This is a genomic window from Mycobacterium sp. pR1184, assembly GCF_041287235.1.
Classification (GTDB): Bacteria; Actinomycetota; Actinomycetes; order Mycobacteriales; family Mycobacteriaceae; genus Mycobacterium.
The window spans coordinates 1-57,671 of record NZ_JBGGKR010000004.1 but is presented as its reverse complement, the minus strand read 5'-3'; the positions used below and the strand labels follow the sequence as shown (position 1 = coordinate 57,671).

Annotated in this window: 53 protein-coding genes (1 of these 53 running past the window's edge); 29 read left to right on the top strand and 24 right to left on the bottom strand. The window is 66.9% G+C overall.

Annotated elements, in window-relative coordinates; translation table 11 throughout:
• Both ACAG21_RS08515 and ACAG21_RS08510 read left to right on the top strand, forming a co-directional pair.
• A protein-coding gene (locus ACAG21_RS08515) for a class I SAM-dependent methyltransferase (RefSeq protein ID WP_370495887.1) crosses the window boundary here: on the top strand, positions 1-809 show its 3' portion. Its footprint begins 424 nt before the window's first position; 809 of the gene's 1,233 nt are visible here — the last part of the coding sequence; the start codon falls outside the window, past its left edge; its stop codon occupies positions 807-809.
• Between the two features lie 64 nt (positions 810-873).
• The gene (locus ACAG21_RS08510; RefSeq protein ID WP_370495557.1) at positions 874-1,557 is read left to right on the top strand and encodes an esterase; all 684 of its coding nucleotides are present in this window, start codon (positions 874-876) and stop codon (positions 1,555-1,557) included.
• Between the two features lie 5 nt (positions 1,558-1,562).
• On the opposite strand, the gene ACAG21_RS08505 is transcribed toward ACAG21_RS08510, so the two are convergent.
• A complete protein-coding gene (locus tag ACAG21_RS08505; protein WP_370495556.1) occupies positions 1,563-2,861 on the bottom strand; it encodes a PQQ-binding-like beta-propeller repeat protein in 1,299 nt (432 codons plus the stop codon).
• A 103-nt stretch (positions 2,862-2,964) separates the two neighbouring features.
• On the opposite strand from ACAG21_RS08505, the gene ACAG21_RS08500 reads away from it, so the two are divergent.
• Together ACAG21_RS08500 and ACAG21_RS08495 are read left to right on the top strand one after the other, a co-directional pair.
• A complete protein-coding gene (locus tag ACAG21_RS08500; RefSeq protein WP_096290960.1) occupies positions 2,965-3,702 on the top strand; it encodes an acyltransferase in 738 nt (245 codons plus the stop codon).
• 47 nt (positions 3,703-3,749) lie between these two features.
• On the top strand, positions 3,750-4,058 hold the full coding sequence (locus tag ACAG21_RS08495; RefSeq protein ID WP_370495555.1) for a hypothetical protein: 309 nt from the start codon (positions 3,750-3,752) through the stop codon (positions 4,056-4,058).
• 3 nt (positions 4,059-4,061) lie between these two features.
• Here ACAG21_RS08495 and ACAG21_RS08490 read toward each other — a convergent pair whose 3' ends face one another.
• From ACAG21_RS08490 to ACAG21_RS08475, 4 genes are all read right to left on the bottom strand, one after another.
• A complete protein-coding gene (locus tag ACAG21_RS08490) occupies positions 4,062-4,616 on the bottom strand; it encodes a DUF4333 domain-containing protein (RefSeq protein WP_370495554.1) in 555 nt (184 codons plus the stop codon).
• Between the two features lie 138 nt (positions 4,617-4,754).
• Positions 4,755-6,086: a deoxyribodipyrimidine photo-lyase gene (locus ACAG21_RS08485; protein ID WP_370495553.1), complete on the bottom strand. Its 1,332-nt coding sequence runs from the start codon at positions 6,084-6,086 to the stop codon at positions 4,755-4,757.
• Positions 6,086-6,565: a TspO/MBR family protein gene (locus ACAG21_RS08480; protein WP_370495551.1), complete on the bottom strand. Its 480-nt coding sequence runs from the start codon at positions 6,563-6,565 to the stop codon at positions 6,086-6,088. The genes ACAG21_RS08485 and ACAG21_RS08480 overlap by 1 nt, the downstream gene beginning before the upstream one ends.
• The gene (locus ACAG21_RS08475) at positions 6,562-8,679 is read right to left on the bottom strand and encodes an MMPL family transporter (protein WP_370495550.1); all 2,118 of its coding nucleotides are present in this window, start codon (positions 8,677-8,679) and stop codon (positions 6,562-6,564) included. The genes ACAG21_RS08480 and ACAG21_RS08475 overlap by 4 nt, the downstream gene beginning before the upstream one ends.
• A 67-nt stretch (positions 8,680-8,746) precedes the next feature.
• On the opposite strand from ACAG21_RS08475, the gene ACAG21_RS08470 reads away from it, so the two are divergent.
• Entirely contained in the window at positions 8,747-9,241 is a 495-nt protein-coding gene (locus ACAG21_RS08470) for a MarR family winged helix-turn-helix transcriptional regulator (RefSeq protein ID WP_370495549.1), read from the top strand.
• On the opposite strand, the gene ACAG21_RS08465 is transcribed toward ACAG21_RS08470, so the two are convergent.
• A complete protein-coding gene (locus tag ACAG21_RS08465; protein ID WP_370495547.1) occupies positions 9,227-11,377 on the bottom strand; it encodes an MMPL family transporter in 2,151 nt (716 codons plus the stop codon). The genes ACAG21_RS08470 and ACAG21_RS08465 overlap by 15 nt on opposite strands.
• A gap of 332 nt (positions 11,378-11,709) precedes the next feature.
• On the opposite strand from ACAG21_RS08465, the gene ACAG21_RS08460 reads away from it, so the two are divergent.
• The 3 genes from ACAG21_RS08460 to ACAG21_RS08450 are packed head-to-tail and all read left to right on the top strand — an operon-like array spanning position 11,710 to position 14,700.
• Entirely contained in the window at positions 11,710-12,342 is a 633-nt protein-coding gene (locus tag ACAG21_RS08460; RefSeq protein ID WP_370495546.1) for a heme-binding protein, read from the top strand.
• A gap of 2 nt (positions 12,343-12,344) precedes the next feature.
• Positions 12,345-13,391 (top strand): type 2 isopentenyl-diphosphate Delta-isomerase, encoded by a 1,047-nt coding sequence (gene fni / locus ACAG21_RS08455; protein ID WP_370495545.1) that lies wholly within the window; start codon positions 12,345-12,347, stop codon positions 13,389-13,391.
• 7 nt (positions 13,392-13,398) lie between these two features.
• Complete coding sequence (locus ACAG21_RS08450) at positions 13,399-14,700, top strand: glycosyltransferase (RefSeq protein ID WP_370495544.1); 1,302 nt, start codon at positions 13,399-13,401, stop codon at positions 14,698-14,700.
• Here ACAG21_RS08450 and ACAG21_RS08445 read toward each other — a convergent pair.
• From ACAG21_RS08445 to ACAG21_RS08405, 9 genes are all read right to left on the bottom strand, one after another.
• A complete protein-coding gene (locus ACAG21_RS08445) occupies positions 14,636-15,187 on the bottom strand; it encodes a MarR family winged helix-turn-helix transcriptional regulator (RefSeq protein ID WP_370495543.1) in 552 nt (183 codons plus the stop codon). The genes ACAG21_RS08450 and ACAG21_RS08445 overlap by 65 nt on opposite strands.
• 209 nt (positions 15,188-15,396) lie before the next feature.
• Positions 15,397-16,392 (bottom strand): DUF5914 domain-containing protein, encoded by a 996-nt coding sequence (locus ACAG21_RS08440; RefSeq protein WP_370495542.1) that lies wholly within the window; start codon positions 16,390-16,392, stop codon positions 15,397-15,399.
• The gene (locus ACAG21_RS08435; RefSeq protein ID WP_370495541.1) at positions 16,389-17,918 is read right to left on the bottom strand and encodes an FAD-dependent oxidoreductase; all 1,530 of its coding nucleotides are present in this window, start codon (positions 17,916-17,918) and stop codon (positions 16,389-16,391) included. The genes ACAG21_RS08440 and ACAG21_RS08435 overlap by 4 nt, the downstream gene beginning before the upstream one ends.
• Positions 17,915-18,640, bottom strand: a complete 726-nt coding sequence (locus ACAG21_RS08430; protein WP_370495540.1) for a class I SAM-dependent methyltransferase — start codon at positions 18,638-18,640, stop codon at positions 17,915-17,917. Before ACAG21_RS08430 ends, ACAG21_RS08435 begins: the two co-directional genes overlap by 4 nt.
• Positions 18,627-18,938 (bottom strand): lycopene cyclase domain-containing protein, encoded by a 312-nt coding sequence (locus ACAG21_RS08425; protein ID WP_370495539.1) that lies wholly within the window; start codon positions 18,936-18,938, stop codon positions 18,627-18,629. The genes ACAG21_RS08430 and ACAG21_RS08425 overlap by 14 nt, the downstream gene beginning before the upstream one ends.
• On the bottom strand, positions 18,935-19,258 hold the full coding sequence (locus ACAG21_RS08420) for a lycopene cyclase domain-containing protein (RefSeq protein WP_370495538.1): 324 nt from the start codon (positions 19,256-19,258) through the stop codon (positions 18,935-18,937). The genes ACAG21_RS08425 and ACAG21_RS08420 overlap by 4 nt, the downstream gene beginning before the upstream one ends.
• Entirely contained in the window at positions 19,255-20,208 is a 954-nt protein-coding gene (locus ACAG21_RS08415) for a phytoene/squalene synthase family protein (protein ID WP_370495537.1), read from the bottom strand. Before ACAG21_RS08415 ends, ACAG21_RS08420 begins: the two co-directional genes overlap by 4 nt.
• A complete protein-coding gene (gene crtI / locus ACAG21_RS08410) occupies positions 20,205-21,728 on the bottom strand; it encodes a phytoene desaturase family protein (RefSeq protein ID WP_370495535.1) in 1,524 nt (507 codons plus the stop codon). The genes ACAG21_RS08415 and crtI overlap by 4 nt, the downstream gene beginning before the upstream one ends.
• Positions 21,725-22,816 carry a polyprenyl synthetase family protein gene (locus tag ACAG21_RS08405; RefSeq protein WP_370495886.1) on the bottom strand — a complete coding sequence of 364 codons (1,092 nt, stop codon included), beginning with the start codon at positions 22,814-22,816 and terminating at the stop codon, positions 21,725-21,727. Before ACAG21_RS08405 ends, crtI begins: the two co-directional genes overlap by 4 nt.
• Positions 22,817-23,193: 377 nt before the next feature.
• On the opposite strand from ACAG21_RS08405, the gene ACAG21_RS08400 reads away from it, so the two are divergent.
• The gene (locus ACAG21_RS08400; RefSeq protein ID WP_370495534.1) at positions 23,194-23,895 is read left to right on the top strand and encodes a phosphodiesterase; all 702 of its coding nucleotides are present in this window, start codon (positions 23,194-23,196) and stop codon (positions 23,893-23,895) included.
• Here the strand turns inward: ACAG21_RS08400 and ACAG21_RS08395 are convergent.
• Positions 23,892-25,256 (bottom strand): TIGR01777 family oxidoreductase, encoded by a 1,365-nt coding sequence (locus ACAG21_RS08395; protein ID WP_370495532.1) that lies wholly within the window; start codon positions 25,254-25,256, stop codon positions 23,892-23,894. The two genes, ACAG21_RS08400 and ACAG21_RS08395, sit on opposite strands and share 4 nt — an antisense overlap.
• A 64-nt stretch (positions 25,257-25,320) precedes the next feature.
• On the opposite strand from ACAG21_RS08395, the gene ACAG21_RS08390 reads away from it, so the two are divergent.
• Complete coding sequence (locus ACAG21_RS08390; RefSeq protein ID WP_370495531.1) at positions 25,321-26,295, top strand: SDR family NAD(P)-dependent oxidoreductase; 975 nt, start codon at positions 25,321-25,323, stop codon at positions 26,293-26,295.
• A gap of 3 nt (positions 26,296-26,298) precedes the next feature.
• Here ACAG21_RS08390 and ACAG21_RS08385 read toward each other — a convergent pair whose 3' ends face one another.
• The 3 genes from ACAG21_RS08385 to ACAG21_RS08375 form a co-directional block, all read right to left on the bottom strand.
• Positions 26,299-27,543 (bottom strand): glycosyltransferase family 4 protein, encoded by a 1,245-nt coding sequence (locus ACAG21_RS08385; RefSeq protein WP_370495530.1) that lies wholly within the window; start codon positions 27,541-27,543, stop codon positions 26,299-26,301.
• Positions 27,544-27,649: 106 nt separating this feature from the next.
• A complete protein-coding gene (locus tag ACAG21_RS08380) occupies positions 27,650-29,194 on the bottom strand; it encodes a 1,4-alpha-glucan branching protein domain-containing protein (RefSeq protein WP_370495885.1) in 1,545 nt (514 codons plus the stop codon).
• A gap of 26 nt (positions 29,195-29,220) precedes the next feature.
• Positions 29,221-30,042: a class I SAM-dependent methyltransferase gene (locus ACAG21_RS08375; RefSeq protein ID WP_370495529.1), complete on the bottom strand. Its 822-nt coding sequence runs from the start codon at positions 30,040-30,042 to the stop codon at positions 29,221-29,223.
• Positions 30,043-30,270: 228 nt separating this feature from the next.
• Between ACAG21_RS08375 and ACAG21_RS08370 the strand changes: the two genes are divergently transcribed.
• On the top strand, positions 30,271-31,062 hold the full coding sequence (locus ACAG21_RS08370) for an electron transfer flavoprotein subunit beta/FixA family protein (protein ID WP_096285892.1): 792 nt from the start codon (positions 30,271-30,273) through the stop codon (positions 31,060-31,062).
• A 41-nt stretch (positions 31,063-31,103) separates the two neighbouring features.
• Positions 31,104-32,060: an electron transfer flavoprotein subunit alpha/FixB family protein gene (locus ACAG21_RS08365; RefSeq protein WP_370495528.1), complete on the top strand. Its 957-nt coding sequence runs from the start codon at positions 31,104-31,106 to the stop codon at positions 32,058-32,060.
• Positions 32,061-32,137: 77 nt separating this feature from the next.
• Here the strand turns inward: ACAG21_RS08365 and ACAG21_RS08360 are convergent, their stop codons facing one another.
• From ACAG21_RS08360 to ACAG21_RS08350, 3 genes are all read right to left on the bottom strand, one after another.
• The gene (locus tag ACAG21_RS08360) at positions 32,138-32,383 is read right to left on the bottom strand and encodes an acyl carrier protein (protein ID WP_370495527.1); all 246 of its coding nucleotides are present in this window, start codon (positions 32,381-32,383) and stop codon (positions 32,138-32,140) included.
• A complete protein-coding gene (locus ACAG21_RS08355; protein WP_370495526.1) occupies positions 32,380-34,041 on the bottom strand; it encodes a fatty acyl-AMP ligase in 1,662 nt (553 codons plus the stop codon). The genes ACAG21_RS08360 and ACAG21_RS08355 overlap by 4 nt, the downstream gene beginning before the upstream one ends.
• Positions 34,042-34,113: 72 nt before the next feature.
• The gene (locus ACAG21_RS08350; RefSeq protein WP_370495525.1) at positions 34,114-35,373 is read right to left on the bottom strand and encodes an aminotransferase class I/II-fold pyridoxal phosphate-dependent enzyme; all 1,260 of its coding nucleotides are present in this window, start codon (positions 35,371-35,373) and stop codon (positions 34,114-34,116) included.
• 277 nt (positions 35,374-35,650) lie between these two features.
• Between ACAG21_RS08350 and ACAG21_RS08345 the strand changes: the two genes are divergently transcribed.
• The 5 genes from ACAG21_RS08345 to ACAG21_RS08325 all read left to right on the top strand — a co-directional run bounded on the left by ACAG21_RS08345 (position 35,651) and on the right by ACAG21_RS08325 (position 40,018).
• Positions 35,651-36,511: a GNAT family N-acetyltransferase gene (locus ACAG21_RS08345; protein WP_370495524.1), complete on the top strand. Its 861-nt coding sequence runs from the start codon at positions 35,651-35,653 to the stop codon at positions 36,509-36,511.
• Positions 36,508-37,350: a lysophospholipid acyltransferase family protein gene (locus tag ACAG21_RS08340; RefSeq protein ID WP_370495523.1), complete on the top strand. Its 843-nt coding sequence runs from the start codon at positions 36,508-36,510 to the stop codon at positions 37,348-37,350. The genes ACAG21_RS08345 and ACAG21_RS08340 overlap by 4 nt, the downstream gene beginning before the upstream one ends.
• Positions 37,351-37,384: 34 nt before the next feature.
• Positions 37,385-38,563, top strand: coding sequence for a cysteine desulfurase family protein (locus ACAG21_RS08335; protein WP_370495522.1), 1,179 nt, complete (start codon positions 37,385-37,387; stop codon positions 38,561-38,563).
• Complete coding sequence (gene mnmA, locus ACAG21_RS08330) at positions 38,560-39,636, top strand: tRNA 2-thiouridine(34) synthase MnmA (RefSeq protein ID WP_370495520.1); 1,077 nt, start codon at positions 38,560-38,562, stop codon at positions 39,634-39,636. Before ACAG21_RS08335 ends, mnmA begins: the two co-directional genes overlap by 4 nt.
• A gap of 94 nt (positions 39,637-39,730) precedes the next feature.
• Positions 39,731-40,018 (top strand): DUF4190 domain-containing protein, encoded by a 288-nt coding sequence (locus ACAG21_RS08325; protein WP_370495519.1) that lies wholly within the window; start codon positions 39,731-39,733, stop codon positions 40,016-40,018.
• Positions 40,019-40,050: 32 nt separating this feature from the next.
• Here the strand turns inward: ACAG21_RS08325 and ACAG21_RS08320 are convergent, their stop codons facing one another.
• Complete coding sequence (locus ACAG21_RS08320) at positions 40,051-40,659, bottom strand: sensor domain-containing protein (RefSeq protein WP_370495884.1); 609 nt, start codon at positions 40,657-40,659, stop codon at positions 40,051-40,053.
• 136 nt (positions 40,660-40,795) lie between these two features.
• Between ACAG21_RS08320 and ACAG21_RS08315 the strand changes: the two genes are divergently transcribed.
• The 5 genes from ACAG21_RS08315 (at position 40,796) to ACAG21_RS08295 (ending at position 48,303) form a co-directional block, all read left to right on the top strand.
• A complete protein-coding gene (locus tag ACAG21_RS08315) occupies positions 40,796-41,821 on the top strand; it encodes a methionine synthase (protein WP_370495518.1) in 1,026 nt (341 codons plus the stop codon).
• A gap of 231 nt (positions 41,822-42,052) precedes the next feature.
• Positions 42,053-44,137, top strand: coding sequence for an NAD-dependent DNA ligase LigA (gene ligA / locus ACAG21_RS08310; RefSeq protein ID WP_370495517.1), 2,085 nt, complete (start codon positions 42,053-42,055; stop codon positions 44,135-44,137).
• Positions 44,138-44,173: 36 nt separating this feature from the next.
• Positions 44,174-44,782, top strand: coding sequence for a TetR/AcrR family transcriptional regulator (locus ACAG21_RS08305; RefSeq protein ID WP_370495516.1), 609 nt, complete (start codon positions 44,174-44,176; stop codon positions 44,780-44,782).
• Between the two features lie 177 nt (positions 44,783-44,959).
• The gene (locus ACAG21_RS08300) at positions 44,960-45,391 is read left to right on the top strand and encodes an MmpS family transport accessory protein (RefSeq protein WP_370495515.1); all 432 of its coding nucleotides are present in this window, start codon (positions 44,960-44,962) and stop codon (positions 45,389-45,391) included.
• Entirely contained in the window at positions 45,388-48,303 is a 2,916-nt protein-coding gene (locus ACAG21_RS08295; RefSeq protein WP_370495514.1) for an RND family transporter, read from the top strand. The genes ACAG21_RS08300 and ACAG21_RS08295 overlap by 4 nt, the downstream gene beginning before the upstream one ends.
• A 1-nt stretch (position 48,304) precedes the next feature.
• Here the strand turns inward: ACAG21_RS08295 and ACAG21_RS08290 are convergent, their stop codons facing one another.
• Positions 48,305-48,961: an amino acid-binding protein gene (locus tag ACAG21_RS08290; protein ID WP_370495513.1), complete on the bottom strand. Its 657-nt coding sequence runs from the start codon at positions 48,959-48,961 to the stop codon at positions 48,305-48,307.
• 95 nt (positions 48,962-49,056) lie between these two features.
• Here ACAG21_RS08290 and gatC point away from each other — a divergent pair, with 95 nt between their 5' ends.
• The 7 genes from gatC to gatB all read left to right on the top strand — a co-directional run bounded on the left by gatC (position 49,057) and on the right by gatB (position 57,591).
• Positions 49,057-49,356 carry an Asp-tRNA(Asn)/Glu-tRNA(Gln) amidotransferase subunit GatC gene (gene gatC, locus ACAG21_RS08285; protein ID WP_342930449.1) on the top strand — a complete coding sequence of 100 codons (300 nt, stop codon included), beginning with the start codon at positions 49,057-49,059 and terminating at the stop codon, positions 49,354-49,356.
• Positions 49,353-50,840 (top strand): Asp-tRNA(Asn)/Glu-tRNA(Gln) amidotransferase subunit GatA, encoded by a 1,488-nt coding sequence (gene gatA, locus ACAG21_RS08280; protein ID WP_370495512.1) that lies wholly within the window; start codon positions 49,353-49,355, stop codon positions 50,838-50,840. Before gatC ends, gatA begins: the two co-directional genes overlap by 4 nt.
• A 54-nt stretch (positions 50,841-50,894) precedes the next feature.
• A complete protein-coding gene (locus tag ACAG21_RS08275; RefSeq protein WP_096285930.1) occupies positions 50,895-51,926 on the top strand; it encodes an ATP-dependent 6-phosphofructokinase in 1,032 nt (343 codons plus the stop codon).
• A gap of 70 nt (positions 51,927-51,996) precedes the next feature.
• Positions 51,997-53,022, top strand: coding sequence for a helix-turn-helix domain-containing protein (locus ACAG21_RS08270; protein WP_370495510.1), 1,026 nt, complete (start codon positions 51,997-51,999; stop codon positions 53,020-53,022).
• Between the two features lie 55 nt (positions 53,023-53,077).
• A complete protein-coding gene (locus ACAG21_RS08265) occupies positions 53,078-54,703 on the top strand; it encodes a GMC family oxidoreductase (protein WP_370495509.1) in 1,626 nt (541 codons plus the stop codon).
• A 136-nt stretch (positions 54,704-54,839) separates the two neighbouring features.
• Positions 54,840-56,015, top strand: a complete 1,176-nt coding sequence (locus ACAG21_RS08260) for a MinD/ParA family protein (protein WP_370495508.1) — start codon at positions 54,840-54,842, stop codon at positions 56,013-56,015.
• A gap of 61 nt (positions 56,016-56,076) precedes the next feature.
• The gene (gatB, locus tag ACAG21_RS08255) at positions 56,077-57,591 is read left to right on the top strand and encodes an Asp-tRNA(Asn)/Glu-tRNA(Gln) amidotransferase subunit GatB (RefSeq protein WP_370495507.1); all 1,515 of its coding nucleotides are present in this window, start codon (positions 56,077-56,079) and stop codon (positions 57,589-57,591) included.
• Positions 57,592-57,671: the final 80 nt, after the last annotated feature.

Below are 57,671 nucleotides of genomic sequence, written 5' to 3'. Positions count from 1 at the left end.
CGGTGGGCAGTGATATCGACCCGGTGCGGCTGGCGATGGCGGCCCACAATCTGGGGCCCGGCACGATTCTTTGCCGCGCCGACGCGCTGCACCCAGTGACCCGCGACGCGGTCGTCGTCGTCGACCCGGCACGACGCAGCGGCGGGCAACGCCGGTTCAACCCTGCCGATTACCAACCGGGACTGGGCGAGTTGATCGGCTGCTACCGGGGCCGCGATCTCGTCGTAAAATGCGCTCCTGGAATAGATTTCGAGTCACTCCGACGGCTCGGCTTCGACGGCGAGATCGAGGTGACGTCGTATCGCGGCTCGGTGCGGGAAGCGTGCCTGTGGTCGGGTGCGCTTGTCGAGCCCGGTGTCCGCCGGCGGGCCAGCGTCCTGGATCGCGGCGAACAACTCACCGACGCCGAACCCTACGACTGCGCAGTACGCGCAGCCGGGCGATGGATCGTCGACCCGGATGGCGCCGTGGTGCGGGCCGGGCTGGTACGCCACTACGGCGCGCGGCACGGCCTGTGGCAACTCGACCCCGACATCGCCTACCTGTCCGGCGACAGCCTGCCGCCGGGCGTGCGCGGCTTCGAGGTGCTCGAGCAGCTGGACTTCGACGAGCGCCGGCTGCGGCAGGTGCTCGCGGCGCGCGACTGCGGTGTGCTGGAGATCCTGGTGCGTGGTGTACAGGTCGACCCGGACGCGTTGCGGCGACGCCTGCGGCCGCGCGGCAGCCAATCTCTGTCGGTGGTCATCACCCGCCTGGGATCCGGGTCCGCCGCCCGGGCGACGGCGTATGTCTGCCGCCCGTCGCGATAGCGCCCGGTACGCTGTCGGCGGTCACTTTCCGGGGGGACCTTTCATCGACGGGGACAATCGAGTTATGCGCTATCTGATCGCGGCCGCGGTGCTGGTCGGCACTGTTCTGCTGGGCTGGCCCGCTGCCGCCGACCCGCCGTCGTGTGCCAGCCTGGGTGGCACCGTCGGGGACGGACAGCTGTGTCACATCCGCGCGACCGGGCCGAACTACACGCTGAACATGACGTTTCCGGCCGACTACCCCGACCCGCAGCCGCTGATCGACTACATCACGCAGAACCGGGATGGGTTCCTCTCCGTCGCGCAGACGTCCGGGCCGCGCGATCAGCCGTACCAGCTGGAGGCGACCGCCGAGCAGCACTTCGCTGGTCAGCCACCGCACAACACCCGCAGTGTGGTGCTCAAGTTCTTCCAGGACGTGGGCGGATCACACACGTCCACTTGGTACAAGACGTTCAACTACAACCTCGGGACCAAGCAGCCGATCACCTTCGACAACCTGTTCGCCCCCAACACGTCGGCGCTCGAGGCGATCTTCCCGCTGCTCCAGCGCGACCTGGAACGGCAGAACGCGCTGGGTGCAGCCATCTTGCCGTCCTCGGGCCGCGACCCGTCGCACTATCAGAACTTCGCGATTACCGACGACCAGCTGATTTTCTACTTCGCGCCGGGGGAGATGCTGCCCGCATTCGCCGGCCCGTGCCAGGCCCAGGTACCGCGCAACGCGATCCCGCCGCTGGCTGTCTGACGGGTTCAGGCCGGGGCGAAGCCGTACACCTGACCGTCGCTGGTGGCGGCCACCACCCGCCGATCGTTGCCGATCGCGAGGCCGACGGGATAGCCGGTGGCCGCGGGGAGCGGATAGCTGTTGATCGTGTGGCCGTTGCCCGGGTCGAACACCAGCAGTGACATGCCGGCATCGGGAGCGCTCACCACCGCGTAGCCGACGCCCGGACCTGCCAGGCCCGCCGACGACAACGGCGCGACGTCGTCGCGGCGCCACACCTGGTCGCCGTGATCGCCGGCGTCCTTGAAGGCCGCCAGCTTGGTGTCGGGTCCGCCGCCGGACACGATCAGGCCCTGCGGGGTGATCGCGGGCGGCGTCTGCGCCAGGAAGCCCAGCGGCGCCGACCACTTCGGCTTCCCGTCGGCGGAGTTGAGCGCCCACAACCGTTGGTCGCGGCCGTTGACGTAGACGGTTGATCCGTTGGCGGACAGCACCGGGCTACCGATCACCCCGGCGGCAACGGCGTCGCTGGTCCACTCCCGGGTCAGCAGGGGAGTCTGCCCCCGGTGGTATTTGAGCCCGACCAGCCCCGCCGCCGGGGCGCCCGGCTGCCACACACCGAGCACCGTCATCCCGCTGGCGGCCGAGAACGCAGGCGCCGCCGCGACCGGGCAACCCTGCCGCGCCGGGGCGCACTCGGCGAGTCCGCGCGTCGCGTCCGTCGGGTCGATCCCGTCAACCAGGTCCAGCGCGCTGCCGACCACCATGCCGCGGTGTGCGTCGAAAACCAGCACCTGCCCCAGGTGTGTGGTGACCAGCAGTTGGCCGTCGCCGAGAAACCTTGGGGTGGAAGGCATTCCGATCACCGGCTGGCGCCACCGCGTCCACTGCGTCACCGGGAACGACAGGAAAGCACCCGGCTGGCCGACGTAGAGATTGTCGAAGCCGTCGAACAGGGGGCCGCCGACACCGCCGCCCTGGAACAGCCGCACACACCAGCGTTGGCGGCCGTTGTCGTTGTTCTCCCATTCCATCAGCGAACATCCGGCCGGCGTCTGCGCGTTCAGGGCGAGGTAGTTGCCCGAGCCCAGCGCGGGTCCGGCTCCGAGGCTGCCCTTGACCGACCGCGTCCATTGCAGCGACAGCTTGTCGGCGCCCGCGGTTGTCGTGTAGCTGCTGTTGGCCGCATCGGCGTATTGCGCCGACCAGCCCGGCGCCGCCGCCGCCTCGACCCACGAGTCGGTATTGCCGCAACCGGCGAGTCCCGCCGTGAGCGCGGACGCGAGCGCCGCGGCTGACCAATGCCGGAGTTGTCGGGCAAGCACCTCGATTTTCCAAATCCTTTCGGCACGCGGGTCGCTCGGTACAGGTGAGGGTAACCCGTGGCGGTTCGCGCACCGTGGATCGACCGGGTTAGGCTTTCCGGCTGTGACGAGCATGTGGGGAGCCCCGGTACACCGCCGGTGGCGGGGCCACCGGTTGCGAGACCCACGTCAGGCCAAGTTCTTGACGATGGCCTCGCTGAAGTGGGTGCTGCGCAACCGCGCCTACACGCCGTGGTACCTGGTGCGCTATTGGCGGCTGCTGAAATTCAAGCTGGCCAACCCGCACATCATCACCCGCGGAATGGTGTTCATCGGCAAGGGCGTCGAGATCCATGCGACACCCGAGTTGGCGCAGTTGGAGATCGGCCGCTGGGTGCACATCGGCGACAAGAACACGATCCGCGCGCACGAGGGTTCACTGCGATTCGGCGACAAGGTCGTGCTGGGCCGCGACAACGTGATCAACTGCTACCTCGACATCGAGCTCGGCGACTCGGTGCTGATGGCCGACTGGTGCTACGTCTGCGATTTCGACCACCGGATGGACGACATCAACCTGCCGATCAAGGATCAGGGCATCATCAAGTCCCCGGTGCGGATCGGCCCGGACACCTGGGTCGGGGTCAAGGTGACCGTCTTGCGTGGCACCTCGATCGGGCGGGGCTGTGTGCTCGGCTCGCACGCGGTGGTGCGCGGCGTCGTTCCCGACTATTCGATCGCCGTCGGTGCGCCGGCCAAGGTGGTCAAGAACCGGCAGCTGTCCTGGGAGAGCTCCGCGGCGCAGCGGGCCGAATTGGCCGCCGCTCTCGCCGATATCGAGCGCAAGAAGGCCGCACACTGACCTCACCGGGCCACTACGGTCCCGCCCCGACGCGACCCGGCTGGGACGTGGCACTGTCCGTCGTCCTGATGGTCGTCACCGTCGTGGGCTGGGGGGCGGCCGCCGGCATGGAATTCATGTTCCTGGCCTTCACCGATTACTGTCCGCCGCAACACTGCAGCGCCAACCGGGCCGCCACCGCGGTCCTGCTGTCGGTTTCGCTGGCGGCCGCGGTAATGGTGCTCGGGTGTATCGCGACGGTCATCCGGCTGGTGCGCCGACGGTCGGGCTGGCCCTATGCCGTCGGGACGCTGGCCATCTGCGCGTTCGTCGAATTGCTGGGCGTGGTGGAGTACTTCGCCGCGGTCGGTTACTGACCGCTAGGGCGAGGACGGCGTGTCGTCGACGACGAAGTGATAGTCGACCGTGCCGGCGTCGACGCCGGTGACGGACACGTTCACGCCGTAGTTCTGGCCGCCCGTCACGAGGCGGCAGCGCAGCGTCGCCCCCTGCACGCCCTTGAGGTTGTCGGGACAGGTCACCGATTCGGGTTTGGTCCCGACCTGCTGAGTGATGTTGTCGCTGATCGCCTTCTCGACCTGGGACTTGTCGACGGTCTCCACCATGTCGAACTTGACATTGCTGCCTTCGATGCTGGTCACGGTGACGTTGACGCCGTAGCTGGCGCCCTTGACCATCATCGAGCAGTTCAGCTGCGCACCGACCTTCGCGGGCAGGTCACCGGGGCAGTCGACCGAATCGGGCTTGTTGCCCTGAGCGTCGGTCAGCTTCTGGGTGATCTGGCTCGCGACGTCCTTCTTGTCCACGGCGTGCGACGACGACGAACCGACCGAGCACGAACAGGCGCCGGCGGTGGCCATCAGGCCCGCGGCAGCACCTGAAATCAGCAACGTCCGAACGATCGAGTGGGCCATATCGCCTCCCTGGCGCTTTGACTTGACGACTGTGAATCGGCTGATGATTACATGCCAAATCGGTATGGGAGGGTGATTTCGGCAAAAGATTGCTTCGTGGTGCCGTACTGTGCGCGCGCCGGTTGACGGCAGCGGCGCCTACGAGCCGATGTCCTGGTAGCGGCGTAGCGCCTCGGCGCGCTCGGTGCCGTGGTCGACGATCGGTTCCGGATACCCTTGCCGCCGTTCGCCTTTGGATAAGTGCACGTCTTCGGCCCCGCGGAGCTCGGGGACCCAACGCCGGATGTAATCGCCTGCGGGATCGAACTTTTGGCCCTGGGTGGTCGGGTTGAAGACCCGGAAGTACGGCGCGGCGTCGGTGCCGCAACCCGCGCACCATTGCCAGCCGTGCTGGTTGTTGGCCATGTCGCCGTCGGTGAGCTGGTCCAGGAACCACTCGGCGCCCCACTGCCACGGCAGATGCAGGTCTTTGACCAAGAACGACGCGACGATCATCCGCACCCGGTTGTGCATGAAGCCGGTCTCGCGGAGTTGGCGCATACCGGCGTCGACGATCGGGAACCCGGTCCTGCCGGCCTTCCACGCTTCGAGCCGACGCTTGGCCTGTGCGCCCGTATCGGTCTGGATGCCGTCGAAGTCGCTGTTCCAATTGCGCCAGGCGCTGGCCGGCCAATAGTGCAGCACCCCGGCGTAGAAGTCACGAAAGGCCAACTCCCGCAAGTATGTCTGCGCTCCCGCTGCACCCAGGTTCATCGCCGCCACCATGGTGCGGGGATGGATGGTGCCGAACTTCAGATGGGCCGACATCCGGCTGGTGCCCGGCAGGTCTGGTCGGTTCCGGTCCTCGGCGTAGCGCTGCAGCCCGTCGTCGATGAACTGCTTCCACTGCGAAAGTGCCGCCGCCTCACCGGTTTCGAGATCCAGCTCGACGCCGGGGTCGGGGATCTCGCATTGTTTGACCACGTGTGCCGGGTCGAGCCAGCGGGCCGAATCGGCGCTCGACTGTGCGGGCTTGCGCCACCCTTCTTCTTTCCACTTCCGCAGAAACGGCGTGAACACCTTGTAGGGTTCACCGTCGTCTTTGGTGACCCGGCCGGGCGACACCAGATACGGCGATCCGGTCGCAACCAACGGCACCGAACCCAGTGCCGCGCGCACCTTTTCGTCGCGGCGGTTGCCGTACGGCGCGAAGTCCTCCGAAACGTGTACCGCCGTCGCATCGATCTTCTTGGCGATGCGGGGAATCTGCTCCTCGGCGCGGCCTCTGGTCACCAGTAGCCGGCCATCCAGGTCGTCTTGCAGTCCTCGCAGCGTGTCACCCAGGAACTGCAGGCGGCGCCGACCCGCCGACTTCTCGAGCTGTGGGTCGACCACAAAGCATGCGAGCACCTCCTTGGATTCGGCCGCGGCGAGCAGCGCGGGATGATCGCGCAATCGCAGGTCGCGGCGAAACCACAAGAGGGCGGGCACTATCGGTTCAGCCGCCAGATGTGGGTGGACAGCACAGTGGCGAACGCACACCATAGCGGGTAGGGCGCCAGCGCCGCGCCGGCGCGAGGGTCGGCCGCTGCGGCGCGGCGGGCGAGGTCGGCGCTGCTGACCGTCAGTGCGGCCGCACCGAGCACGGCCGCCCCGAGTTTGTGAAACCGGAAGAACAGCCAACTCCATCCGGCGTTGAGCAGCAGGTTGACGGTGAGGGCGGCAGCATAGCCGCGCGCCTTGTCGTGCTGTCCCGCCGCGCGGAACTTGTCCACTGTCATCGCGGACGTGGTCGCGATGTCCGCGTAGAGCGCGGTCCACACGATCGGGAAGGCGGCACTGGGCGGCTGGTATGCCGGTTTACGTAGCCGCGTGTACCACCCGGGCACTCGTCGGGGGCTGGCGATGCTTCCGGTGCCCGCGGCCACGGCTACGGCAAGTGATGTCACGGCGAGAGTCGATCGCTTCACAGCGTGGTGCTCCGTTCATATTGGATCGAATTGCGCTGTTGCGCAATGACTGTCGTTTCAGTCGGAGTTGCGGGCCACCAGATGCGATCGCCGATGAGGGCGAACAGAGCGGGTATGACCAGCGTGCGCACTACAAAGGTGTCGAGCAGGATCCCCAGGCCGACGATGATCCCGAGCTGGGTCATGACGATCAGCGGCAACACTGCCAGCACGCAGAAGACCGCCGCTAGAACGATTCCCGCGCTGGTGATCACGCCGCCGGTCGCCGACACGGCTCGAATCATGCCATCGCGTGCACCGTGCCGCGCCGATTCTTCGCGGGCGCGGGTGACCAGAAAGATGGTGTAATCCACGCCCAGGGCGGCCAGGAACAGGAACGCGAACAACGGGGTGCTGTTGTCCAGGGCCGGAAATCCGAAGACGTGCAGGCTCGTCCAGCCGCCGAGACCGAGCGCCGCCAGCGCGCCGAGAATCGTCGCGGACAGTAGGTTGGGCGGCGCCAGCGCCGAGCGAAGCAGCACGAACAGGACGACGAGTATCACCGTGAGGATCGCCGGGATCAGCGTCAGCCGGTCGTGCACGGCGGCGTCGCGGACGTCGAGGGCTTGGGCGTCGGGTCCGCCGACCAGCGCAGCCGGGGAGGCGGATTTCGTCGAATTACGCAGTGCGGCAATGGTGGCGAAGGCTCGGTCCGACGAGGGCGCGGCGCTGGTCACCACCGACCATTTCGTCAGGCCGGAGCTCGACTGACCCGCGTCGGTCACCGAGACCACACCGGGAGTCGCGGCGATCGCCGTCCGCACCTGGGAGGCCTGGGCGCTGGGGGCCACCACCAGGGTGGGGTTGGCCATGCCGGCGGGGAAATGCGCGGCCACCACGTCGTAGCCGGACACCGAGTCGGCTTGCACCCGGAATTGTTCGGTCTGCGACAAGCCGATTCGAGTCCCCAGCAGGCCGCTGGCCAATGCCGCCAGCACCGCGATCGCCACGACGGCCACCACGGCGGGACGACGGGCCACCTGTTCGGCGACCCGGTGCCACGCTCCAGATTCTGCGGTGGCGGCGCCGTCGGGCTGGGGAACCAGTGGCCAGAACAGTCGCCGGCCGCACAGCGCGAGCAGCGGTGGTAACACCAGCAATACCGACAGGGCCGCGATGACCAGGCCGCAGGCTGCCAGCGCGCCCAGGCTGCGGGTGCTGGGGGTCGACGCGAAGAGCAGGGTGAGCAGCGCCAGCACCACGGTCGCATTGCTGGCGAGGATCGCCGGTCCCGCTCGGCGCACGGCAAGGCGCAACGCGTCGCGGTGGTCGGGGTGGTTCCGAAGTTCTTGTCGGTAGCGCGAAATCAGCAGCAGCGCATAATTGGTGCCCGCCCCGAACACCAGCACGCTGGTGATTCCGGAGGTCGCGCCGTCGAAGCTGAGCCCCGTCACTGACGACACCGCGGTGCCCGCCGCCGCCGCCACCCGATCCGCGAAGCCGATCACCAGTAGCGGGGCCAGCCACAGCACCGGCGAGCGGTAGGTGGCGATCAACAGCAGCGCCACCACGGACGCGGTCACCGCCAGCAGCGTGATGTTGGCGTCGGTGAATGCGTTGGCGATATCGGCGCCGAACGCCGGCCCTCCGGTGACGTGGGCCCGTAGATCGGCGGGCAGGCCGTCGTTTGCGGCGGTGCGCAGCGCGGCGACTCCCTCGCTGAGCACCAGGCCGGACAGATCGGCGCGGACGGTCACCAGGCCGATGGCCACCTTGCCGTCCGCCGACACGATCGGCGGCTGCATGTCGGGCGCCGCGAACGGTGCGACGACGCGCTGCATCCGGTCACGGGCCGCCTGGGTCGCGGTCACGTCGGCGGCGTCCAGCGGCGCGGCGTCGGCCCGGTTGACCACCAACAGCAGCGGAACCCGATCGCCGCCGGGGAATTGCCGGGCCAGGGCGTCGACCTTCGCCGAATCCGAGTCGCCGGGTACCGACAGCGGCGCCTGCCCGGCCGATGCATTTGCGCCGATCAATACGATGAACCCGATGCCCAGCAGGGCCGCGGCCAATGCCAGCCGCCACGAGCGACGGTTGCTCACCCACGCGGCGAGAGTGTTCGACATCGGCACCATTATTTCAGTCAGTTAATCATTAATCAACTTAACATTCCGCGTCGGAAAGCGCTATGCTGCCATTCTGATGTACCCCAACGAGGGCTCCACCGAACGTGTTCGGCTCGAAGCACTGATCGCGGCCGACGCTCGCAGCCTCAGCGCCGAATCCGATCAGATGGGTCGAGTGTTCGCGGCGGTGCACCGGTTGCATCCCAATGACTTTCGCGCTCTTTTGCACATCCTGGTAGCCGAAACTTCCGGTGCGCCACTGACATCGGGGGAGCTGGGCCAACGGATGGGTTTGTCCGCGGCGGCCATCACCTACCTGGTCGAGCGGATGATCAATTCCGGCCATATCACCCGCGACTCGGACGCGCACGATAGGCGGAAGGTCATCCTGCGGTACTCCGATCCCGGTATGGCGACCGCCCGCTCCTTCTTCAGCCCTTTGGGCATCCACACCCGCGCGGCGCTCGACGACCTACCCGACGCGGATTTGGCTGCGGCGCATCGGGTCTTTACCGCACTTATCGCCGCAATGCGCCACTTCCAGGGTGAGTTGGGCTCAGCCCAGCCCTAGCCGCGCCGCACGGTCACCAAAGGTCCGATCGTGCCATCGTGCCAGCGGCGCGGGTGCCCACCAGTTCAGGCCACCGAGCACATGCATGAATGCCGGCACGAGTAGCACCCGCACCACAGTCGCATCCATCAAGACGGCGATCGTCAGACCCAAACCGAACATCCGCATGAACGACACGCCGGCTGAAATCAGCGCCGCGAACGAGATCGACATCAGCAGCGCCGCGGCGGTGATGATCCGGCCCGTGCGGGCCAGACCCCGGGCGATGCTTTCATCGTTGTCCGACCGTGTCCGTGGTGAATCGAGCCAATACTCGCGGACCCGGGCGAGCAGAAAGACCTCGTAATCCATCGACAATCCGAAGGCGATGCAAAACATCAGCACCGGGACGTTGACCGCCAGTGTGCCGGTCGATGTGGTTCCCGCTGCCCCTAGGTGACCGTCCTGAAAGATCCACACCAGGGCACCGAACGTCGCGGTCAATGACAGCATATTGAGTAATACCGCCTTGACCGGAAGTATCACGCTGCCGGTAAGCAGAAAGATCAGCAACATCGTGACCACGGCGATGAAGGCGAACACGAACGGCAACCGCGAGGTGATGCCGTCGATGCAATCACGATTCGTTTGCGCCAGCCCGGTGATCAGGACGGGTCGGTCTTGCGGCGGTACGACCGCATGCAAGCCGGCCAATTGTGCCTCTGACGCTGGTGTGAAAAGCGGGGCCGTGCTTTCGACAGTCAGGTAGGCGCTGCCCCCTGCCATCCCGGCCGGAGCTAAGGGCGGACCCTTGGAATCACCGGCGACGAAAGTAGCGGTCGGAGAGGACACCGCAGCGACATCGGTGACACGGGACAGTCGCATGGCGTAGTTGTTCACCTCCGCCGCTGTCAGACCGTCGGATTGCGCAAAGACGACCTTCACCCGGGTCTCAGAATTTGTGCCGAATTCGGTACGGACGCGATCGTTGACGACGCGGGCCGACGACGATCTCGGCAGTACTCGGTCGTCGGGATAGCCCCATCTGACACCGAGGAACGGCGCGCCCAGCACAAGCAGGAGTGCGGTCAGGGCGATCCCGACTGGGATTGCTTGACGCATAACGAATTTCGCCGTGCGATACCAGAAACTCTGTTCCACGGTCTGTTGTGCTGACGGGCGAGGGGGCAGCCGACGACCCCATTGCCAGACGTTCAGCGCCTCGAGTCGGTCTCCGATCAGCGCGATTGCCGCCGGCGCCACCACCACCGCCGCCACGGCGGCGAACACCACCACTGCCGTACCGGCGTACGCGAAGGATTTGAGGAAGTACATCGGGAATAGCGCCGTCGCGGCCAGTGCCAAAGCCACGGTGCTCGCCGAGAACATCACGGTCCGGCCGGCCGTGGTCACGGTTTTCACTAACGCCTCGTCGCGGCCCATCCCGTCGGCGCGCTCGTCGCGGTAGCGGCTGATAATCAGCAAGGTGTAGTCGATGGCCAGGGCGAACGCCAGTGCCACCGTCACGTTGAGGGCAAAGACCGACACGTTCGTCAGCAACGCGATCGCGCGCAATACCGCGAGTGAACCCGCGATCGCCAAAGCGCCCACGGCCATCGGTAGAGCCGCCGCCGGTATCCCGCCGAACACCCAGACCAGCGCGATGAAACTCAGCGGTATCGCGATGACTTCCATTCGCAGCAGGTCTTTTGCGGTCTGCTGATTGATTTGTTCAAACACCAATGCCGATCCCCCCGCCCGCACCGTCACCCCTTGCCGGTCACCTTCCAAACGGTCTGCGAGGGTCTGAGCATGTTTGGGAGCGCTGTTCTCATCCCCGTTGAGTGCGACGAGGATCATCGCGGTGTTTCCGTCGGCGGTCAGTAGGCCCGGCGCAGCGTGGGAGTCCCACGGGGATGCCACCTGAGATACGAACGGAGATTTCACAAGTTGCCCGACGATCTCGGTCCCGACCGTCCTCGCCGGGCCGTCCCGGGCACCGTTGGGCGAACTCAACAGCAGAATGAGTTCCAGCTCACCCTGATTGAACTTTCCGGCCAGTATTGCCGCGCCGCGCGCCGATTCGGAAGTTGGGTCCATGAATCCGCCGGCCGACAGGCTGTCGGCAGCGGGCAGGCCGAATACGCTGGTGGCCAACAGGACCAACAGTGCTATTCCAATAACTCGCTTGGGGTGTTTCACACACAACCTGGCCGCTCGCGCCAGCGGGCCGCGGACTGTACCGACCCGCGGCGGGCGCCGGCGGGCGAGGACGCGCCCGATGCCCGGTCGGGTTATCCGCGACGACTTCAGCGATTTCTGACGGGCGGCGGATCCCACGGCGAGTGCGACCTCCAACCGTTCGTTCCCGCGGCTCCGGCGCCGGCGATCGATCCCGAGATTACGTTAAGTAACTGAAACATTCAAGTATTTAACTAACGTCGATCTTCCGTTAGGCTGGCGTCGTATTCCCAACGAGTGAGGTTGCTGTGTTCGGGTCGATTGCAAAGACGGTCGGACAGTTACTCGAGGGGGCGGGTTCGGTGGTCGGTTACCGTCAGGGCACCGAGGAGCCCGACCATAGCGTCGAGAAGCTGACCGACAACGTGGAAATCCGCCGCTACGGTGCGCGGATCGCCGCGGAGACGACGGTGAAAGCCGACGAAGTGAGTGCCCGCAACGTCGGCTTCCGCCGTCTTGCCCGCTACATATTCGGCGCCAACCGCGACAGTCAGAAGATTGCTATGACAGCCCCGGTGCAGCAGCGCACCGGCAAGGGTGCCGACGTCGCGACTCCCACGGCGAAAGTGTCGTCCGACGACGGAGACTGGGTGATTCGGTTCTTCATGCCTGCCGACAAAACCCTGGAGTCACTACCGGTGCCCGACGACGCGGAAGTCAGGCTGGTGCGCCTGCCCCCGGAGACGTTGGCAGTGCGTCGCTTCTCCGGCAGTCGCAGTGCGCGGGCGATAGCCGCACAGACCGCTGAGTTGGTCAACACGTTGCGCGAGCACGGATTCAAAGCCACCGACACGCCCGCGGCGTGGTTCTACGATCCGCCGTGGACAGTTCCGCCGTTGCGGCGCAATGAAATTGCGGTGCCGGTCGAGCGGGCCGGATAACAATGACGGCCGATCGCGTTGAGTTGACCACGCGCAAACGCCGGCACATTGACGTTTGTCTGCACGATGACGTCGGGTATCAGGGCACGACGACGGGTTTGGAACGCTACACGTTGCCCTACAACGCCTTGACCCAGACCAATCTCGACGACATCGACTTGTCCACCGAATTTCTCGGGGTGCGGTTGCGGGCGCCCGTGTTGTTGGGCGCGATGACCGGTGGCGCGCAGTTGTCCGGCACCATCAATCGGCATCTGGGGGCTGCGGCGCAAAAACTCGGCCTCGGGATGATGCTGGGGTCACAGCGGATCATGCTCGAAAGCGTGTTGGGTGAGCGGGCCGCGCCCAGTTTCACCGTGCGTGACGTGGCACCCGACGTGCTGCTGTTCGGCAACATCGGGCTGTCGCAGTTCACCAAGGACGCGATTGGCGACATCGCCCACGCGCTCGACCGGGTGGGGGCGAACGCACTTGCCGTGCACACCAATCCATTGCAGGAGGCACTGCAGGACAACGGCGATACCCACTTCGCCGGTTCACTGGACCGACTCCATGACCTCACCGACAAGCTCGGTTACCCCGTGCTGTTGAAGGAGGTCGGTCACGGGATCGGCGCCACGGCTGTCGCCGAACTGTTACGGCGGACCGGCGAAGCGCCGGTGGCGGCCATTGATGTGGCAGGCGCGGGCGGCACGTCGTGGTCGCGCGTGGAGCAATTCGTCCGCTACGGCGAGCTGCGCTATCCAGATCTGGCGGACTGGGGCATACCCACTGCGCAAGCGGTGCGCGAGGTGCGTGCGGCCCTGCCGGCCATACCGTTGGTTGCCTCCGGTGGAATCCGAACCGGCACCGATGCCGTCAAAGCGCTGTGTCTGGGCGCCGATGTCGTAGCCGTTGCTCGCCCGCTGCTGTGGGCTGCCATCGAATCAGCCTCTGCGGTAACCGAATTCCTGCAGGGATTCCTCGATGAGATGCGAATATGCCTGCACGGATGCGGTGCACGAGATCTGGGTGCACTCCGACAGATTGGCGTGAGCACAGTCCCGTGAGAGCGCGATGGCGGTAGTTCTGGCGTACGGGTCGCCCGCGCTCGGTCACGTGTATCCGCTGGCCGCGCTGCTGCGGGAAATGGCCGCGCGCGGTCACCAGGTGCACCTGCGCACCCAAGCCGCGCAGGTGCAAGCCATGGCGGCCATCGGATTTGGAGCTGAGCCCGTCGATCCGCGTATCGAGGCGATCACCGGTCAGGATCAGTTGGCCACCAATGCCTTTGGGATGTTGAAGTCAACGATCGACGTGCTGTGCCGGCGGGCAGTCGTTGAAGTGGACGACCTGCGGCGTGCCATCGAGTCCGTGGCGCCCGACGTGATCATCGTCGATGCCAACTGCTGGGGTGCTATGTCGGCTGCCGAGGCCAGTGGTGCTGCGTGGCTGGTTTTCTCCCCTTTCACGCCGTACTTGAGTTCGCGGGCGGCCCCGCCGTTCGGCCCCGGTTTCCGGCCCATGAGCGGTCTGGCCGGACGCATCCGCGACGCACAGGTACGTCCTATCGTCCATCATCTCTTCGATCGCCGGATACTGAAGAGCGTCAATGCGATTCGCGCAGCGCTGCATGTGACCTCGGTCGGCTCGGTGGACGAACTGATGAGACGCGCTCCGCTGTTGTTGGCGGTGGGGGGTGAGCCGTTCGAATATCCGCACCCCGATTGGGACGATTCGGTGGACTTCCTTGGTGCGTGCATTTTCGAGCCCACCCCGGTGGTGGTGCCCGACTGGCTATCGTCCATCGACGAGCCGATCGTATTGGTGAGCACGTCCTCGATCCCGCAGGCCGACGCCAAGCTGGGGCACACGGCGTTGCGCGCGCTGGCCGATCAGCCCGTCCACGTGGTCGCCACCTTCCCGGCCGGCGTACCCGCGGAGCTGCCGCGAACGGCCAACGCCACCGTGTGCCGATTTGTGCACCACAGCGTGGTACTCGACCGCGCGATCTGCGCGGTGACCCACGCGGGGATGGGTGCCACGGTGAAGGCGTTGAGCCGGGGGGTGCCGGTCTGCGCGGTGCCTTTCGGCCGCGATCAGGCCGAGGTCGCGCGCCGCGTTGAGGTCGCGCGTTGCGGCACCCGGCTGCCGGCGAGGCGCCTGACACCCACCCGGCTCGCCGAAGCCGTTCGCAAGGCGGCGGCGATGACAGATGGTGCGCGCCGGGTGGCCTCGGGTTTCGCCGCTACCGGGGGCGTGGCACGTGGTGCCGACCTGATCGAGCAACGCTTGTTAGGCGCCGCCCGGCTTACTACGCAGTGCCCTGCCGCCGCCGCGGCCCCGCGGAGTTCTCAGACGAGTTGGGCACCGAGGTGAGGACTTCCTGCTCGAAGGTCGACATCGCCGTGATCATTGCGGTGAAGACACGGTGCGCGGCTACCAAGTCGTCGTCGCTGAGGTCGGCCATCGCTTTGGTGAAATGCGCACCCAGCGGTTTGAAGAAGGAATGCGCCATGGTCATCCCGGTGGTCTCGTAGCGCAACAGCCATTTGCGCCGGTCCTTCGGGTCGGGTTCACGCCGGATATGTCCGGCCTCGATCATCCGGTCGACGAGATAGGTGATCGCCGCGGGGGAGACGTCCATTCGCTGCCGTAACTGCGCCAACGTCAACGGTTCCCCGGCAGTCTCGGCGACCATGATGTGCAGCAGCGCGTGGAAGTCGCTGCTGCTGACTTCGTTCATGCGCGCAAAATGACGGCCCACCCGGTCGGATCGCGCGGTCATGGCCCGCAGGTCGGCCGACAGCGATCTCTCCAGCTCAGCACGGCTGAGTTGGGGGTCATGCGCGCGCCTGTTGGTCACTACCGGATCCTTTACTAGTTACACCAGGGTATCCGCGCGCTTTGCCGAGAACGACTTGAGCAGGCGCGTCAGAGGTGAACCTAGCGGAGCGGTCGAGGCAAAAGCGTCAGGTTCGGGTCGGGTCGTGGCCCTTGTCGGTCAATACCCATCGCCTTCCTGTCGGTCGCGAGTCGAGTTCGGCTACCGGGCAGCCACCACTGAAAACGCGGTCAGCTGCCGGAGCGGATCCGATATCGCCGTTCGGCGTAGTCGATGTCATCGCGCCACAGCCGTTTGGTGGCGAAGCGCACCAGGCGCGTGATGATCGGTGCCGCACGCCCGGCGAATCGGAATCCCGGGCGGTCCGAATGGGCGACGACGGCTTCGAGGACGGCGACCCGCGGACGTCCATCCGGCCCCGGGCCCAGCGGAGTGGCGTGGGTTTCCACGACGCTGCCGGTTCCTTCGCCTTCCACGATGCGCATTACAACGGTGCGGGCCTCCGGGCTGGTGAATTCCGCTATCACCGGAACGCCGACGGGGCCCATCCGGAACGTGACCGCGACGATGAAGCGGTCGTCTTGCTCCGTCGGGGCGGTGAGCACCTCCAGCTCGGTGAACGAGTAAGGGTGGAACCACGCGCCGTGCCAGGGGTCGAGCCGGTTGGCGATGATGTCGGCCGGCTCGCAGCGCCCGACCAGTTGGGCGACGGTGTGCACCGTTTCGCCGGTCGGCCGGGTGGGGATGTTCGGCGCGTCCAGGGGTGCCTCCCCGCCGACGGAGTCGAGGCGTACCCAGGCCAGCACGCCGTCGTCATGACTGGGGTAGGGCCGCCAACGCATGTCGCATGTTCGGCCGTCCAGCGCCAGACCGTGCCAACGACAGAACAACACGCCCTCGCGTACCACGCCGGTGGAAAGGTCGGCGCCCAGATGCGGACAGCCCGCCGGTCCGACGCACAGTCGGTGGTCTTTGTCGCGCCAGGCGACTATCTCGATGCCCGCGACGCACGCGCCGAGCGGGCGATCGCGACGGATGTCTGCGCTCGCGGCAAATGCATACCAGTTACCGGTGGGCCTGGACTGCGACCGAGCCAAGGAGGCCTCGATGAGGGCCGGGTTCGCGTCGCGATAGGTCGGTCGCTGCTCGGACCACGGGCTGCGCGGCATGATCTCAACCGGCCAGTCTTTGGGCAGCCGGCGGCGTAGCTGGTCGCGGATGCTCATCGCGAGCGTCCTTGCCGTTGCGCCAGCGACCGAAGCAACCTCGACCGGCCACGGATCGGAACCGTGCACAGCTCGTGGCCGGCCAGTCCCCACCGCGCGAGCAGCCGGTTAGCGGCCACCCAGCCGGTCGTGGCGGCGCGTTCCATGAGCGCGACGGGCAGATCCACCCGAACGCCATCGCCGGCCAGCATCAATGCGGGTTGCGGTGTGGTGACTGTCGGCCGGCGCCCGTAGGTGCCGGGGGCGAACAGCGGGCAATCGCTTCGGTGCAGCACACGTTCGCGCACCACCCGCGCAGTCGCGGTCTCGGGGTACATTCGGTGCAGCTGCCCGATCGCCGCTTCCCGCGGGGTATCGCAATCGATTGCATACGAATGTAATTCGACCACCGAGCCGCCGGTGCGCCGGGTCCATTCGGCCGCTTCGCGCTCGTAACGCTCGAGCACGCTGATGTTGTCCAACGGGGGATGGCCGGCGGTGCCGAGAAAGGGTGCTCGCTCCGAGTCCACCGGCCGGTCCAGCCACAGGCGATGAACCACGAATGGCGGCGCGGTGCGTAATTCGCGAATCCTGTTGTACCACTCGTCATCTCCGAGCCCCGGAGATGCGGCCACGACTTGCTGCAGACCGCGTGTGTCGAGTGCGAGTACCACGGCATCGGCGTCGAACCGCTCGGCCGAGTTCGTCCCCACTTGCAGGCAGTTGTTCGCGCCGGGGGCAACGCGGCGAACCTGTGTTCCGAGGTGCACCCGGACGCCCCGGTCCGCCAAGTATTCCCGCAGCGGATTCCACAGGCTCACATCGAAGTTCGCGTTCGCGACATCGAAGAGCAGGCCTTCGTTGGAACCCAGGAAGTAGATGTGGAACATGGTCGCCAGTTCCGCGGCCGACAACTGGTCCGGCGCCGCGAAGAAGCTGCGTGAGAACACCTCGAACGCGAGATGACGCGCCGACTCCGGGAAGTTAAGGCTTTTCAGGAATGATTCGGCGTCGATGTGGTCGAGCTGCCGGTAGATGTCGGGCACCGATACCGCCGCCAGAGGTGCAGCGGTGCGAGCATCGATGCGGGCCAGGTCGCCGAGTCGAAAAGTCGGGCTGCGCAACGCGAATGCGAGCGCATTCCACGGCGGTGTCCGCGGCAGCCCTTCGAAGGTGTCCCGTCGGCCCGCGCCGTCGATCAACGGATAGTCGTCGACTCCGACGAGCATCCGCAGTTGCGGATCGACGCGGCGCAGCAGTGACCGCAGGTTGTAGTACTGCCGGAAGAACGCGTGGAACCCGCGGTTCATCGCAAAGTCGTTGTCCGACTCGAGTTCTCCGGGTTCGGTCCAGCCGCCGACCCGGCCACCCAGGTAGCCTTCTCGCTCGACGATGTCGACGGTCACACCGCGTTCGGCCAAGCCGGCGGCGGCAGTCAGGCCGGCAATGCCCCCTCCGACAACTACGGCGCGGGGCCGCGACGACAGTGCCCGTGCGTCGGGCAACCCGGGCGGTGCCGGGTGAAGGTGGCGGCGACGGTCGGTCATTGCGGCGCATCCCCCCGGAAGGTGTGGACGATGTTGCGTTGCCAGCCGGGGACCGTGTCACTGCGCACCGAGGCGAAGCCCGCGTCGCGCATCCGGCGCTGGAACCGCGCCGCCCCGTCGAAGGTCAGCACGCTGCGCCACAGGTGGCGGTACAGCACAGTGTCTCGCGTGTGCAACCCCCCGGCTGGAATGATGATGCCCCAACACACCGCATGCCAAATCCACTGTGCCACAAGCGAATCACGTACCGAGTATTCGTGCACAGCGAGCGCGCCGCCCGGGCGCAGCAGGTCTCGAAACTCCGACAGCGCAGCGTCCGGATCGGCGAGGTTTCGCAGCAGATACGCCGCCAGGATGCCGTCGAACGGTCCGGTGACACCGTGCTCGCGGAGTCTTTCGACGCGAGTATGCACAAACCGCACGGATGACGGCCATCGCTTTTTCCTTGCGGCGTCCAGCATTCCGCTCGACGCGTCCACCGCGATGATCTCGGCTTCGGGTGCCACCTTCAGCAGCGCCGCCGTGGATGCGCCGGTACCGCAACCCGCGTCCAGCAATCGCAGACCCCGGCCGCGATCGGGAAGTTGCATACGGTCTGCGGACAGCTCCAGGCCGAAGTGATAGCCCGGGTTGGCACCGACCAACCGGTCATAGGCGTGCGCCCCGACGTTGAACGCCGTGGGCACCTCATCACGGGGCAGACCCCTGTCATCTATGCGCACGCTGGTACTCCCAGAGCAGTAATACGGCCGTCACCATTGCGAACCCGAACAGGAAATCCTCGATCGGGATGTCAAACGGGAACCGAATCCCGCTGGTATCGCGGTCGTTGTACAACACGATAGGCGCGCTGCGTTTGGTCAGCCAGCCGTCGACCGGTACTTGGAAACCGAGCACGATCACCATCGACAACCAATAGGCGAGTCGCCGGAACAGCCCGGTATGCAGCAGGGCGAGCTCCAGCCCGATCACCACCAGCACCGACACGACGGCCGGCACGGTGTAGCCCAGCCCAGTCATCGGCGCCGGCCCCGCTCCAGGATGGCGGTGACCGCGTTGTAGGTCAGCAAGGCGCACAACGGAATCACGACGAAGAACAGCACTTCTTCCACCGGGATGCCAAAGGGAATGTACAGGCCGCTGAGGTAGCCCGTGTTGTACGTCCACACCCCGGCGGCGATCGCGACCGCGTCCCACGCCAGGAACACGACGGCAACCGGGAGCACCGAGCGCAGCAGGCGCAGTGGTTGGCGGTAGACGCCCGGGCCGAAGAACTCCAGTGGCGCGGTGATCGCCAGGCACAACCCCAGCACGATCAGGTACTGCCAACGGTCGCTCACACCACACCGGGCTTTCGGTGCTCGGAGTCGGCGAACCGAAGCCGCCAGGACCACAGCAGCCCCTTGGCGGCGACTTGGAGTCGGCGCGGCATCCCGACCGTCGCCCGACCGGTGAATACCGAGAAGTCGGTCTGTTCAATGCGGTCCAGTATCTCGGAATACAGCGTCAGCGCGGTCGCCACGCAGGGCCGGGACCTCGGTGCCAGCAGCGAGATCCCGTTGGCGGCGTAACGATAGATCCTGCGGGTGATGTCGTGCTGAGTCGCCAGTGCCGCGCGCACGCGCGGATCGGTTTGGCCGTGGCTGTGGCACCACATCAGCAGGTCGCGATCGACACCGTGGCTGGCGAGTTCGTCGGCGGGCAGATAGACCCGGTTGCGCTGCAGATCCTCGTCGACGTCGCGCAAGAAGTTGGTGAGTTGAAACGCGCGGCCCAGGGCCGCCGCACAGGACGCTGCCTCTAACGGGTCCCCGACAACGCCGAGTATCGGAAGCATTTGCAAGCCAATGACTTCCGCGGAGCCGCGCATGTAGACGTCCAGTGCGTCCCGGTTTGGGTAGTCGGTGACGGTGAGGTCCATCCGCATGGAGGCGAGGAAGTCCTCGAACAGATCCGTGGCGATGCCATAGCGACCGATGGTATGGGTGACCGCGACGAGAACGGGCTCATCCTGATGCTGGTCGGCCGAGAACAACCGGTCGGACAGCCGTTGCAGCCGCTGCGCGCGCGCCTGCGCGTCCAGGGTCGCGTCGAACTCATCGAGGATGTCGTCGGCGTGACGGGCGAAGCCGTACAACGCGTGGACAGCCGGACGCTGATCCGGCGCCAGCAGCCGAGTCGCCAAGAAGTAGGTGCGGCCGTTCTTGGCCGCGATCTGCCGGCAGTGGCGATAGGCGAGCCGAAGCCGCGGGTCGTCGACTCCGGCTGCATCCAATTCGGTGCGGATCATCGCAGCGGCGCCTTCATATCGAGAACTGTTGCGGTCCGTGCCTTCTCGACGGCACCCCCGGTAATCCGGTCGGCAGCCAGCCGTCCGGAGATCAGCGTGGTCGGCACACCCACGCCGGGCACCGTCGACGAGCCGGCCAGCACCGCGTTGGTTATTCCGCGCACGGTGTTGGCGGGCCGGAAAGGGCCGGTTTGGGCGAAGGTGTGGGCGAGCGCGAACGGCGTGCCGGCCGCCATGCCTTGACGTGCCCAATCGGCGGGGGTGACGACACCGAGGATTTCGGCGCTGTCGCGTACCCCGGGTAAAAGGCGTTCCTGCACCGTATCCAGCAGGGTGTCCGCGTATGCGGCACCACGGCGCGCCCAGTCGATGGGGCCGTGCGCCAGGTTCGGCGCCGGCGCCAACACATAGAGCAGATCGTGTCCGTCGGGGGCCAGTCCAGGGTCGCTGACGGTGGGCCGAGTCACCAGCAGGGACGGGTCGCCCATGGTGCGGCCGTCGCGGATGATGTCGGTGAACGTCTGCTCCCAGGAGTCGCCGAAAAGTATGGTGTGATGCGCTTGTTGGGCCGCATCGGCGGTGTGACAGCCCACGTGCATGACCACCGCCGAAGGAGCCGGGCGCAGCGGCAACAGCCGGCGTGGTCGCCGGCCCAAGAGCTGATAGGTATGGGGCAGTTCGGTGGTCAGGACGACCGCGTCGCACGCAATGCGATCACCCTCGGCGGTGCGCACCGCGGTGACCTGCTCGCCGTTGCGGTCCAGCGCGGAAACCGTTGATCCATAACGAAACTGGACTCCAGCCCCGATGGCGGCTGATGCAAGGGCGTCGGGCAGCGCGCGGACGCCGCCGCGGGGAAAGAAGACGCCGGCGACCGTGTCCATGTAGGCGATCACGGCGTATACGGCCAGCGCATGCTGCGGCGCGACTCCGGCATACAGGGACTGAAAGGTGAAAATCCGCCGCAGCCGCGGGTCGCTGATGTGACGCCGGACCATCGTCTCCCAGCGCCGGAATCCGCCCATCGCCGCGAGTTGCACCAGCCTGCGGTTCACCAGGGACAGCGGAGAGTTGAAGTTGGATCCGATGAAGCCGTCGAATTCCGTGCGGTACAGGCGATCCAGCCAGTCGCGCAGCCGCAGGTAACCCGAGGCCTGCTGTGGGCCGGCGAACTCGCGTATCGCCGCGGTCATCGCCGCGGCGTCGGTGTGGACGTCGATACTGCTGCCGTCGGCGAACTTGGCTCGATAGGCCGGATCGATCGGCATCAGGTCGACGAATTGCGAGCGGTCTTTACCCACCGCGGCAAACGGCTCGTCGATGATGTCGGGCATGGTGAGCACCGTGGGCCCGGTGTCGATCCGATAGCCGCCGACGTCGAGCCGGCCGGCACGCCCACCAGGCCAAGGTTCACGCTCGATCACGGTGACCTCGCGGCCTGCGCCGGCCAGATGCAATGCTGCCGCCAAGCCCGCGAATCCGGCTCCGACCACGACGACGCGGTCGGTTCGTGCGCTCATGCGGCCCGCCTGGTGCAGACGCTGGCCATGTCGACCAGTGCGGCCATGATCAGATCGTCAATTGATCCACCCGCCACGGCGTTACACGCGGTGGCGACGCTGTCATCGATCATCGCCTCGATGAATTGCACCGCCCCGGTGGCCAATATCATGTTGCGCCAGTATTCCACCGCGGCTTCGTCAAGCTGTTCGCGATTCATCAGCTCGCCGAACTGCCGTCTGGTGGCCGCATCGGCGAGTTGGTAAGCAGCCACGACGACGCTTGTCGCTTTGCGCTCGCTGAGATCGCCCCCGTTGGGCTTACCCGTCACGGTGGGGGAACCGAAGACCCCCAGGATGTCGTCACGCAACTGGAACGCCTCGCCGATGGCAGCACCGTAGCGGCCAAGGCTCGCCAATACCCGGTCGTCGCAGCCTGCCATCGCCGCACCGATTTCCAACGGTCGTCGTACCGTGTAGTTGCCGGACTTCATCCGGGCCACCTCGAGGACCGTATCCATCGTGGGCAGGTCGCGCAGATCGGTTGCCAGGTCGGCGAATTGGCCCACCGCCAGCTCGGTACGCATCGCGTCGTAGCGCGGCCATGCGCGCTGCAGCGGCTCGGCCGCCAGCCCGCTGTCGCGAAGCATCTGTTCGGCCCAGACCAGGCACAGGTCGCCGAGCAAGATCGCCGCGGATTCGCCGAACCGCAGCGACGAACCGGCAAGACCGCGCCGTCGATGCCAGTCGGCGAATTGGACGTGCGCCGCTGGACGGCCGCGCCGCGACGGTGAACCGTCCATGACGTCGTCTTGGAGTAAGGCGAACGCCTGCAGCAACTCGAGACTGGCTGTCGCCGACAGCGCCGCATTGTCCGGTCCGGCGCCACAAAGCCAGCCCAGATACATGAACGTCGAACGCAGGCATTTTCCGTCTCTGACGAATTCCAGCAGAACTTCGCCGGCGATGTCGACGCCGCAGGGGCCCAAGTCGTCGGCGCAGCGCACGGCGACGAATCGCGTCACCTCGGCGAGGACGGTTTCTCTCAGGCCGGTCCGCCAGGCGCGCAGTTGACCCGGCTGGGGTGGCAGCACAGCGGTCGACGGCACCGCTTCGACCGGGCGCACCTGCGGAAACGAACGCACAGTGCCCACCGAAGCACCCCCAGCACGGTTGGTCGGCCGCTGTTGCGAACGGCTCGGATTCACGCGTTGGTACCCCTTCGACGAAACAACAAACTGGCTACTGCCGGTTCTAGGGCGATGTCTGTCCACCGGTCAGTTGGATATGCATTCTGGTTCACTAGCTTAAACATTAAATTACTTAACGACTGAGCGCATCCCCCACGATACGGGTTTGATCGGCTTTAAGCCGGGTACCTGCAGCGACACCGTAAAGACACGCACGACCGTGCGTTATCAGCACAGGAAAAAGTCCTCAACATCGATCTTGAGGCGTCTACACCAACCCACAAGAGGAGCCTCCGGTGAGTGTTTCCGACGTAGTCGCGCTGCCTTTCCGATTGGGATCCGCGGTCCGCGGTCGCCGGTTTTTTCATCCCGCCGGGGTGCTGGCCAAAGGCCACGCGCAGCGGATAGCACCCGCCCAGTGTGGTCTGCCGCTCCCGTCGGGTGACGTTGTTGTTCGCTGGTCCAAGGCGGTGGGTACACCCGGGTCTTTACCCGATTTCATCGGCTTGGCCATCCGCATCGCCGGCGCGGAACCGCGCGCGGGACTGTGGGACATCTTGCTGGTCTCGGCGGGATCCGGAGTAGTCACGCGTGCGGTGGCGTTGCGGCCGGTGGCCTCCTGGACGGGGCAAACGATGACCACTCTGATGCCGCTGCGCTATCGGGGAAGGCCCTGGTGGTTGCGCGCCCGCACCGATAGCGAGATCGGAGGCACCGGCCTGTCCCTCGCCGATGTTGCCGGCCAGATCGAGTCCGGTGGCATCGATGTCAGCCTTGACCAGGCCGTTGGAAGAGGTGATTTCACACCGTTGGCGCGGCTGCATGTGTCGGATCTCGTCGACGCGGGGCGCGCGGATGTCTCGTTCGATCCCGTCCTCAATAGCGCGGCCGGCGTGACGCTGTATCCGGGCTGGCTCGCCGATCTTCGTGGCCGGTCCTACCAGCGCAGCCGCGAGGGCAGGTTGTCCGGGCTGTTCGCAGCACGCCGCGAGTCCTAACCTTGCCTAGCTTGACGACCGAGCAGATGGCGTAGGGCGCCGTCCAGCTCCGGTTGGCGGAAGCGGTGCCCGGCGCGGTCCAGCTTTTCCGGAGCGACCCGCTGATTGGCCAGGGCGAGTTCCCGGGCTCCCTGCTCGCCGAGCAAGATTCGCGGCCCCAGCGGTGGAACCGGCAGCACAGCGGGCCGCCGTAGCACGTGGGCCAGCGTGCGGGTGTACTCGCTGTTGCGAACCGGCTGTGGCGCAACAGCATTCACCGGACCAGATAGCGAGCTGTCCCACAGTGCCCGGTGATAAATGTCGATCAGGTCGTCAATCCCTATCCAGGACAACCACTGCCGGCCATTGCCGAGCCGGCCACCGAGGCCGGCGCTGAACAGCGGTCGCATCAACTTCATCGTGCCGCCGCGGGGCGATTGCACGATGCCGGTGCGCACTTGCACCACCCGCACCCCGGCCTGTGCGGCCGGCGCAGTCGCGTCCTCCCAGTCCGCGACGACGTCGGCCAGAAATCCGTCGCCGCGCTCGCTTGCCTCGGTGAGGTTCTCGTCGCCGCGGTCGTACCCGTAGTAGCCGATGGCCGAAGCCGAGATCAGCATCGGGGGGTCGGCGGCGGTGCGTGCCACCAGTTCGGCCAGCCGACGGGTTGGGCCAATCCTGCTGTCGTGCACCACTTTCCGGTGTTCTTCGGTGAACCGGCCGGCGATCGACGCGCCGGCCAGATGGATCACCGCGCCGACCCCGGTCAGCAGATCCGGGTCGGGGTCGTCGGGATTCCACTGTCGCTCGTCGTGGCCACGTGCGGGGTGGCGAACCAGTCGGATGACGCGATGTCCTCCGGTGCTCAGGAACGCCGAAAGCGCCGACCCGACCAGTCCTGACGACCCGGTGACCGCGACGGTCAGCGGTTTGAGCCCGTGCTCGGCCGCCAGCCGATGGGCCGCCAAATCGTCGGCCAGCTGGCGGTGCCGATAGATGAACATGGGCCGCAACGCGGCGGCAGGCACCGGGGTCTGGACGCGGTCGATCACCTCGGTCCGGTTGTCGCCGACGTCTTCGAATTCGTGAATGTGACGCCACCGTACGGCGACGCGGGCGGGCAGCGAGGCCAACCCGTCGCTGCCGATGGTGTCGACGAAGCGCCGGGGCGGGTCGTAGCCGTCGGCCTGGTGCTGGGCCACCCAGCGCAGCCCACCCGGTAGGGCGAGTTCGGCCCGCCCGTCTTCGAGTGAGGCCGCCTCGGTGACCAATCGCATCGGCGACCACGGAGGCGACAGTCGCTCGAAGGCGCCCGGGCGTGCGTACCAGGCGAACACGTCCTCGCGCGGCGCATCCACCACGCTTGAATATTCGAGTCCCATCGTTCGATTCTTACCCGATGACGACAAAGGAATGCCTTGCGCCGTCGTGGGTAACTCAGACGGCATGAGTATTAACGGCGCACTGCGGTCCCTGCTGGACACCGCTCTCGACCGGTCGATCGTCGGAGGCTATACCCGCGTCGGCTATCAACTGCGCAGCCGGGGATGGCCCGACGACCCACCGCCGCACGCGCTGAAGGGGAAAACGGCGCTCGTCACCGGGGCCAACCGGGGCATCGGCAAGGCGATTGCGGCGGGCCTGGCGGGGTTGGGAGCGAGCGTGCTGTTGACGGTGCGCGACGAGACGAGCGGTGAGCTGGCCCGCAAAGAGATCGTCGACGCCAACCCCGAGGCCGACGTGCAGGTGGAGGTGTGCGACGTCGCCGACCTCTGCGCGGTGCGTGCCTTCGCGGCTGAGTTGTCCGCCCGGGTATGGGAATTGGATGTGCTGGTCCACAACGCCGGGGTGTTGCCGCCGGAGCGGGCCGAGACCGCCGATCGGCACGAGGTCACCCTGGCCACCCACGTGCTGGGGCCGGTGCTGTTGACCGAGCGCTTGCTGCCAGTGCTGCGCGGCGCCGAGAACCCGCGGGTGATCTTCATGTCCTCGGGCGGGATGTACACGCAGTCGCTGCCCGCCGACGACCCGGAGTACTTCGACGAGCCGTACAGCGGGGTCACCGCGTATGCGCGGACCAAGCGCATGCAGGTGGCGTTGACGCCGATCCTGTCCCGCCACTGGGCCGACGACGGCGTCCGCGTCTACGCGATGCACCCCGGGTGGGCCGATACTCCCGGGGTGGCTACCTCGCTTCCCGGTTTCCGGGTGCTCACCGGTCCACTGCTGCGCACTCCCGAACAGGGAGCCGACACCGCGATCTGGCTGGCCGCTACCGAACCGCCGCCGCCCTGCGGCGGTTTCTGGCACGACCGCCGGCCCCGCCCGGAGCACTACCTACCGTTGACCAGACACGGTGAGCGTGAGCGCGAACGCCTTTGGCGCTATTGCGCCCATTCGATCGGCTTCGACAATGCGTGAGGCTCAGCGGTCGGGCAGCGCGTGTTCGGTGATCGGCAGCCGGGGCAGCTGCTGACGCTCGCCGCGCTTGGCCGCCATGTACACCTGCGTGGTTTGCGCGGCGACCGTGCGCCAATCGAAGTCTGAGGTGAGCCGCTCGCGGGCGGCGCGGGCGCGCTGCTGCGCGGCGTCCGGATCGTCGAGCACCGCGCGCACCGCCGCGGCCAGTGCGGCCACGTCGCGCGGCGGGCACGACACTCCGGTCTGTCCGTTGATCACCGCTTCGCCCAGGCCGCCGATGTTGGAGGTCACCAAGGGAGTGCCGGCCGCGGCGGCCTCCAAGGCGACGAGCCCGAACGGCTCGTAATGGCTGGGGAACACCGCGGCGTCGGCCCGGTGCAGGGCCGCCAACAGTTCGTCGTGGTGCAGGTGCCCGACGAAGCGAGTTGCCTTGAGTACCCGGTGTTTACGGGCCTGCTCGACGAGCCAGTCCTGCTGGGTTCCGTCGCCCGCGATGGTCAGCGTGGTGCCTGGATTGGTGCGCCTGATCCGCGGCAGCGCGGCGATCAGGTCGTGCACACCCTTCTCGTACTCCAGCCGCCCGACGTAGAGGAGTTCGGCGGGCCCGGTGCGGGGGCGCCGCGGTGCGAACGGCCAGCGCGCCGCGGCGATTCCGTTGGGGATCACGGTGGTTTCGGCCAGGCCTGGTCCGAACAGTTCGGTGATCTCATCGCTCATCGACGCCGAACATGTGATCAGCGAATCGGATTCACGCACCAGCCACGATTCGACCGCGTGCACCTGACGGCTGATCGCTCCGGATACCCAGCCCGAATGTCTGCCGGCCTCGGTCGCGTGGATCGTGGAAACCATTGGTACGTCGTAGTATTGGGCGAGCGTGATGGCAGGATGGGCAACCAGCCAATCGTGGGCATGCACGACGTCGGGACGCCACGATCGCTCGGCGCCCGGCTTTTTAAGCGCGAGCCCGGCGCGGATCATCGCGTGCCCCATCGCCAGGGTCCAGGCCATCATGTCTGTGCCGAAACTGAATTCGTGTGGATCCTGGGCGGCGGCGATCACCCGCACGCCCTCGCTGATCTCGTCAGAGGACGGGTGCGTGCTGGGGTCGGTGCCGGTCGGGCGGCGCGACAGCACCACCACGTCGTGGCCGGCGGCGGCCAGCGCGGTCGACAGGTGATGCACGTGACGGCCCAGACCGCCGATCACGACCGGCGGGTACTCCCAGGACACCATCAGCACCTTCATGCCCAGCCCCCTCGTCGCCGAGACTGCGCCGGCGGCGTGTATTTGGCGCCGAAGCACACCGTGGCCGCAGTTTCGCCGCCACCGCTGCAGACTCGACGCCGGGCTTTCATCGCGGCAGCCTTCGGGCATCCAGGGCGCCGAACAGGCCGTCGGCCCGGTTCCACCCGTCGGCCAGCCGCTGCGCGGTGTCGCGGCGGCCCGAGGCCAGCGCCCCGGCGATCTCGCGGGTGGCGTGCGCGTGCAGATGGGCACGATAGCGGGCGTAGTCGGCGGCCGAGTCCTTGCTGACCATGAACGGCCAGTCGCTGGACACCGTTAGCAGCGTCTCCCGCAGGATCTGGTCGGCGACGCGGTCCCGCGGGGTCGGGCCGTCGCAGTTCTGCGACAGCGCCTTGTCGACGGTGCTCAGCGCGGTGTCGACAACCTCGGTGTTGAGCTGGACCAGGTCGGACACCTTCTCGCCGGCCCACACCTGCCAGTCCTTACCCGAGCCCCACGAACTGGGCGGCAGCGCCACCGACTCGCCGACGAATCCACCGTCCAGCGCATCGGACAGCGTGCCGACCCGCACCCCGGCGGCGGGCAGTGCCCGCAGCACCCGGGCCAGCCACGTCGGGCCTTCGTACCACCAGTGGCCGAACAGTTCGGTGTCGAAGGCGGCGATGACGTGAGCCGGGCGCCGGATGCGTTCGGACTCGGTGCGTAGCCGGTTGCGCACGACGTCGACGAAGTCGTCGACATGAACGTCGACCGCGCGGTCGGCGCGCTCGGGGTCATACGGCGCCTTGGCGTCCGAGGACACGTTGCGCCCGGTGACCCGCGCCGGCTTGAGGCCCGTCAGGTGGTCGTAGGTGTGGAAGTCGCGGTAGGCGGCGTGGCCGGGGTAGCCGGATTTCGGCGACCACACCCGGTAGCTGACCTGCAGGTCGCGCCCGAACGCCACGACATTGGTGTCGCCGACGGGTCGTCCCAGCGCGGTGTCGCCGTGCAGCGAGGGACCGTCGACCATGAAGTGGGTGACTCCCGCGCCGGCGTAGTCGTGTTCCATGCCCGGGGCGTAGGCGCACTCCGGCGCCCAGATGCCGCCGGGGCGGTATGCCAGTCGTTGCTGCGCGTCGGCGAGGCCCTCGCGCAACGCGAATTCACGCAGCCGCGGGGCGAGCAGCGGCTGGAAGGGGTGGGCCAGCGGGCCGCCGAGCAACTCCACCGTCCCGGCGTCGATCAGGCTGCGCAGTAGCGGGCTGCCGCCGTGCTGCCACAGCGTGGCGAAATCGTCGAGCGCCCGGTCCGCCTCCGCGCACTCGCGAATCCCGAACTCCCGCAACGCTTCCGGTGTGCAGGATTGGTAGCCGGCCGATTTCGACTTAGGGATCGACCGCACGCTCGCGGCCTCGGCCGCCCGCAGCCTCCAGTTCGCCAGCCAGTGATGCATGCCGTCGAGGCAGTACGGGTCGTCGAGCTGTGCGTTGACCACCGGGGTGACGCCGAGAGTGACCAACCGGTGGCGGTCCTCGTCGGCCAGGGTGCGCAGCACGCGCAGCAGCGGCAGGTAAGCGGCGGCCCACGATTGGTAGAGCCATTCCTCGCCGACCGGCCAGCGGCCGTGGTGGGCCAGCCACGGCAGGTGCGTATGCAGCACCAGGGTGAACATGCCGGGCACCGGTGTCGTGGAATTGCTCACGGCCGCACCGCAATCGCGACCAGATCCATGCTGGTGTCGATGTCCCGGTCGCGCGCGTCGACCAGGTCGAAGTCGTCGGCGGTGACCGCGGCGACGTCGGCGGCCAGCTGGGGTGGCCACGGCGCGTCCGCGACGGCCCGCGCGATCTGCGCGTCGATGATCGAGCCGCCGTGGCGGGCGTCCATCTCGCGCAGCCGCGGGCCGTGGAACAGGCCGCTGACCGCCACCTGAGTGAACCCCGCGTCCACCAGCAGCTCGGTCAGCTCGTCGGCGTTCAACTCCCTGGTGTGAAACGGGTTGATCGGAGTATCGCGGCCGGGGGAGAAGGTGATGCGGTTGGGCGTCGACATCATCAGCAGCCCGGACGGCCGCAGCACCCGCGCGCATTCCCTGACGAATTGAGCCTGGTCCCACAGGTGCTCGATGACCTGGAAATTGACCACGACGTCCACCGATGCGTCCGGCAACGGCAGCTCGGCCAGGTTGGCCTGCAGCACCTCCACCCTGGGGTAGCGGCTGCGCACGTGAGCCACCGCGGCCTCGTCGTAGTCCACCGCGATCACCCGGCGGGCGACGTCGGCGATCAAATCCGCGCCGTAACCTTCGCCACATCCGGCCTCGAGCACGTCACGGCCCACACAGTGGGTAGCCAGCCGTTGATACACCACTTGATGGCGGCGGAACCAATAGTTCTCGATGTCCAGGTCAGGAATCGTGCGCTCGCCGGTCAGCGTCAGCACCGCCGGATTAGCAGGTAAGACCTCCGGCGCCGTGCCGGCGGGCGGGTGCTGGGGGACGTCGGGGACGAATGCGCTCATTGCATAGGGAGGCTAACGCGAAGTGCCCGATTCGCGAACCGCTGCGCGGGTAGGCCCCGGTCGCGAGAGGAGGCGGGCCTGCAAGAACCCGCAGTACGACCCGCTATGGTGTGAGGGCAGGCCGCACAAAGTTACCCAGTAGTAACACCCATGTGCGTTGCGAAACACGTACTGAAAGTCTCGTTGCTGACTGCCGCGGGACTCCTTCGAGGAGGACGAACCACACTCATGACGAACATCGTGGTCCTGATCAAGCAGGTCCCTGACACCTGGTCGGAACGCAAGCTGAGCGACGGCGATTTCACGCTGGATCGAGAGGCCGCCGACGCCGTGCTGGACGAGATCAACGAGCGCGCCGTCGAAGAGGCCCTGCAGATCCGCGAGCGTGAGGGCGGTGAGGGTTCGGTGACGGTGTTGACCGCCGGGCCCGAGCGCGCCACCGAGGCGATCCGCAAGGCGCTGTCCATGGGCGCCGACAAGGCCGTGCACCTCAAGGACGACGGCCTGCACGGATCGGACGTGATCCAGACCGGGTGGGCGCTGGCGCGCGCGCTGGGCACCATCGAGGGCACCGAGCTGGTCATCGCCGGTAACGAGGCCACCGACGGTACGGGCGGCGCGGTGCCGGCGGTCATCGCCGAATACCTGGGCCTGCCGCAGCTGACCCACCTGCGCAAGCTGTCCATCGAGGGCGACAAGGTCACCGGAGAGCGCGAGACCGACGACGGCGTCTTCACGCTGGAGGCCACGCTGCCCGCGGTGGTCAGCGTCACCGAGAAGATCAACGAACCGCGCTTCCCGTCCTTCAAGGGCATCATGGCCGCCAAGAAGAAAGAGGTCACGGTGCTGACCCTGGCCGAGATCGGCGTGGAGAGCGACGAGGTCGGGCTGGCCAACGCCGGGTCCACCGTGCTGTCCTCGACGCCCAAGCCCCCCAAGACCGCGGGTGAGAAGGTCACCGACGAGGGCGAGGGCGGCAACGACATCGCCAAGTACCTGGTCGGCCAGAAGATCATCTAAGACGAGCACCCACCCAAGACACGAGAAGAGCGAGATAACCCATGGCTGAAGTTCTGGTGCTCGTTGAGCACGCCGAAGGTGCGGTAAAGAAAGTCACCGCCGAATTGATCACCGCCGCCCGCGCGCTGGGCGAGCCGTCCGCCGTCGTCGTCGGTGCGCCGGGCACCGCCGCGCCGCTGGCCGACGGGCTCAAGGAGGCCGGCGCCGCCAAGATCTACGTCGCCGAGTCCGACGACGTGGACAAGTACCTGATCACCCCGGTCGTCGACGTGCTGGCCTCGTTGGTCGAATCCGCTTCTCCGGCAGCGGTTTTGCTCGCCGCCAACGCCGACGGCAAGGAGATCGCCGGCCGGCTCGCGGCCCGGCTCGGGTCTGGCCTGCTGGTCGACGTCGTCGAGGTCAAGGAAGGCAACAAGGCCACCTACTCCATCTTCGGTGGCGCGTTCACCGTCGAGGCGCAGGCCAACGGCGACACCCCGATCATCACCGTCCGTGCCGGTGCGGTCGACGCCGAGCCCCAGGCCGGCGCCGGCGAAGAGGTCAAGGTCGAGGTCCCGGCGCCCGCCGAGAACGCCACCAAGGTCACCTCGCGTGAGCCCGCCGTCGCCGGTGACCGCCCGGAGCTGACCGAGGCCACCATCGTGGTCTCCGGTGGCCGCGGCGTCGGCAGCGCGGAGAACTTCGAGGTCGTCGAGAAGCTGGCCGACTCGCTGGGCGCGGCCGTCGGCGCGTCGCGTGCTGCCGTCGACTCCGGCTACTACCCGGGCCAGTTCCAGGTGGGCCAGACGGGTAAGACGGTGTCGCCGCAGCTGTACATCGCGCTGGGCATCTCGGGTGCCATCCAGCACCGCGCGGGCATGCAGACCTCCAAGACGATCGTCGCGGTCAACAAGGACGAAGAGGCCCCGATCTTCGAGATCGCCGACTACGGCGTGGTGGGCGACCTGTTCAAGGTTGCGCCGCAGCTGACCGACGCGATCAAGACCCGCAAGGGCTGATCTCCGCTTAACGCAAAAGCCCCCGCGCGCACGTCGCGTCGGGGGCTTTTGCGTTGGCGGACCACCCGATGGGTCGCCTAGTCGGCTACCGCTGCGATGTTGGCGTTGACCCACTCGACGACCTCGCCCACCGTGTCCAGCGGTGTCTCGGGGTCCTTGAGCCGCATCTTGAGGTGAGTTTCCAGCGTTGCGACGAGTTCCATCTTGCGGGGCGAGTCGTAGCCCAGGTCGTCGACGAGATGCGAGTCGCCGGTGACCGGAGCCATCCGGTCCGGCGCCAGCCGGGTGACGATCGACACGACGGAATCATTGACGCTACTCACAGTGCTGCGACCTCCCCTGAGACCTCTCCGAACATTTCCTTGGCCGCGACGTGGCGGATCTTGCCCGACGGCGTCTTCGGAACCCTGCCCTTGCCGACCAGAAGCACCGTCGGGCTCAATCCCGTTGCGCTGCGGACCTTTCGGCCGATCTGGCGGCGAATCTCGTGCGCGGCTTCGCCCGGATCCTGCTGGACCGTCTCGGCGACGATCCGGATCTCCTCGCGCTGATCGGCGAGCGTGACCCCGAACGCGACGACCCCACCGCGCCTGACGCCGTCGACCGAGGCGGCCAGTCGCTCGATGTCGGAAGGAAAGATGTTGCGGCCGGCGACGATGATGACGTTCTTGCGGCGCCCGCACACCACGATCTCGCCGTCCTCGGTGAGATAGCCGAGGTCGCCGGTGTAGAACCAGCCGTACCCATCGACGGCGGCCACCTCGCCCTGTGCCGTCAGGTAGTGCCGCGTCACCGCGTCGCCCCGAATGGCGACCTCGCCCAGGTGCCGCGCCGGGCGGGTGCCCCGGTCCTCGTCGGCGATGCGGACCTCGATCCCGGACATCGGACGGCCCAGCAGGACGACTTCCTTCTTGGGCGCCCCGCAGACGCAGCCGGTGACCGCGCGGCCGTGGTTCGCCAGCTCGTCGGCGCACACGTTCTCGACGGTCAGCGGTCGATCCACCTGAGAGAACGACACCGCGACCGTTGCCTCAGCCAGGCCGTAGGCCGCGCCGATCGCCGAAACCCGCATCCCGAACCGCGCGGCCTGTTGGGCGAACTCGTACATCGTGACCGGGTCGATGGGTTCGGCACCGGAGACCACGCAGCGCAGCGTGCTCAGGTCGTAGGCGCCGTCGCTGACCGCCCGCAGCCGGCGGCTGACGATCGAATACGCGAAGTTGGGTGCCGCGGTGACGGTGGCTCGCTGCTCGGTGAGGATTTGCAGCCAGGCCAGCGGTGACTTCACGAACTCGGTGGGCGGTATGTACACCGCCGCGTTGCCCGCGAACATCGGCGAAAGCAGATACGCGATCAGGCCCATGTCGTGCGAGAGCGGAAGCCAGCTCATCGTGACGTCCACACTCGCGTCGATGCGGACTTCGGCCACCATGGCGGCGATGTCGGCGTACAGGTTGCCGTGCGTGATCGCGACGGCCTTGGGATCCCCGGTCGACCCCGAGGTGAGCTGGTAGATGGCGACGTCGTCCTCGCCGGTTGGCTCCTCGACCGCATCGGCCCCGACCCACGTGTCGGGCACCTCGATGACCCGGTATCCCGAGGCCCGCAGGGCGTCCGCGACGGCGACGAACGGCCGCCCCACCAGGACGCAGTGCGCGTCGAGCAGGCGCAGCGCGCGCAGGGTTCCCTCGTGCCACTCGCCGAGGTCGGCTTGCGACGTGGGTTGCTGCAGCATCGTCATCGCCGCACCCAGTTTCCAGATGCCCTGGACGACGGGGGCGACATCTTCGGCGTGGGCTGCCAGCACCCCTACCCTGGCGCCGCGCCTGACTCCCTCGGCGGCCAGCCGGCCCGCGACCTTGCCCGCCGACCGATGGATGTCGTGCCAGCTCGCGAAATGCAGATCGCCGGGAGTGCCAAAGCGAAGGCCCGACGGGGAATCCGCGGCCACCTTCGCGAGTCGGTCAGTAAACCTGCTCATAGCCGTGCGTTGTCCTCACTAAAGAATGGATTCGTAAATAGCTGCGCACCAACAACATTGAAGAAAAGTCCGTTAATCGTCATTGGCATTGAGCACGGCCGAGGCGATGACGTCGACGGCGCGGTCGATCTGCGCCGGCGAGTGTGTGGCGCAAACGCAGCAGCGCATCAGGGCGTCGTTCTCACCGACCGCGGGTGCGACCGCCAGCGAGCAGAAGACGCCGTTGTCGAATGCGTCATTCCAGGCCGCGATCGCGCGCGCTTCCGAACCGATCCACACCGATACATGCGGGGCCACCACGTGGGAGCCGTCGGCACGAACGATTCCCGCCCGCACCTGCAGACCGTGGGACACCAAGCCGTCGCGCAGGGCGCGGGCGTTGGCCAGAACCGCTTCGGCGCGCTGGGATCCCTCGAGACTGCGAATGATGTCAATGCCGGCGATGCTGGCCGCCATCGCCGCCGGCGCCCCGGTGGCGGTGAACATGTGCTGGCTGGAACGTAATCGGAGCACATCGACCAGGTCGCGCGAGCCGACGATGAATCCACCGGTGGAGGCGATCGCCTTCGACATACTGCCCATCAACACGTCGACGTCTTTGGCGCAACCGTATTCTTCGGCGATCCCGGTTCGGTTGGGCCCGAAGACGCCGAGGCTGTGCGCCTCGTCGACGTAGAGGGCGACGTGGTATTTGTTGGCCAGCGCGACAATGCTTTCCATCGGCGCCACGTCGCCCTGCATCGAGTAGAGGCCGTCGACCACTATCAACTTGGTGCCGCCGCGCTCGGCCGTGCGGATCAGGTTGCGTTCCAGCGAATCCAGGTCGTTGTGCGCGAAGTACCGCGAGCTGGCACCTGAGAGCCGGATGCCGTCGTGCAGCGACATGTGGGCCTCGCTATCGGGAAACGCGAGATCGGCCGCGCCCAATAGGGCAGTGATGGCACCAACATTGGCCAAGTAGCCGCTGTTGAAGACCAGCGCCGCTTCGGTGCCGTACCAGTCGGCCAACAATTCTTCGAGCTCGACCTTGACCCGCAGCGTCCCGCAGTGCGGAGGCGCGCCCCCACAGGCCGGCCCATACAATTCGGTCGCCCGATTGGCCGCCTCGACCAATCGCCGATCGCCGCACAAGCCCAGAGAATTGTTCGACCCGAACATGATTCGAGTCTTTCCTTCGATGACCGACGTCGGACCGGGAGCGGATTCGACGCTCCTGAAAAACGGCAGTCGGTTGCACGCGGCGTAGTAGCGCAGGCTGGTCAGTCGGCTGTCTTCTTGTGCCCGCGCTTGGATATTCAGCTTCGAGGTCTGCAGCACGCCTACATCAAACATGGCGCTTTGCACTCCGGCATCCGATTCGCTCTAAATTGGCGAGCACGTTAATAGCGGCCAACATGCGAGTGTTTATTGCGTTGCCGCTCTTACGAATACGCGGACAAATCCGCCTGGCGGGATTGTGTTTACGCTATCTCAGGCGCATTGCGTACGGTGGGTGTCAGCGTTACGTACGCCACACTTCACCGTCGGCACACATTTCGTCATCTTGCGTGCACCAACACGTCATAGCGCCGATGCCGATTCGCTCCTCGATTACGCCACGTTGTTTCCCATGAGCATTGCTTCTGTCCTGATACCGAGTGATACGCCGGACGGAGCTGCGACCAGCTCGTCTGGGCCGCGTTACTCGCTGTTGCTGTCCACCGACCCGAGTTTGGTCGAGGCGGCGCAGCGGCTCCGGTACGACGTATTCACCAGCACGCCTGGTTTCGCGTTGCCGGAATCGGGTGCGGGGGACCGGGACGTGGACCGCTTCGACGAGTTCTGTGATCACCTGCTGGTTCGTGACGACGACACCGGCGAGCTGGTGGGGTGTTACCGGATGTTGGCGCCGGCCGGGGCGATCGCGGCCGGGGGCCTGTACACGGCGACGGAGTTCGATCTCGGTGCGCTCGACCCGCTGCGGCCGTCGCTGGTGGAGATGGGCCGGGCGGTGGTGCGTGACGGGCACCGCAACGGCGGCGTCGTGCTGCTGATGTGGGCGGGGATTCTGGCCTACCTGGACCGCTATGGCTACGACTACGTGATCGGGTGCGTGTCGGTGCCGATCCGCAGCGACGCCGACTCCGAAACGGGGCAGGACGCGCCGGGCAGCCAGCTCCGCGGCGTGCGCGACTTCGTGCGCAGCCGGCACGCGGCGCCGCCGGAGTACCGGGTGTACCCGCACCGGCCGGTCGTCGTGGACGGCAAGTCCCTCGACGAGATCGCGCCGCCGCCACGGCCCTCGGTTCCGGCGCTGATGCGCGGTTATCTGCGGCTGGGCGCCAAGTCCTGCGGCGAGCCGGCGCTTGACCCCGACTTCGGGGTCGGCGATTTCTGCGTGCTGCTGGACAAACGCCAGGCCGATACGCGATATCTGCGACGACTGCGGTCGGTATCGGCGGCTTCAGAGATGGCGGGCGGCGACCGATGAACGCTCCCGCAGTCACCACTGACCACGCCTGGCTGCCGCGCGCGACGTGCGACAGCAGCTGTGTCGGGGTCGCCCCCGCCTCGTCGCGGTGGGTGGTGGTGCTGCGGGTAACGCTGCGGGTCATGCTGGTGCTGTTGCTGCTGCTAGGGGCGCCGATGGCGCTGGTGCCCTGGCCTGGCCAGATGCGGGTGCGACAGTTCTACTGCCGGATGGTGCTGCGCGTTTTCGGGGTCCGGATCAGCGTGTCGGGGGCCCCGATCCGAAACCTGCGTGGCGTCCTGGTGGTAGGTCCGCACATGTCCTGGCTGGACGTCTTCGCCATCGGTGCGGTGCTGCCCGGCTGGTACGTCGCCCGCGCTGACATGTTCGGCGAGCTCACGCAGCGGCTGCTGAAGATCATTGCGATCGAACGGTCCAGCCTGCGGCAGTTGCCCGCGGTGGTGGAAAACGTCGCGGACCGGCTGCGCGGCGGTGAAACCGTGGTGGCCTTTCCCGAGGGCACCACGTGGTGCGGGGTGGCCTGCGGCTCGTTCTACCCGGCGATGTTCCAGGCCGCGATCGACGCCGGCCGCCCGGTCCAGCCGCTGCGGTTGACATATCACCACGTCGACGGCCTGATTTCGACAGCTCCGGCCTTCGTCGGGGACGACACCCTGGCGGCGGCGATGGGCCGGCTGATCACCCAGCGCCGCACCCTGGCGCACGTGCACGTGGAGTCTTTGCAGCTGCCGGGCACCGATCGGCGGGGGCTGGCCCGCCGTTGCCAGGCGGCGGTGGGCGTCGGAGTAGGGCGGCGCCCAGGTCAGCGCTCGGATCGAGGCCACGTGCTGGCCGCTTAGGGTAACCGGGCGGCCCGGTATCCTGGGGCGCGTCATGGTCTACCTCGATCACGCTGCCACCACCCCGATGCATCCGGATGCCATCGAGGCGATGACGGCCGTGTTCGGCATGGTCGGCAACGCCTCGTCGCTGCATACCAGCGGCCGCACGGCCCGGCGCCGCATCGAGGAGTCGCGCGAGCTGATCGCCGACAAATTGGGCGCGCGGCCGTCCGAGGTGATTTTCACCGCGGGCGGCACCGAGAGCGACAATCTGGCCGTCAAGGGCATCTACCGCGCCCGCCGCGAGGCCGATCCGCGTCTGTTGCGCATCATCACCAGCCAGGTGGAACACCACGCGGTGCTGGATTCGGTCGACTGGCTCGTCGAGCATGAGGGCGCTCAGGTGAGTTGGCTGCCCACGGCCGCCGACGGCTCGGTGTCGGCTGCCGCGCTGCGGGAGCTGCTGGACAGTCATGACGACGTCGCGCTGGTGTCGGTGATGTGGGCCAACAACGAGGTCGGCACCATCATGCCCGTGGCTGAACTCGCAGCCGTCGCAGCAGAATTCGGAGTTCCGATGCACAGCGACGCCGTGCAGGCCGTGGGCCAGCTGCCCGTCGACTTCGCCGCGAGCGGGCTGTCGGCGATGAGCGTCGCCGCGCACAAGTTCGGTGGCCCGCAGGCGGTCGGGGCGCTGTTGTTGCGCCGAGACGTGGCCTGTGCGCCACTGCTGCACGGCGGCGGACAGGAGCGCGACATCCGTTCCGGCACTCCGGATGTCGCCGGTGCCGTCGGAATGGCCGCCGCGATGCGGCTCGCGGTGGACGGCCTGGAGGCCAACAGCGCACGGCTGCGCGCTCTGCGTGATCGGCTGGTCGAGGGTGTACTGGCCGAGATCGACGACGTCCGTTTCAACGGATCCCGCGATTCGCGACTTCCCGGCAACGCCCACTTCACTTTTCGTGGCTGTGAAGGCGACGCTCTGTTGATGTTGTTGGATGCCAACGGAATCGAATGCTCGACCGGGTCTGCGTGCACCGCCGGAGTCCCGCAGGCCTCACATGTGCTGATCGCGATGGGCGCCGACGCCGCGACCGCGCGGGGGTCGCTGCGGCTGTCCCTGGGCCACACCAGTGTCGATGCCGACGTTGACGAGGTGCTGCGGGTGCTGCCGGCCGCGGTGGATCGGGCCAGGCGTGCGGCGCTGGCCGCTGCGGGGGCGTCGGGGTGAAAGTTCTTGCCGCAATGAGCGGCGGCGTCGATTCGTCGGTCGCCGCCGCTCGGATGGTCGATGCCGGACACGACGTGGTCGGCGTGCACCTCGCGCTGTCGTCGGCACCCGGCACGCTGCGCACCGGGTCGCGGGGTTGCTGCTCGAAAGAGGACGCTTCGGATGCGCGCCGCGTGGCCGATGTACTCGGAATCCCGTTCTACGTTTGGGATTTCGCGGAGAAATTCGCCGAAGACGTGATCGACGATTTCGTGTCGTCCTACGCGCGTGGCGAGACGCCCAACCCGTGTGTGCGCTGCAATCAGCGCATCAAGTTCGCCGCACTCTCGGCGCGCGCGTTGGCCCTGGGTTTCGATACGGTCGTCACCGGCCACTACGCGCGTTTGTCGGAAGGCCGGCTGCGCCGCGCAGTCGACCACGACAAGGATCAGTCCTACGTGTTGGCCGTGCTGACCGCAGAGCAGTTGCGCCACGCCGCTTTTCCGATCGGGGATACTCCCAAGCCGCAGATCCGGGCGGAGGCGGCTCGTCGCGGCCTGGCCGTCGCCGACAAGCCGGACAGCCATGACATCTGCTTCATCCCGTCGGGGGACACCCGGGCGTTTCTGGGGGAGCGCATCGCCGTGCGCCGCGGCAACGTCGTGGGTTCCGACGGGGCGGTGCTGGCCAATCACGACGGCGTGCACGGTTTTACGATCGGTCAGCGCAAGGGCCTGGGCATTGCCGGGCCGGGGCCGGACGGTCTGCCGCGCTATGTGACGGCAATCGATGCCGACACCGCGACGGTGCAGGTGGGCAGTGCCGCAGATCTCGAAGTGCATGCGCTGACGGGACGGGACCCGGTCTTCACCGCTGGCGCCGCGCCGGCTGGCCCGATCGAGTGCGCCGTGCAGGTGCGCGCCCACGGCGAAACCGCGAGTGCGGTGGCCGAATTGGTGGGCGACGAGCTGTGCGTGCGGTTGCGCGTCCCGCTGCGCGGGGTGGCGCGCGGCCAGACCGTCGTGCTGTACCGTCCGGATCCGGCGGGCGACGAGGTGCTCGGCAGCGCCACCATCGCCAGCACGTCGCGCTGACTGCCCTGCTCAGCGCCGCTTCCAAGGATTCTCCAAGAGCTTGCGGAGAACATTCGTCTCGTAAGCGATCGACCCCTGAGCGGGGAAGGGACGAATGACGATGAACGACAACCACATCACCGCGCAGGCGCAGACAGAACAGACCAACGGCCTTGCCATTGCGGCTTTCGTGCTCAGCATCATGGGCATGTACGGCAGCCCGATCCTGAGCAGCGTTCTTGCTCTTGCCGGCATCTGGCAGGTCCGGCGTCGCGAGGAGCAGGGCTTCGCGCTGGCGATCACCGCGCTGGCGGTCTCCGCGGCTGTCACGGCCCTGCATGTCGCGATATGGATCCAGTGCGGCCACCAGAACTTCGCGTTGGAGACCACGGCGCACTGGTGAAAACCGTTGCCTCCTAGGCCATTTCACGAAATCTACCGCGGAAAGTTGGCGACGATGTTCGTCATCACGATATCGGAGACCGACTGCGGGAAGCCGCAGAAGGTGACTTCTACCAACGCCACCGACCGCACCCGGTAGTCGCGGCCGCAGCCGCCCGGACCCAGGTGCAGCGAGGTGGCATCGGATTTCCAATCTCCGACGAACGCCTCGCCGGCCGCGCCATTGGCGCAGTCGGTGACGGTCGAGACCAGAGCGGTGAAGGCGTGCTGCGCGGTCGCGCCGTCGCGATAGGCCGCGGCGCCCTCAGAGATCAGGGCGCCGTCGGGCGGATCCTGGAACGTGGTCTTGTGGAACTCCTCGATGTCGGGCCCGAACGTCGCGGTCTCGGCGAACAGGAACCGGCAGGCGCGCGGCGTGGTGTCGGCGAGCGTGTCGATGTCGACCGGGCTGCGCCCGTCCATCGACGGAATGATCGACAGGTGCTCGCCGGCGCCGGTGATCGCCTGCATCCGCGCCTGGTCCAGCAGGATCGTGTCGACATTGACCCCGTTGATGCCTTTGGCGCCGCCGGTAAACCCCGGCATTGCCACGCCATCCACCACCCGGGTGCAGGCCGCACTCAGCATCAACGCGCCACACATCAGCAGCGGCCACGCGAAGCTTGCCTTGCGCCACACCGTTTTGCACCCCTCTAAACCCTCGAGCCTAGCCGTGTTGGCCGACCGCGACATACCCCTGGCCACCCGGTCGTGATCCGACGTCGAATACGGTTGCCGGGTGAGTGTTTTCGCATCTCCGTTCGCGACGGCAAGCGGCGTGGGTTCCTGGCCCGGCACCGCGGTACGGCCGTCGACGGAGGTCGTCGTCGGTGAGTTGGCGGCCGCGATGGCTCACCTGGTCGAGTTGCCCGCCAGGGGAGTGGGCGCCGACCTGCTGGGGCGAGCCGGCGCGCTGCTGGTCGATGTGGCGATCGACACCGTGCCGCGTGGTTACCGCATTGCCGCTCGGCCCGGTGCGGTGACCCGCCGGGCCGTCAGCCTCCTCGATGAGGACATGGATGCCCTCGAGGAAGCCTGGGAGACGGCCGGCCTGCGTGGTGGCGGACGGGTGGTCAAGGTGCAAGCGCCGGGCCCGATCACGCTGGCCGCCGGGTTGGAGCTGTCCAACGGCCACCGGGCCATCACCGACCCGGGCGCGGTGCGCGATCTGACGGCGTCGCTGGCCGAAGGCGTTGCCGGCCATCGTGGCGCGCTGTCGCGCCGCCTCGATACACCGGTGGTCGTGCAACTCGACGAGCCGTCGTTGCCCGCCGCGCTGGGTGGGCAGCTGAGCGGGGTCACCGCGCTGAGTCCGGTTGCCGCGCTCGACGAGTCGGTGGCACAAGGCCTGCTCGACAGCTGCGCGCAGACGGTGGGCGCCGAGGTGGTGCTGCACAGCTGCGCGGCCGGATTACCGTGGGATCTGTTGGCGCGCAGTGCTATTAGCGCAATATCGATCGACGCCGCTACGCTGCGGGCCGCGGACCTGGATGGGATCGCGGCGTTTCTCGAATCGGGTCGCGCCGTGATGCTGGGCGTGGTCGCCGCCACCGCCCCGGAACGTCGGCCCGCTGCCGAGGAGGTGGCCGAGGCCCTGGTCGCGGTGACCGATCGGCTCGGATTCGGCCGCTCGGCGCTGCGCGAGCGCATCGGCGTCACCCCGGCATGTGGACTGGCCCACGCGACACCACAGTGGGCCCGCACCGCGATCGAGCTGGCCCGCAAGGCGGCCGAGGCGTTCGCCGAGGACCCCGACGCCATCTAGGTACATCTCGGTGGCGAGCCGCTTGTCACATCCGCCACACCCGCCGCGGTTACCGGGCCTTGTACCTTTTGCCCGCCTCCGAGCGACAACTCTTGCTTGCGACCGTCCGCGTGCTCCGATTGTCGCTATGAGGCGGGCAATTTGTGGACCGTCTGGCCGGGTGGCGGGTACGGCAGACGCGACCGGGCGTCACCGGCGGGCACTGTCGCGGCCCTTCGATAGCCTGCCAAGGTGAGTTCGCCTGAAGCTGACCCTGTCGCGCCCGAGGTCCGGCGTCAATGGCGTGAATTGGCCGACGAGGTGCGTGAGCACCAGTTTCGCTACTACGTGCGCGATGCGCCGGTCATCTCCGACGCCGATTTCGATGACATGCTGCGGCGGCTGGGCGCCCTCGAGGAGCAGTATCCCGAGCTGCGCACCCCCGATTCGCCGACACAGTTGGTCGGCGGCGCGGGATTTGCCACCGATTTCAGCTCGGCCGAGCATCTGGAACGGATGCTGTCGCTGGACAACGTGTTCAGCACCGAGGAATTCGACGTGTGGGCCACCCGCATCCACGCCGAGGTCGGCCATGACGTGCCCTTCCTCTGCGAGCTCAAGATCGACGGCGTCGCCCTGGCTCTGGTGTACCGCGGTGGCCGCCTGGTCCGCGCGGCCACCCGCGGTGACGGCCGCACCGGCGAGGACGTCACGAACAACGCGCGCACCATCGAGGATGTCCCGGAACGGCTGACGCCCAGCGACGACTATCCGATTCCCGACGTCCTCGAGGTACGCGGCGAGGTGTTCTTCCGGGTTGTCGACTTCGAGGCGCTCAACGCCGCCCTGGTCGAAGACGGCAAGGTCCCGTTCGCCAACCCGCGCAATAGCGCCGCGGGTTCGCTGCGGCAAAAGGATCCCGCGGTGACCGCTCGCCGCAAGCTGCGGATGATCTGCCACGGCGTCGGGCATGCCGAGGGATTTCGGCCGGCCAGCTTGCACGACGCCTACCTGGCGCTGGGCGCCTGGGGGTTGCCCGTCTCCGACCACACCGCCCGGGTCCCCAATGCCGGTGGCGCGCTGGAACGGATCGCCTACTGGGGAGAGCACCGCCACGACGTCGATCACGAAATCGACGGTGTCGTCGTCAAAATCGACGACTTCGCACTGCAACGCAGGCTGGGGTCGACGTCGCGAGCGCCGCGCTGGGCGATCGCCTACAAGTACCCGCCGCAAGAGGTGCAGACCAAGCTGCTCGATATCCGGGTCAACGTCGGGCGGACGGGACGCGTGACACCGTTCGCGGTCATGGTGCCCGTCAAGGTAGCCGGTTCGACGGTCGAAATGGCCACCCTGCACAACGCCGGTGAGGTCAAGCGCAAGGGTGTGCTGATCGGCGACACGGTGGTGATCCGCAAGGCCGGCGACGTGATTCCCGAAGTGCTCGGCCCGGTCGCCGATCTGCGCGACGGCACCGAACGCGAATTCGTGATGCCCACCCACTGTCCCGAATGCGGCACTGAGCTGGCCCCGGCCAAGGAGGGCGACGCCGACATCCGCTGTCCCAACTCTCGATCCTGCCCAGCGCAGTTGCGGGAGAGGGTATTTCACGTCGCCGGTCGCGGCGCCTTCGACATCGAGGGGCTGGGCTACGAGGCCGCCATCGCGTTGCTGCAGGCCAAAGTGATCATCGACGAGGGAGATCTGTTCACCCTCACCGAAGATGACTTGTTGCGCACCGAATTGTTCACCACCAAGGCCGGCACGCTGTCGGCCAACGGTAAGCGGCTGTTGGCCAACCTTGACAGAGCCAAGGCGCAGCCGCTGTGGCGCGTGCTGGTGGCGCTGTCGATCCGGCACGTCGGCCCGACCGCCGCGCGCGCCCTGGCGACCGAATTCGGCAGCCTCGACGCGATCACGTCGGCGTCGACCGACGAGTTGGCCGCGGTCGAGGGCGTCGGGCCGACCATCGCCGCCGCGGTCACCGAATGGTTCACCGTCGACTGGCACCGCGCGATCGTCGACAAGTGGCAGGCGGCCGGCGTGCGGATGGCCGACGAGCGCGACGCGAGCACCCCGCGCACGCTGGCAGGTCTGAGCATCGTGGTCACCGGGTCGCTGACCGGGTTCTCTCGCGACGAGGCCAAGGAGGCCATCGTGTCCCGTGGCGGCAAGGCCGCGGGTTCGGTGTCGAAGAACACCGCCTATGTCGTGGCCGGCGATTCGCCGGGGTCGAAGTACGACAAAGCGGTCGAGCTGGGTGTGCCCATCCTCGACGAGGACGGCTTTCGCCGGCTGCTGACCGACGGGCCGGCGGCCGACAACACAGCCGATTAACAGCGCAGTACTGGTCCGTACCGGTGTTCCGGCTCTATGGTGGGCGCTATGACCCAGACGGCCGATCAGTACACGGAGCCATCGCCGTGGTCTCCGCGCGAGGCCGAACTGCTGGCGGTGACTTTGGAGCTATTGCAAGAACACGGCTATGACCACTTGACGATCGACGCGGTCGCCAGCGCGGCCCACGCCAGCAAGGCCACCGTGTACCGACGCTGGCCCTCGAAGGCCGAACTGGTGCTGGCTGCCTTCATCGAAGGTGTCCGCCAGGTCGCGGTGGTGCCGAACACCGGAAACCTGCGCGACGATTTGATCAGTCTCGGCGAGGTGTGCGGCGAGCACGGACGTCAGCACGCCAGCACCATCCGCGCGGTGATGGTCGAGGTATCGCGCCATCCAGCGCTCAACGAGGCCATGCAGGATCAATTCCTCAAGCAGCGCAAGGCAATGATCAAGCACGTCATGCAACGGGCGGTCGATCGTGGCGAGATCGCCAAAGATGCCTTCGTTGACGAACTTTGGGACCTGCTACCTGGCTATCTGATCTTCCGGTCGATCATCCCCGACCGACAACCTACTCGCCAGACGGTGCAGCTTCTGGTCGACCGGTTTCTGATGCCGGGGCTGACGAGGACCGCCGGGTAACGCGGCAGCCACCCGTTCGACCCTTTGAAAAAATGTGTACGCGCGCGTCTCTTGTAGAGTACGGTCCAGTACCGTACTGTGAGTTCATCCGTTCGCGCTGGTGCCAGGCAACGGTCGTAGTCATAGAGTGATCGAGAACGCCCGACCATCGAAAGGCCGAGGGTGAAGGCGATTTCAATGTCCAACCTGCTTCGGCAGGGCTGGATAGTGTTGGTCGCGATACTCGTCGTCGCCGTCGCGGGATTCGGTATCTACCGCCTGCACGGAATCTTCGGCTCGAACTACAAGACTTCGGCCAACAGCGGCCTGTCCAACGAGATCGTCCCGTTCAACCCCAAGCAGGTGGTGCTCGAGGTCTTCGGCGCGCCGGGTGCGGTGGCGACGATCAACTACCTGGACGTCAACGCCCAGCCGCAGCAAGTCAAGGACGCGCCGCTGCCGTGGTCGTTCACGATCACCACGACGGAGCCGGCGGTCATCGGCAATGTCGTGGCGCAAGGCAACGGGGACACCCTCGGTTGCCGCATCACCGTCAACGGTCAAGTCAAAGACGAACGCACCGTCAACAAGGTCGACGCCTACACCTTCTGTCTGGATAAGTCGGGATGAGCAACCACAACAACGAACAGCAGACCCGGCCCTACGTGGCGCGCAACATCCGACGCCTCGCCTGGGTGATCCTGCTTTTCTGGGTGGCGCTGGCCGCCATCACGAATATCGCGGTGCCCCAGCTCGAAGAGGTGGGCAAGACCCACAACGTGGCGCTGAACTCTCCGGATGCCCCGTCGCTCAAGGCAATCAAGCGAATCGGCCAGGCGTTCCATGAGTTCGACACCGACAGCTCGGCGATGATCGTGCTGGAAGGCGACAAACCGCTCGGCGCGGACGCCCACCGCTTCTACGACGAGATGATCCGCAAGCTCGAGCAGGACAAAAAGCATGTCGAGCACGTTCAGGACTACTGGGGTGACACGCTTACCGCGGCGGGATCGCAGAGCACCGACGGTAAGGCCGCCTATGTTCAGGTGAACCTCGCCGGTAATCAGGGCTCCGCGCTGGCCAACGAGGGTGTCGGCGCTATCCGCGACATCATCGACCACATGAAGCCCCCACCGGGCGTCAAGACCTATGTGACCGGCGCCGCGCCGCTGATCTCCGATCAGTTCGACGTGGGCAGCAAGGGCACCGCGAAGGTCACCACGATCACCATCGGAGTGATCGCGTTGATGTTGTTCTTCGTTTACCGCTCGGTACTGACCACGCTGCTGGTTCTCGCCACGGTCCTGATCGAAATGTCAGCTGCCCGAGGCCTTGTGGCCTTCCTCGGCAGTGAGGGAATCATCGGCCTGTCGACCTACGCGACAAATATCCTGACACTGTTGGTGATCGCCGCCGGAACGGACTACGCGATATTTTTCGTGGGCCGCTACCAAGAAGCGCGCGGGACCGGCGAGGACCGCGAAAACGCCTTTTACACCATGTATCACGGCACCACTCACGTCGTGTTGGGATCCGGGCTCACCGTCGCCGGCGCGGTGGCCTGTCTGAGCTTCACCCGGCTGCCGTATTTCCAAAGTCTTGGAATTCCAGCCGCATTGGGCATCCTCGTGGCACTGTTCGCCGCGCTGACACTGGGCCCCGCGATTCTCACGCTGGGGGCCAAAGCCGGCATCTTCGACCCGAAGCGGGCGATACGAACGCGCGGTTGGCGGCGGATCGGGACTGCCATCGTCCGCTGGCCCGGCGCCGTGCTGGCGGCCGCGAGCGCGCTGGCCCTGGTAGGTCTGATCGCGCTGCCCGGATACAAGACCAGCTACGACACCCGTCCCTACATGCCCGCCGACGCTCCGGCCAATATCGGTTACACCGCCGCCGAAAAGCACTTCTCACGGGCCCGGCTGGAGCCGGAACTGCTGATGGTCGAATCGGATCACGACATGCGTAATCCGGCCAGCATGCTCATCCTGGACAAGGTGGCCAAGGCGGTGTTTCACGTCCCCGGGGTCGCCCAGGTGCAGACCATCACCCGGCCGTTGGGAACCCCGCTGGTCCACAGCTCACTCGCGTTCGTGGTCAGTAACTCCAGTGCTGCCCAGCAGCAAAACCTCAGCTACCAACGAGATCGGGCCGACGACGCCCTCAAGCAGGCCAACGAACTATCGAAGACGATCGACATCTTGCGACAGCAGTTCGTCCTGCAGCAGCAGTTGGCCGGCACCACCCACGACGAGACGGAAAGCTTTCGCGATACGCTCGCGACGATCAAGGACCTGCGCGACAAGATCGCTAATTTCGACGACTTCTTCCGGCCGATTCGCAGCTATTTCTATTGGGAGAAGCACTGTTACGACATTCCTGCCTGCTTCGCGTTCAGGTCGCTGTTCGACGCGCTCGACGGCATCGACCAGCTGACCGAAAAATTCGAGAACCTGACGGCTTCGCTGGACAAGCTCGACGCACTGCAACCGAAACTGGTCGCGTTGATACCGCCCCAGATTCAAAGCCAGGAAACCAACCGCGATCTGACCCTGGCGAATTACGCCACCCTGTCCGGCATCTACGCCCAGAACGCGCGCGCGCTGGAGAACTCGACGGCGTTGGGGGAGGCGTTTGACGCCGCCAAGAACGACGACACCTTCTATCTGCCGCCCGAGGTGTTCGACAACCCCGACTTCAAACGCGGGCTGAAGCTGTTCCTATCGCCCGACGGTAAGGCCGCTCGGATGATCGTCACGCATGACGGCGATCCCGCTACCACCGAGGGCATTTCGCACATCGACCCGATCACGAAGGCCGCGCACGAGGCCTTGAAGGGCACGCCGATGGCGAACGCGGGGATCTATGTCGGCGGCACCGCCGCGACGTACAAGGACATCCAGGAGGGCGCCAAGTACGACCTGATGATCGTGGCATTCGCCGCGTTGAGCCTCATCCTGCTCATCATGATGATCATCACGCGCAGCCTCATCGCCGCACTCGTCATCGTCGGCACCGTCGCGCTATCCCTGGGTGCCTCATTCGGGTTGTCAGTTCTAGTGTGGCAGTACATGTTTGGTATCGAGTTGTATTGGGTCGTGCTCGCATTGGCGGTGATCTTGCTACTGGCGGTCGGTTCGGACTACAACCTGCTGCTGATCTCCCGGTTCAAGGAGGAGATCCATGCCGGTCTCAATACCGGCATCATCCGCGCGATGGCCGGCTCCGGCTCGGTGGTCACCTCGGCCGGCATCGTCTTCGCCGTCACGATGTGTGCGTTTGTTTTCAGCGGCTTCCAGGTGCTCGGTCAGATCGGGACGACGATCGGGCTCGGCTTGTTGTTCGACACGCTGATCGTGCGCTCATTCATGACGCCTTCTGTCGCAAGGATTCTCGGGCGCTGGTTCTGGTGGCCCCAACGAGTGCGTCCGCGCCCGGCCAGCACGATGCTGCGGCCCTACGGTCCGCGCCCGGCCGTTCGCCAGCTGCTGCTGTGGGAAGACGGCGATGCCGCGGCGCCGAAACCCCCGGTGGCCGCGCGCTGATTCAGCGCAACATGGTGGCCACGATGCCGGACAGGTAGCCCAGGCGGGCCACCTCCGACGGCCGGAATTCGGGACCCGGACGGCCCAGCACCACCGCGGTCTGCGGGTCGCCCAAGGGCGCCGCGACCATCGTGATGTCCATGTCGCGCCAGGCCTGCGGCACCCACTCGGCGGTGCCGTCCAGCGTCGTGGCCTCGCGGATCGGCAGCCAAGGAGCCGATACCGCGCGGGTTTCGGGCGCGCCCGGGCTGGCGGCGAGGCGCCGCAGCTCGCCCTCGGCGCCCTGCAACACCGTGCACCAGCTCACCCGCAGCACCCGGGGCGCCTCGTCGGCCAGCACCTGCAGCCGCGCCGCCTTGTCCTTGGCCGCGGCGACGTGGTCGAGCAGTTCCAGCTCGCGGTGCGCTTCCAGCAGGCCGGTGTGCGGGCGCACGCTGTCCACCCGTACGCCGTTGAGCGACTCGGCCGCGGTGATCAACGTGTCGGGCATCGCCCCGGCGGGCAGTTCGATGACCAGGTCGTCGGTGGCGTACCCCGCGCTGCGGTCGACGACGTCGAGCGACAGGATGTCGGCGCCCACCGAACCGAGCGCAACCGCCAGCGCGCCCAGGCTTCCCGGGCGGTCGAGGAGCTCGATACGCAACAGATACGACGGCACGCGCCCACTGTCGCACAGAGCCGCGCGTCCGGCATTTCCGCAGGGTGGGTGCCAGCTGCACGCGCGCGACCTCAGCACCGATAGGCTTTTCGCTCGTGTCCCAGATCTCCCGCGACGAGGTCGCGCACCTGGCCAGGCTGGCCCGGCTGGCGTTGACCGATACCGAGCTGGACAGCTACGCCGGCCAACTCGACGCCATCCTGACCCACGTCAGCCAGATCCAGGCGGTCGACGTCACCGGCGTCGAACCGACCGACAACCCGCTCAAGGACGTCAACGTCACCCGCCCGGACGAGACCAGGCCGTGCCTGACGCAGCAGGAGGCGCTGGCCGCGGCGCCCGCCGCCGTCGACGGCCGCTTCGCCGTCCCGCAGATCCTCGGAGACAGCGAGTGAACGAGATCATCCGGTCCGACGCGGCGACGTTGGCTGCCAAGGTCGCCGCCAAGGAGCTGTCGTCGGTCGAGATCACCCAGGCCTACCTGGACCGGATCGCGGCGACCGACGACCGGTACGGCGCGTTTCTGCACGTCGCGGCCGACGAGGCGCTGTCGGCGGCGGCCGCGGTCGACGAGGCGGTGGCGGCCGGCGAGCAGCTGCCCTCGGCGCTGGCCGGCGTCCCGTTGGCGCTCAAAGACGTGTTCACGACCGTCGATATGCCCACCACCTGCGGATCCAAGATCCTTCAGGGCTGGCGGTCACCCTACGACGCCACCGTCACCGCCCGGCTGCGCGCGGCGGGCATCCCGATCCTGGGCAAGACCAACATGGACGAGTTCGCGATGGGCAGCTCGACCGAGAACTCCGCCTACGGCCCCACCCGCAACCCGTGGGACCTCGAGCGGGTGCCCGGCGGTTCCGGCGGTGGCAGCGCTGCGGCACTGGCCTCCTTCCAGGCGCCGCTGGCCATCGGCACCGACACCGGGGGCTCGATCCGCCAGCCGGCCGCGCTGACCGCGACCGTCGGGGTCAAGCCCACCTACGGCACGGTGTCGCGCTACGGCCTGGTGGCCTGCGCGTCGTCGCTGGATCAGGGCGGCCCCTGCGGGCGCACCGTGCTCGACACGGCGCTGCTGCACCAGGTGATCGCCGGCCACGACCGGATGGACTCGACCTCCATCGACGCCGCGGTGCCCGACGTGGTCGGCGCCGCGAACGCCGGTGCCACCGGTGATCTGAGCGGCGTGCGAATCGGTGTGGTTTCCCAACTGCGTGGCGAGGGCTACCAGCCCGGGGTGCTGTCGTCGTTCGAGGAGGCGGTCAAACAGCTGACCGCGCTGGGTGCGCAGGTGAGCGAAGTCGACTGTCCGCACTTCGATTACGCGCTGGCGGCCTACTACCTGATCCTGCCGTCGGAGGTGTCGAGCAACCTGGCGCGCTTCGACGCGATGCGCTACGGGCTGCGGGTCGGTGACGACGGCAACCACAGCGCCGAGGAAGTGATGGCGCTGACCCGGGCCGCCGGCTTCGGTCCGGAAGTCAAGCGCCGCATCATGATTGGTGCCTACGCGCTCTCGGCGGGCTACTACGACGCCTACTACAACCAGGCGCAGAAAGTGCGCACCCTGATCGCCCGTGACCTCGACGAGGCCTACAAATCCGTCGACGTGCTGGTGTCGCCGACAACCCCGACCACCGCGTTCCGGCTGGGGGAGAAGGTCGACGATCCGCTGGCCATGTACCTGTTCGACTTGTGCACGCTGCCGCTGAACCTGGCCGGGCACTGCGGAATGTCGGTGCCGTCGGGACTCTCGCCGGACGACCAGCTGCCGGTGGGCCTGCAGATCATGGCGCCCGCGCTGGCCGACGATCGCCTTTATCGCGTCGGTGCCGCCTACGAAGCGGCGCGTGGACCGTTGCCGGCCGCGCCGACCGCCTAGCCGTTCGCCGCCCCGACTTGCCCCGACGGCGGCCCGGACAGGCAAGATAAGAAGATGCGGATCGGAATTCTCACCGGGGGCGGCGACTGTCCGGGGCTCAACGCCGTCATCCGGGCGGTGGTACGCACCTGCGACGCCCGGTACGGCTCGTCGGTGGTCGGCTTCCAGGACGGGTGGCGCGGGTTGCTGGAGAACCGGCGCATCCAGCTGCAGAACGACGATCGCAATGACCGGCTGCTGGCCAAGGGCGGGACAGTGCTGGGCACCGCTCGCGTGCATCCCGACAAGTTGCGGGCCGGGCTGGACCAGATCAAGCAGACCCTGGACGACAACGGCATCGACGTGCTCATCCCGATCGGTGGTGAGGGCACGCTGACGGCCGCGCACTGGTTGTCGGAGGAGAATGTTCCCGTCGTCGGAGTGCCGAAGACGATCGACAACGACATCGACTGCACCGACGTCACTTTCGGCCACGACACCGCGCTGACCGTGGCCACCGACGCCATCGATCGTTTGCACAGCACCGCCGAGTCGCACCAGCGGGTGATGCTGGTGGAGGTGATGGGCCGCCACGCCGGCTGGATCGCGCTCAACGCCGGGCTGGCATCCGGGGCGCACATGACGCTGATTCCCGAGCAGCCCTTCGATATCGAGGATGTGTGCCGGCTCGTCAAACGCCGTTTCCAGCGCGGTGATTCACATTTCATCTGTGTGGTGGCCGAAGGAGCCAAGCCCATCCCTGGATCGATTCCCTTGCGGGAGGGCGGGATTGACGAGTTCGGCCACGAGAAATTCACCGGCGTCGCCGCGCAGTTGGGCGTTGCCGTGGAGAAGCGGATCAACAAGGACGTGCGAGTGACGGTGCTGGGCCACGTCCAGCGCGGTGGCATCCCGACGGCCTACGACCGCGTGCTGGCCACCCGGTTCGGCGTCAACGCCGCCGACGCCGCGCACGCCGGCGAATACGGGCAGATGGTGTCGCTGCGCGGGCAGGACATCGGCCGGGTGTCGCTGGCCGACGCGACACGGCACCTCAAGCTGGTGCCCGACGCACGCCACGATGAGGCCGCCGCTTTCTTCGGCTGACATCGCGGCGGGCAAACGGCCCGCCCGCGAACAGTGAACAATTTCGCCGGTCGAGACGTTCCTAGCGAGCATGACCGGGAGCAAATACAGACAACGCAGCGCCAAGGAGCGTCTCGATGTCTTTCACCAGCTGGTTCGCGACACGTTCGTCCCGGTGGTGCTCTCGGTGGAGGACACCGACTCCTTCCGCGCCTCGCTGCAGACCTCGAGCCTCGGCACGTTGCGGATCAATCGGTTGCAGTTCCACGGTGACATCGTGTTGCGCCGAACGCATGGGCAGTTGCTGCGGGGGACGCCTCAGCTCATCGAGCACCACAGCCGCGAGTATCTGAAGGTGGGCGTGCACGTCGGCGGCAGGTGCGTGGTGCGCCAAGACGGCCGCGAAGCAAACCTGTCGCCCGGAGATTACGTCCTTTATGACACCACGCGACCGTTCGATTTCGCGGTCGGCGGCAAATTCCGGATGTACAGCGCGCTTCTTCCCCGCGAGTTACTGCGGATCCCGGCCGCACAACTATCTCGGCTGACGGCCCGCCGCTTCGACGGTCGACAGGGGATGGGCGCGCTGCTGGCGCCGTTCCTGGTCCAGCTCGGCAGACAGGCCGCCAAGGGGCCCCAGGTGCTCAACCTTCGCGTCGCCGATGCGGTATTCGACATGCTAGAGGCGTCGTTGTCCGAGCAATTGGGGTGTGATCGGCCAGAGAGTCGCGATGCGCACCATCAGATGCTCGGGATGCTCGCGTTCATCGAACGCAACCTCGGCGACCCGGACCTGGATGTGCCGACGATCGCAGCGGCGCAGCACATCTCGATCCGCCAACTACAACGGTTGTTCGAAAACGACGGCCGCACCGTCACCGACTGGATCAGGAGCCGCAGGATCGAGCACTGTCGCAAGGACCTTGCGAACGCCGAACTCGCGACGGTGCCGGTGAGTGTGATCGGTGCGCGGTGGGGGCTGGTGAACGCGCCGCACTTTTCGCGGCTGTTCAAGGCAGCGCACGGGAGAACTCCACGCGAGTATCGCCGCTGGGCGTTGAGCGCAGAATTGCGCACGCCGGCAAGATCTCGGCGCGAACAGGCAAGACGTGTATGACGGCCGCGCCGATAGTGGGTAGTGAACATCAACTGACCACTTTGGGGGGAACCAAATGCAGGAAACGGCAATCGAATTCGATGTGGACCGGGACTTCGCGCAGCGGGTGGCCGCGAATCAGGCTTCGCTGAGCGCTGCGCTCAAACAGCGGTACGACTTCATCGTGTGCGGTTCGGGCTCGTCGGGGTCGGTCGTGGCGCGACGGTTGGCCGAAAATGCCGATGTCGACGTGCTGCTGGTCGAGGCGGGCGGCGACGACAACGTCACCGAAGTCGTCGACCCCGGGCAATGGGTGGCCAACTTGAATTCGCAGCGCGACTGGGGGTTTCGCAGCATGCCGAACCCCAGCATCAATAACCGTTCGATCGTGCACTCGATGGGCAAGGTGCTGGGCGGCAGTTCGAGCATCAACGTGATGGGATGGATCCGGGCCCACCGCGACGACTGGGATCACTTCGCCGCCGAAACCGGCGACCCGGCGTGGAATTACGAGTCCGTCGTCGGTATTTATCGGGACATCGAAGATTGGCACGGCGCACCGGATCCGGCATACCGGGGAACCGGTGGCCCGGTTTTCATCCAGCCGCCCCCGGATCCCCATCCGCTTGCGCTGGCGACGTTGGACGCGGCGCGGGCCAACGGCGTCGCGGTGTACCCGTCGGCCAACGGCGCGATGATGGAGACCACGAGCGGTGCTGCGCTCGGAGATCTCTGCATCCGAAATGGGCAGCGCCAGTCGATATTTCGCTCGTTCACCTATCCGGTGATGGATCGGCCCAACCTCACCGTCCTCACCCACGCGGTCGTGCAACGCGTAGTGATCGAAGGCGGCAAAGCCGTCGGCGTCGAAATCCGTCATCAAGGTGGCACCCGCCGCATCGACGCCGACGCGGAAATTGTCCTGTCGCTGGGGGCCAACCACACGCCCAAGGTCCTGATGGTGTCCGGAATAGGAGATCAAGACGAGCTCGGCCGCGTCGGGATTCGGGTACATCAACATCTGCCCGGGGTGGGGCGCAACCTGCAGGATCACGTGGCCTTTGACTGCATGTGGGAATACCGCGACGCGCAGCCGCCGCGGAACAATGCGGCCGAAGTGGTGCTACTCGGGCCGAGCGGGTCCGGGCTGACACACCCCGACTTCTTCGCCTGGCAGGTCGAAGTTCCCTACGCCACCGACGAGACCGCCGCCCGGTTCGGGCTTCCCGCAGCCGGCTGGACGTTTCATGCCGCGCTGGCTCATCCGAAGAGCCGGGGCCGCATCCGGCTAAGCGGCCCCAACCCCACGGATCCGTTGTGCATCGACGCCAACACGCTCGGGGATCCCGACGATGTCCGAAAAGGGATCGCCTGTGTGCAGTGGTGCCGCGAAATCGCCAACAGTGCGCCCCTGCGGCCGTACGTGAAGCGCGAGGTCATGCCGGGGAACCTGCGGGGAGCGGCACTGGAAGAGTTCGTCCGGGACGCGGCGACCACCTTTTTCCACCAAGTCGGCACGGCCAAGATGGGCCGCGACGCGATGTCGGTGGTCGACGGCGAGCTGAAGGTCTACGGAATCGACAACCTCAGGGTGGCCGACGGCTCCGTGATGCCGGAGATCACCACCACCAACACGATGGCGCCGTGTGTGGTCATCGGCGAACGTGCGGGCCGGATTCTGAAGCAAGCACATGAGCTCTAGCTGACAGCACGGCGGGCAAACGGGCGATGGCAGCAGCCTGACGGCCGTGTGAATGTGCCAGCTCAGCCGGCCAGCAGTCCTCAACGGCGGAATTTCCGGGTTTAACCACCAGGTCGAAACGGCTACACCAGGCGTTATGAGCAACCGCGAGGGGGTTCGCGGAGTCAACGCCCTGTCTGCTGCTCCGGCATATCCGTCGAGCTCGGCTCGGCCCGCGTCCTCGGTGCCGAGCTGGCGAGCCAATGCCGACCCGACGGCGGCCACGGTGCCTGAGCCGCGCCTGCCCGCGAAACCGGCCAGGTCCAGCGGGCCCGCGACGCCCAACCGGCTGGCGCGGGCACGGCGATCGGCCGCGCCCTACCGTCGCGATCTGACATTGGGCGGGACCGCCCTCGACGGCCTGGACTTGCGGGAGGACTCCGAGCCGAGCAGGTTCGGCTGGCGCGAGGTGATCCATCGGGTGACCGGAATCGACCTCGGCCCCGGCAAACACGCCGCGTACGAGCGGGAGCTGCGCGAGCGCATCGATGCGCCGATCGGTGGTGCGTTTCCGATCGCGGTGCTGAACTTCAAGGGCGGCGTCGGCAAGACCGCGGTGGTCGAGGCGCTCGGCTCGACGCTGGCCGAGGCGCGCGGCGACCGGGTCATCGCCGTCGACATCGACGCCGGCGACCTGGCGGAGCGACACGGTCGCCGCAACCCGCTGAGCCTGGCCGACCTGCTCGCTCGCGATTCGGTGACCCAGTATGCGCAGGTGCGTGCGCATACCCACATGAACAGCTTCGGCCTCGAAGTGCTCGGGCTGCCCGACTACGGCCGCACCGACTGGCGCCTGGAGCGCCAGGACATCGCCAAGACCTTTTCGATTCTGCGCAAGCACTATTCGCTGGTGCTGGTGGATTGCGTCAAGGCGATCAACTCCAGCGTGATGGACGCGGTTCTGCCCGAGGCGCGCGCGCTGGTCGTGGTCTCCGGCACTTCGATCGATGCGGTGCGTAAGACCAGGACAACGCTGGAGTGGTTGTCCAACAACGGGCATCGCCACTTGCTGAAGTCGACGGTGCTTGCGATGAACTACACCGAGCCGGCCAAGCTGGACGGCGTGGTCACCAAGGAATTCGAGGCGCTGTCGGCCCGCGTCGCGAGCACGGTGACACTGCCCTTCGATCGGCATGTACACGAGGGCAAGGAGCTCGGGCTGGACCGGCTGAGCAAGGAAAGCCGGCGCGCCTACCTGGAGTTGGCCGCCGCGCTGGGCGACTTCGTCGCCGGCCGGCCGGAGCGCGAAGCCGCGCCGCGGTCCTGGCGCTGACGCCGCCAGTCGGCGGCCTGGCCTGTTATGCCCCCGCTCGGCCACCATTAGGATCGTTGCCATGACTGTGACTTCCGGAGCGGCTGAGCTGCTGGATTACGACGACGTCATCGCACGTTTCGATCCCGTGCTCGGGCTGGAAGTACACGTCGAGCTGTCCACCGCGACCAAGATGTTCTGCGGCTGCTCAACCACATTCGGTGCCGAACCCAACACCCAGGTGTGCCCGGTGTGCCTGGGGCTGCCCGGTTCGCTTCCCGTGCTCAACCAGAAAGCGGTGGAGTCGGCGATCCGCATCGGACTTGCGCTCAATTGCGAGATCGTGCCGTGGTGCCGCTTCGCCCGGAAGAACTACTTCTATCCGGACATGCCGAAGAACTACCAGATCTCGCAGTACGACGAGCCGATCGCTATCAACGGCTACCTCGAGGCGCCGCTGGAAGACGGCACCACCTGGCGGGTCGAGATCGAACGTGCCCACATGGAAGAGGACACCGGCAAGCTCACCCACCTGGGCAGTGAGACGGGACGCATCCACGGTGCGACGACGTCGCTGATCGATTACAACCGTGCCGGCGTGCCGCTGATCGAAATCGTCACCAAGCCCATTGAGGGGGCCGGAGCCCGGGCGCCGCAGATCGCCCGTGCTTATGTGACGGCATTGCGAGATTTGTTGCGCGCCTTGGACGTATCCGATGTTCGGATGGATCAGGGCTCGATGCGTTGTGATTCCAACGTCTCGCTCAAGCCCACCGGTGCCACCGAATTCGGCACCCGGACCGAGACCAAGAACGTCAACTCGCTGAAGAGTGTCGAGGTCGCGGTGCGCTACGAAATGCAGCGCCAGGCTGCCGTTCTGGTTTCCGGCGGCTCGATCACTCAGGAAACCAGGCACTTTCACGAGGCGGGATATACCAGTCCCGGCCGCGCCAAAGAAACGGCGCAGGATTACCGCTATTTCCCCGAGCCCGACCTGGAGCCTGTCGCGCCCAGCCGAGAGCTGGTCGAGCAATTGCGCCAGACGATTCCCGAGCTGCCCTGGTTGAGCCGCAAGCGAATTCAGGAAGAATGGGGCGTTTCCGACGAGGTGATGCGCGATCTCGTCAACGCCGGCGCGGTCGACTTGGTCACCGCCACCATCAAGCACGGCGCCTCCAGTAAGGACGCGCGCTCCTGGTGGGGAAACTTCCTGGTACAGAAGGCCAACGAGGCGAACCTCGAATTGGACGAGCTGGCCATCACCCCCGCTCAGGTCGCCGCGGTGATCGCACTTGTCGACGAGGGCAAGCTGTCCAACAAGTTGGCGCGCCAGGTTGTCGAAGGTGTGCTGGCCGGCGAAGGCGAACCCGAGCAGGTGATGACCGCCCGTGGCCTGGCGCTGGTGCGCGACGACTCGGTCACCCAGGCGGCCGTGGACGAGGCCCTGGCCGCCAATCCCGATGTGGCGGAGAAGATCCGCGGTGGCAAGGTTCAAGCCGCCGGCGCGATCGTGGGCGCGGTCATGAAGGCCACCCGTGGTCAGGCCGACGCCGCGCGGGTGCGCGAGTTGGTGCTGGCCGCCTGCGGGCAGTCCTAGCTGTACTCGGTCATGAGGTTGTAGCAGGCGTGTCGGCTTGATGTGAGGAGAACCCCCGGGTGGGGTGTGGCTTGTCGAAG

Coding starts and splice junctions, on each gene's coding strand:
- ACAG21_RS08510 (WP_370495557.1), top strand. CDS start 874: ATGCGCTATCTGATCGCGGCCGCGGTGCTGGTCGGCACTGTTCTGCTG.
- ACAG21_RS08490 (WP_370495554.1), bottom strand. CDS start 4,616: ATGGCCCACTCGATCGTTCGGACGTTGCTGATTTCAGGTGCTGCCGCG.
- ACAG21_RS08475 (WP_370495550.1), bottom strand. CDS start 8,679: ATGGTGCCGATGTCGAACACTCTCGCCGCGTGGGTGAGCAACCGTCGC.
- ACAG21_RS08470 (WP_370495549.1), top strand. CDS start 8,747: ATGTACCCCAACGAGGGCTCCACCGAACGTGTTCGGCTCGAAGCACTG.
- fni (WP_370495545.1), top strand. CDS start 12,345: ATGACGGCCGATCGCGTTGAGTTGACCACGCGCAAACGCCGGCACATT.
- ACAG21_RS08450 (WP_370495544.1), top strand. CDS start 13,399: ATGGCGGTAGTTCTGGCGTACGGGTCGCCCGCGCTCGGTCACGTGTAT.
- ACAG21_RS08440 (WP_370495542.1), bottom strand. CDS start 16,392: ATGAGCATCCGCGACCAGCTACGCCGCCGGCTGCCCAAAGACTGGCCG.
- ACAG21_RS08435 (WP_370495541.1), bottom strand. CDS start 17,918: ATGACCGACCGTCGCCGCCACCTTCACCCGGCACCGCCCGGGTTGCCC.
- ACAG21_RS08425 (WP_370495539.1), bottom strand. CDS start 18,938: ATGACTGGGCTGGGCTACACCGTGCCGGCCGTCGTGTCGGTGCTGGTG.
- ACAG21_RS08415 (WP_370495537.1), bottom strand. CDS start 20,208: ATGATCCGCACCGAATTGGATGCAGCCGGAGTCGACGACCCGCGGCTT.
- crtI (WP_370495535.1), bottom strand. CDS start 21,728: ATGAGCGCACGAACCGACCGCGTCGTCGTGGTCGGAGCCGGATTCGCG.
- ACAG21_RS08395 (WP_370495532.1), bottom strand. CDS start 25,256: ATGGGACTCGAATATTCAAGCGTGGTGGATGCGCCGCGCGAGGACGTG.
- ACAG21_RS08390 (WP_370495531.1), top strand. CDS start 25,321: ATGAGTATTAACGGCGCACTGCGGTCCCTGCTGGACACCGCTCTCGAC.
- ACAG21_RS08385 (WP_370495530.1), bottom strand. CDS start 27,543: ATGAAGGTGCTGATGGTGTCCTGGGAGTACCCGCCGGTCGTGATCGGC.
- ACAG21_RS08380 (WP_370495885.1), bottom strand. CDS start 29,194: ATGTTCACCCTGGTGCTGCATACGCACCTGCCGTGGCTGGCCCACCAC.
- ACAG21_RS08375 (WP_370495529.1), bottom strand. CDS start 30,042: ATGAGCGCATTCGTCCCCGACGTCCCCCAGCACCCGCCCGCCGGCACG.
- ACAG21_RS08370 (WP_096285892.1), top strand. CDS start 30,271: ATGACGAACATCGTGGTCCTGATCAAGCAGGTCCCTGACACCTGGTCG.
- ACAG21_RS08365 (WP_370495528.1), top strand. CDS start 31,104: ATGGCTGAAGTTCTGGTGCTCGTTGAGCACGCCGAAGGTGCGGTAAAG.
- ACAG21_RS08355 (WP_370495526.1), bottom strand. CDS start 34,041: ATGAGCAGGTTTACTGACCGACTCGCGAAGGTGGCCGCGGATTCCCCG.
- ACAG21_RS08350 (WP_370495525.1), bottom strand. CDS start 35,373: ATGTTTGATGTAGGCGTGCTGCAGACCTCGAAGCTGAATATCCAAGCG.
- ACAG21_RS08345 (WP_370495524.1), top strand. CDS start 35,651: ATGAGCATTGCTTCTGTCCTGATACCGAGTGATACGCCGGACGGAGCT.
- ACAG21_RS08340 (WP_370495523.1), top strand. CDS start 36,508: ATGAACGCTCCCGCAGTCACCACTGACCACGCCTGGCTGCCGCGCGCG.
- ACAG21_RS08335 (WP_370495522.1), top strand. CDS start 37,385: ATGGTCTACCTCGATCACGCTGCCACCACCCCGATGCATCCGGATGCC.
- ACAG21_RS08325 (WP_370495519.1), top strand. CDS start 39,731: ATGACGATGAACGACAACCACATCACCGCGCAGGCGCAGACAGAACAG.
- ACAG21_RS08320 (WP_370495884.1), bottom strand. CDS start 40,659: ATGTGTGGCGCGTTGATGCTGAGTGCGGCCTGCACCCGGGTGGTGGAT.
- ACAG21_RS08305 (WP_370495516.1), top strand. CDS start 44,174: ATGGTGGGCGCTATGACCCAGACGGCCGATCAGTACACGGAGCCATCG.
- ACAG21_RS08300 (WP_370495515.1), top strand. CDS start 44,960: ATGTCCAACCTGCTTCGGCAGGGCTGGATAGTGTTGGTCGCGATACTC.
- ACAG21_RS08295 (WP_370495514.1), top strand. CDS start 45,388: ATGAGCAACCACAACAACGAACAGCAGACCCGGCCCTACGTGGCGCGC.
- ACAG21_RS08275 (WP_096285930.1), top strand. CDS start 50,895: ATGCGGATCGGAATTCTCACCGGGGGCGGCGACTGTCCGGGGCTCAAC.
- ACAG21_RS08270 (WP_370495510.1), top strand. CDS start 51,997: ATGACCGGGAGCAAATACAGACAACGCAGCGCCAAGGAGCGTCTCGAT.
- ACAG21_RS08265 (WP_370495509.1), top strand. CDS start 53,078: ATGCAGGAAACGGCAATCGAATTCGATGTGGACCGGGACTTCGCGCAG.
- ACAG21_RS08260 (WP_370495508.1), top strand. CDS start 54,840: ATGAGCAACCGCGAGGGGGTTCGCGGAGTCAACGCCCTGTCTGCTGCT.
- gatB (WP_370495507.1), top strand. CDS start 56,077: ATGACTGTGACTTCCGGAGCGGCTGAGCTGCTGGATTACGACGACGTC.